Source organism: Amycolatopsis dongchuanensis (genome assembly GCF_039542405.1).
Classification (GTDB): Bacteria; Actinomycetota; Actinomycetes; order Mycobacteriales; family Pseudonocardiaceae; genus Amycolatopsis_E; species Amycolatopsis_E sacchari.
This window is the reverse complement of sequence record NZ_BAABIB010000070.1, coordinates 1-53,833: the sequence shown is the minus strand read 5'-3', so window position 1 is coordinate 53,833 and position 53,833 is coordinate 1. Positions and strand designations below refer to the sequence as shown.

General features: G+C 71.5%; 59 protein-coding genes and 2 pseudogenes (1 of these 61 cut by a window edge). 35 read left to right on the top strand and 26 right to left on the bottom strand.

The features are described from left to right. From ABFX51_RS16075 to ABFX51_RS16055, 5 genes are all read left to right on the top strand, one after another. Window positions 1-135 carry the end of an ATP-binding cassette domain-containing protein gene (locus ABFX51_RS16075; RefSeq protein ID WP_091507961.1) on the top strand. Its footprint begins 669 nt before the window's first position, so only the last 135 of its 804 coding nucleotides appear in the window; the start codon falls outside the window, past its left edge; its stop codon occupies window positions 133-135. After that, entirely contained in the window at window positions 132-965 is an 834-nt protein-coding gene (locus ABFX51_RS16070; RefSeq protein ID WP_177228720.1) for a PfkB family carbohydrate kinase, read from the top strand. The genes ABFX51_RS16075 and ABFX51_RS16070 overlap by 4 nt, the downstream gene beginning before the upstream one ends. Then, a complete protein-coding gene (locus ABFX51_RS16065) occupies window positions 962-1,597 on the top strand; it encodes a nucleoside/nucleotide kinase family protein (protein ID WP_091507958.1) in 636 nt (211 codons plus the stop codon). The genes ABFX51_RS16070 and ABFX51_RS16065 overlap by 4 nt, the downstream gene beginning before the upstream one ends. Next, window positions 1,594-2,343 (top strand): SDR family oxidoreductase, encoded by a 750-nt coding sequence (locus ABFX51_RS16060; protein WP_091507956.1) that lies wholly within the window; start codon window positions 1,594-1,596, stop codon window positions 2,341-2,343. The genes ABFX51_RS16065 and ABFX51_RS16060 overlap by 4 nt, the downstream gene beginning before the upstream one ends. 117 nt (window positions 2,344-2,460) lie before the next feature. Beyond that, window positions 2,461-2,874 carry a VOC family protein gene (locus tag ABFX51_RS16055; RefSeq protein WP_091507954.1) on the top strand — a complete coding sequence of 138 codons (414 nt, stop codon included), beginning with the start codon at window positions 2,461-2,463 and terminating at the stop codon, window positions 2,872-2,874. Here the strand turns inward: ABFX51_RS16055 and ABFX51_RS16050 are convergent. Beyond that, window positions 2,871-3,800 (bottom strand): LysR family transcriptional regulator, encoded by a 930-nt coding sequence (locus tag ABFX51_RS16050; protein WP_091507951.1) that lies wholly within the window; start codon window positions 3,798-3,800, stop codon window positions 2,871-2,873. The genes ABFX51_RS16055 and ABFX51_RS16050 overlap by 4 nt on opposite strands. 97 nt (window positions 3,801-3,897) lie before the next feature. Here ABFX51_RS16050 and ABFX51_RS16045 point away from each other — a divergent pair, with 97 nt between their 5' ends. Beyond that, on the top strand, window positions 3,898-5,160 hold the full coding sequence (locus tag ABFX51_RS16045; protein WP_218153473.1) for an MFS transporter: 1,263 nt from the start codon (window positions 3,898-3,900) through the stop codon (window positions 5,158-5,160). On the opposite strand, the gene ABFX51_RS16040 is transcribed toward ABFX51_RS16045, so the two are convergent. The 4 genes from ABFX51_RS16040 to ABFX51_RS16025 form a co-directional block, all read right to left on the bottom strand. Further along, complete coding sequence (locus ABFX51_RS16040; protein WP_091507946.1) at window positions 5,082-5,774, bottom strand: DedA family protein; 693 nt, start codon at window positions 5,772-5,774, stop codon at window positions 5,082-5,084. The two genes, ABFX51_RS16045 and ABFX51_RS16040, sit on opposite strands and share 79 nt — an antisense overlap. Window positions 5,775-5,889: 115 nt before the next feature. Beyond that, complete coding sequence (locus tag ABFX51_RS16035; protein ID WP_091507943.1) at window positions 5,890-6,714, bottom strand: YceI family protein; 825 nt, start codon at window positions 6,712-6,714, stop codon at window positions 5,890-5,892. Beyond that, a complete protein-coding gene (locus ABFX51_RS16030; protein WP_091507941.1) occupies window positions 6,711-9,323 on the bottom strand; it encodes an MFS transporter in 2,613 nt (870 codons plus the stop codon). Before ABFX51_RS16030 ends, ABFX51_RS16035 begins: the two co-directional genes overlap by 4 nt. After that, the gene (locus ABFX51_RS16025; protein WP_091507939.1) at window positions 9,320-9,844 is read right to left on the bottom strand and encodes a MarR family winged helix-turn-helix transcriptional regulator; all 525 of its coding nucleotides are present in this window, start codon (window positions 9,842-9,844) and stop codon (window positions 9,320-9,322) included. Before ABFX51_RS16025 ends, ABFX51_RS16030 begins: the two co-directional genes overlap by 4 nt. Window positions 9,845-10,066: 222 nt before the next feature. Between ABFX51_RS16025 and ABFX51_RS16020 the strand changes: the two genes are divergently transcribed. Then, the gene (locus ABFX51_RS16020) at window positions 10,067-10,492 is read left to right on the top strand and encodes a PPOX class F420-dependent oxidoreductase (RefSeq protein ID WP_346054128.1); all 426 of its coding nucleotides are present in this window, start codon (window positions 10,067-10,069) and stop codon (window positions 10,490-10,492) included. A 52-nt stretch (window positions 10,493-10,544) separates the two neighbouring features. Continuing rightward, window positions 10,545-11,936, top strand: coding sequence for an FAD-binding oxidoreductase (locus tag ABFX51_RS16015; protein WP_177228719.1), 1,392 nt, complete (start codon window positions 10,545-10,547; stop codon window positions 11,934-11,936). Between the two features lie 238 nt (window positions 11,937-12,174). Here the strand turns inward: ABFX51_RS16015 and ABFX51_RS16010 are convergent, their stop codons facing one another. The 6 genes from ABFX51_RS16010 to ABFX51_RS15985 are packed head-to-tail and all read right to left on the bottom strand — an operon-like array spanning window position 12,175 to window position 16,483. Further along, the gene (locus ABFX51_RS16010) at window positions 12,175-12,888 is read right to left on the bottom strand and encodes a DedA family protein (RefSeq protein WP_091507931.1); all 714 of its coding nucleotides are present in this window, start codon (window positions 12,886-12,888) and stop codon (window positions 12,175-12,177) included. A gap of 42 nt (window positions 12,889-12,930) precedes the next feature. Further along, on the bottom strand, window positions 12,931-13,227 hold the full coding sequence (locus ABFX51_RS16005; protein ID WP_091507930.1) for a hypothetical protein: 297 nt from the start codon (window positions 13,225-13,227) through the stop codon (window positions 12,931-12,933). 5 nt (window positions 13,228-13,232) lie between these two features. Continuing rightward, window positions 13,233-14,267, bottom strand: coding sequence for an FAD-dependent monooxygenase (locus ABFX51_RS16000; RefSeq protein ID WP_245783078.1), 1,035 nt, complete (start codon window positions 14,265-14,267; stop codon window positions 13,233-13,235). Further along, a complete protein-coding gene (locus ABFX51_RS15995; protein ID WP_091507927.1) occupies window positions 14,260-14,700 on the bottom strand; it encodes a GbsR/MarR family transcriptional regulator in 441 nt (146 codons plus the stop codon). The genes ABFX51_RS16000 and ABFX51_RS15995 overlap by 8 nt, the downstream gene beginning before the upstream one ends. A 32-nt stretch (window positions 14,701-14,732) precedes the next feature. Then, window positions 14,733-15,857 carry an N-acetylglucosamine-6-phosphate deacetylase gene (gene nagA / locus ABFX51_RS15990; RefSeq protein WP_091508393.1) on the bottom strand — a complete coding sequence of 375 codons (1,125 nt, stop codon included), beginning with the start codon at window positions 15,855-15,857 and terminating at the stop codon, window positions 14,733-14,735. A gap of 53 nt (window positions 15,858-15,910) precedes the next feature. Then, window positions 15,911-16,483: a SigE family RNA polymerase sigma factor gene (locus ABFX51_RS15985; protein ID WP_091508391.1), complete on the bottom strand. Its 573-nt coding sequence runs from the start codon at window positions 16,481-16,483 to the stop codon at window positions 15,911-15,913. Window positions 16,484-16,619: 136 nt separating this feature from the next. Here ABFX51_RS15985 and ABFX51_RS15980 point away from each other — a divergent pair, with 136 nt between their 5' ends. Further along, window positions 16,620-16,895: a YciI family protein gene (locus tag ABFX51_RS15980; protein WP_091507924.1), complete on the top strand. Its 276-nt coding sequence runs from the start codon at window positions 16,620-16,622 to the stop codon at window positions 16,893-16,895. A gap of 4 nt (window positions 16,896-16,899) precedes the next feature. On the opposite strand, the gene ABFX51_RS15975 is transcribed toward ABFX51_RS15980, so the two are convergent. Together ABFX51_RS15975 and ABFX51_RS15970 are read right to left on the bottom strand one after the other, a co-directional pair. After that, window positions 16,900-17,778: an SDR family oxidoreductase gene (locus tag ABFX51_RS15975; protein ID WP_091508390.1), complete on the bottom strand. Its 879-nt coding sequence runs from the start codon at window positions 17,776-17,778 to the stop codon at window positions 16,900-16,902. Between the two features lie 51 nt (window positions 17,779-17,829). Further along, a complete protein-coding gene (locus tag ABFX51_RS15970; RefSeq protein WP_091507921.1) occupies window positions 17,830-18,759 on the bottom strand; it encodes an aldo/keto reductase in 930 nt (309 codons plus the stop codon). A gap of 53 nt (window positions 18,760-18,812) precedes the next feature. On the opposite strand from ABFX51_RS15970, the gene ABFX51_RS15965 reads away from it, so the two are divergent. Together ABFX51_RS15965 and fbaA are read left to right on the top strand one after the other, a co-directional pair. Then, on the top strand, window positions 18,813-19,640 hold the full coding sequence (locus tag ABFX51_RS15965) for an LLM class F420-dependent oxidoreductase (protein WP_091507919.1): 828 nt from the start codon (window positions 18,813-18,815) through the stop codon (window positions 19,638-19,640). A gap of 64 nt (window positions 19,641-19,704) precedes the next feature. Beyond that, entirely contained in the window at window positions 19,705-20,733 is a 1,029-nt protein-coding gene (gene fbaA, locus ABFX51_RS15960; RefSeq protein ID WP_091507916.1) for a class II fructose-bisphosphate aldolase, read from the top strand. Here the strand turns inward: fbaA and ABFX51_RS15955 are convergent. Beyond that, the gene (locus ABFX51_RS15955) at window positions 20,708-21,814 is read right to left on the bottom strand and encodes a hypothetical protein (protein ID WP_346054127.1); all 1,107 of its coding nucleotides are present in this window, start codon (window positions 21,812-21,814) and stop codon (window positions 20,708-20,710) included. The two genes, fbaA and ABFX51_RS15955, sit on opposite strands and share 26 nt — an antisense overlap. 223 nt (window positions 21,815-22,037) lie before the next feature. Between ABFX51_RS15955 and ABFX51_RS15950 the strand changes: the two genes are divergently transcribed. After that, window positions 22,038-22,451: a DUF3151 domain-containing protein gene (locus ABFX51_RS15950; protein ID WP_091507912.1), complete on the top strand. Its 414-nt coding sequence runs from the start codon at window positions 22,038-22,040 to the stop codon at window positions 22,449-22,451. A gap of 16 nt (window positions 22,452-22,467) precedes the next feature. On the opposite strand, the gene ABFX51_RS15945 is transcribed toward ABFX51_RS15950, so the two are convergent. Next, window positions 22,468-23,691: a lipase family protein gene (locus ABFX51_RS15945; RefSeq protein ID WP_091507911.1), complete on the bottom strand. Its 1,224-nt coding sequence runs from the start codon at window positions 23,689-23,691 to the stop codon at window positions 22,468-22,470. 67 nt (window positions 23,692-23,758) lie between these two features. Here ABFX51_RS15945 and ABFX51_RS15940 point away from each other — a divergent pair, with 67 nt between their 5' ends. Continuing rightward, on the top strand, window positions 23,759-24,409 hold the full coding sequence (locus tag ABFX51_RS15940; RefSeq protein WP_091507908.1) for a TetR/AcrR family transcriptional regulator: 651 nt from the start codon (window positions 23,759-23,761) through the stop codon (window positions 24,407-24,409). A 7-nt stretch (window positions 24,410-24,416) separates the two neighbouring features. Here ABFX51_RS15940 and ABFX51_RS15935 read toward each other — a convergent pair whose 3' ends face one another. Continuing rightward, a complete protein-coding gene (locus ABFX51_RS15935) occupies window positions 24,417-25,733 on the bottom strand; it encodes a M1 family metallopeptidase (protein ID WP_177228718.1) in 1,317 nt (438 codons plus the stop codon). A gap of 120 nt (window positions 25,734-25,853) precedes the next feature. On the opposite strand from ABFX51_RS15935, the gene ABFX51_RS15930 reads away from it, so the two are divergent. Then, the gene (locus ABFX51_RS15930) at window positions 25,854-27,707 is read left to right on the top strand and encodes an FAD/NAD(P)-binding protein (RefSeq protein WP_346054126.1); all 1,854 of its coding nucleotides are present in this window, start codon (window positions 25,854-25,856) and stop codon (window positions 27,705-27,707) included. Here the strand turns inward: ABFX51_RS15930 and ABFX51_RS15925 are convergent. Then, window positions 27,682-28,308, bottom strand: a complete 627-nt coding sequence (locus ABFX51_RS15925) for an HNH endonuclease family protein (protein ID WP_346054125.1) — start codon at window positions 28,306-28,308, stop codon at window positions 27,682-27,684. The genes ABFX51_RS15930 and ABFX51_RS15925 overlap by 26 nt on opposite strands. A gap of 69 nt (window positions 28,309-28,377) precedes the next feature. Then, window positions 28,378-29,058, bottom strand: a complete 681-nt coding sequence (locus ABFX51_RS15920) for a hypothetical protein (protein ID WP_346054124.1) — start codon at window positions 29,056-29,058, stop codon at window positions 28,378-28,380. Between the two features lie 44 nt (window positions 29,059-29,102). Here ABFX51_RS15920 and ABFX51_RS15915 point away from each other — a divergent pair, with 44 nt between their 5' ends. Beyond that, complete coding sequence (locus tag ABFX51_RS15915; protein WP_346054123.1) at window positions 29,103-30,389, top strand: adenylosuccinate synthase; 1,287 nt, start codon at window positions 29,103-29,105, stop codon at window positions 30,387-30,389. On the opposite strand, the gene ABFX51_RS15910 is transcribed toward ABFX51_RS15915, so the two are convergent. The 3 genes from ABFX51_RS15910 to ABFX51_RS15900 form a co-directional block, all read right to left on the bottom strand. Further along, window positions 30,382-30,876, bottom strand: a complete 495-nt coding sequence (locus tag ABFX51_RS15910; protein ID WP_091507895.1) for an OsmC family protein — start codon at window positions 30,874-30,876, stop codon at window positions 30,382-30,384. The genes ABFX51_RS15915 and ABFX51_RS15910 overlap by 8 nt on opposite strands. Before the next feature lie 102 nt (window positions 30,877-30,978). Beyond that, window positions 30,979-32,631 carry a Na+/H+ antiporter gene (locus tag ABFX51_RS15905; protein WP_346054122.1) on the bottom strand — a complete coding sequence of 551 codons (1,653 nt, stop codon included), beginning with the start codon at window positions 32,629-32,631 and terminating at the stop codon, window positions 30,979-30,981. A 64-nt stretch (window positions 32,632-32,695) separates the two neighbouring features. Then, window positions 32,696-34,216, bottom strand: a complete 1,521-nt coding sequence (locus ABFX51_RS15900) for a DHA2 family efflux MFS transporter permease subunit (RefSeq protein ID WP_091507891.1) — start codon at window positions 34,214-34,216, stop codon at window positions 32,696-32,698. Window positions 34,217-34,521: 305 nt separating this feature from the next. Here ABFX51_RS15900 and ABFX51_RS15895 point away from each other — a divergent pair, with 305 nt between their 5' ends. Next, complete coding sequence (locus tag ABFX51_RS15895) at window positions 34,522-34,668, top strand: hypothetical protein (RefSeq protein ID WP_346054121.1); 147 nt, start codon at window positions 34,522-34,524, stop codon at window positions 34,666-34,668. Between the two features lie 239 nt (window positions 34,669-34,907). Beyond that, window positions 34,908-35,162: a helix-turn-helix domain-containing protein gene (locus tag ABFX51_RS15890; protein ID WP_346054120.1), complete on the top strand. Its 255-nt coding sequence runs from the start codon at window positions 34,908-34,910 to the stop codon at window positions 35,160-35,162. Between the two features lie 23 nt (window positions 35,163-35,185). Here ABFX51_RS15890 and ABFX51_RS15885 read toward each other — a convergent pair whose 3' ends face one another. Then, window positions 35,186-36,280, bottom strand: coding sequence for a glycerophosphodiester phosphodiesterase (locus ABFX51_RS15885; protein WP_428832475.1), 1,095 nt, complete (start codon window positions 36,278-36,280; stop codon window positions 35,186-35,188). A 112-nt stretch (window positions 36,281-36,392) separates the two neighbouring features. Here ABFX51_RS15885 and purD point away from each other — a divergent pair, with 112 nt between their 5' ends. The 8 genes and pseudogenes from purD to ABFX51_RS15845 form a co-directional block, all read left to right on the top strand. Next, a complete protein-coding gene (gene purD, locus ABFX51_RS15880) occupies window positions 36,393-37,652 on the top strand; it encodes a phosphoribosylamine--glycine ligase (protein WP_346054118.1) in 1,260 nt (419 codons plus the stop codon). 83 nt (window positions 37,653-37,735) lie between these two features. Next, a complete protein-coding gene (locus tag ABFX51_RS15875; RefSeq protein WP_091507884.1) occupies window positions 37,736-38,119 on the top strand; it encodes a PE domain-containing protein in 384 nt (127 codons plus the stop codon). A 4-nt stretch (window positions 38,120-38,123) separates the two neighbouring features. Next, a complete protein-coding gene (locus tag ABFX51_RS15870; protein ID WP_245783076.1) occupies window positions 38,124-38,675 on the top strand; it encodes a DUF3558 domain-containing protein in 552 nt (183 codons plus the stop codon). Continuing rightward, window positions 38,672-40,288: a hypothetical protein gene (locus ABFX51_RS15865; protein WP_346054117.1), complete on the top strand. Its 1,617-nt coding sequence runs from the start codon at window positions 38,672-38,674 to the stop codon at window positions 40,286-40,288. The genes ABFX51_RS15870 and ABFX51_RS15865 overlap by 4 nt, the downstream gene beginning before the upstream one ends. Beyond that, entirely contained in the window at window positions 40,285-41,055 is a 771-nt protein-coding gene (locus tag ABFX51_RS15860) for an ESX secretion-associated protein EspG (protein ID WP_091507876.1), read from the top strand. Before ABFX51_RS15865 ends, ABFX51_RS15860 begins: the two co-directional genes overlap by 4 nt. 85 nt (window positions 41,056-41,140) lie before the next feature. After that, the gene (locus ABFX51_RS15855; protein ID WP_091507874.1) at window positions 41,141-41,482 is read left to right on the top strand and encodes a hypothetical protein; all 342 of its coding nucleotides are present in this window, start codon (window positions 41,141-41,143) and stop codon (window positions 41,480-41,482) included. Continuing rightward, window positions 41,482-41,757, top strand: a pseudogene (locus ABFX51_RS15850) (WXG100 family type VII secretion target); the annotation flags it as partial. The gene ABFX51_RS15855 and the pseudogene ABFX51_RS15850, both read left to right, overlap by 1 nt. 1,641 nt (window positions 41,758-43,398) lie before the next feature. After that, window positions 43,399-43,614, top strand: a pseudogene (locus ABFX51_RS15845) (transglycosylase SLT domain-containing protein); the annotation flags it as partial. On the opposite strand, the gene ABFX51_RS15840 reads toward ABFX51_RS15845, so the two are convergent. Next, entirely contained in the window at window positions 43,611-44,030 is a 420-nt protein-coding gene (locus tag ABFX51_RS15840; protein WP_346054116.1) for a hypothetical protein, read from the bottom strand. The pseudogene ABFX51_RS15845 and the gene ABFX51_RS15840 sit on opposite strands and share 4 nt — an antisense overlap. 121 nt (window positions 44,031-44,151) lie before the next feature. Here ABFX51_RS15840 and ABFX51_RS15835 point away from each other — a divergent pair, with 121 nt between their 5' ends. Together ABFX51_RS15835 and ABFX51_RS15830 are read left to right on the top strand one after the other, a co-directional pair. After that, entirely contained in the window at window positions 44,152-45,342 is a 1,191-nt protein-coding gene (locus ABFX51_RS15835; protein ID WP_091507869.1) for a pyridoxal phosphate-dependent aminotransferase, read from the top strand. Between the two features lie 91 nt (window positions 45,343-45,433). After that, window positions 45,434-45,616, top strand: a complete 183-nt coding sequence (locus tag ABFX51_RS15830) for a hypothetical protein (protein WP_091507867.1) — start codon at window positions 45,434-45,436, stop codon at window positions 45,614-45,616. Here ABFX51_RS15830 and ABFX51_RS15825 read toward each other — a convergent pair. Together ABFX51_RS15825 and ABFX51_RS15820 are read right to left on the bottom strand one after the other, a co-directional pair. After that, entirely contained in the window at window positions 45,582-46,178 is a 597-nt protein-coding gene (locus ABFX51_RS15825; protein ID WP_091507865.1) for an HAD family hydrolase, read from the bottom strand. The two genes, ABFX51_RS15830 and ABFX51_RS15825, sit on opposite strands and share 35 nt — an antisense overlap. Continuing rightward, window positions 46,175-47,131 carry a threonine aldolase family protein gene (locus tag ABFX51_RS15820; RefSeq protein ID WP_245783091.1) on the bottom strand — a complete coding sequence of 319 codons (957 nt, stop codon included), beginning with the start codon at window positions 47,129-47,131 and terminating at the stop codon, window positions 46,175-46,177. The genes ABFX51_RS15825 and ABFX51_RS15820 overlap by 4 nt, the downstream gene beginning before the upstream one ends. Window positions 47,132-47,307: 176 nt before the next feature. Between ABFX51_RS15820 and ABFX51_RS15815 the strand changes: the two genes are divergently transcribed. From ABFX51_RS15815 to ABFX51_RS15785, 7 genes are all read left to right on the top strand, one after another. After that, window positions 47,308-47,817 (top strand): SigE family RNA polymerase sigma factor, encoded by a 510-nt coding sequence (locus tag ABFX51_RS15815; RefSeq protein ID WP_091507861.1) that lies wholly within the window; start codon window positions 47,308-47,310, stop codon window positions 47,815-47,817. Next, complete coding sequence (locus tag ABFX51_RS15810; RefSeq protein ID WP_091507859.1) at window positions 47,810-48,475, top strand: hypothetical protein; 666 nt, start codon at window positions 47,810-47,812, stop codon at window positions 48,473-48,475. Before ABFX51_RS15815 ends, ABFX51_RS15810 begins: the two co-directional genes overlap by 8 nt. Before the next feature lie 53 nt (window positions 48,476-48,528). Next, complete coding sequence (locus ABFX51_RS15805) at window positions 48,529-49,104, top strand: TetR/AcrR family transcriptional regulator (RefSeq protein ID WP_091507857.1); 576 nt, start codon at window positions 48,529-48,531, stop codon at window positions 49,102-49,104. A gap of 56 nt (window positions 49,105-49,160) precedes the next feature. Then, entirely contained in the window at window positions 49,161-49,694 is a 534-nt protein-coding gene (locus tag ABFX51_RS15800; RefSeq protein WP_091507855.1) for an RNA polymerase sigma factor, read from the top strand. Further along, a complete protein-coding gene (locus tag ABFX51_RS15795; protein WP_091507852.1) occupies window positions 49,691-50,377 on the top strand; it encodes a hypothetical protein in 687 nt (228 codons plus the stop codon). The genes ABFX51_RS15800 and ABFX51_RS15795 overlap by 4 nt, the downstream gene beginning before the upstream one ends. Before the next feature lie 17 nt (window positions 50,378-50,394). After that, entirely contained in the window at window positions 50,395-51,825 is a 1,431-nt protein-coding gene (gene purB / locus ABFX51_RS15790; protein ID WP_091507851.1) for an adenylosuccinate lyase, read from the top strand. 67 nt (window positions 51,826-51,892) lie between these two features. Then, on the top strand, window positions 51,893-52,639 hold the full coding sequence (locus ABFX51_RS15785; protein ID WP_091507848.1) for a DUF2334 domain-containing protein: 747 nt from the start codon (window positions 51,893-51,895) through the stop codon (window positions 52,637-52,639). On the opposite strand, the gene ABFX51_RS15780 is transcribed toward ABFX51_RS15785, so the two are convergent. Then, entirely contained in the window at window positions 52,561-53,196 is a 636-nt protein-coding gene (locus ABFX51_RS15780) for an MBL fold metallo-hydrolase (protein ID WP_091507847.1), read from the bottom strand. The genes ABFX51_RS15785 and ABFX51_RS15780 overlap by 79 nt on opposite strands. Window positions 53,197-53,305: 109 nt before the next feature. Between ABFX51_RS15780 and ABFX51_RS15775 the strand changes: the two genes are divergently transcribed. Then, window positions 53,306-53,770, top strand: a complete 465-nt coding sequence (locus ABFX51_RS15775) for a hypothetical protein (RefSeq protein WP_177228717.1) — start codon at window positions 53,306-53,308, stop codon at window positions 53,768-53,770. Window positions 53,771-53,833: the final 63 nt, after the last annotated feature.

The window sequence follows — 53,833 nt, the reverse complement described above, 5'->3', positions numbered from 1 at the left end:
GGGCGGCGGGTCGCGGTGGTGTCGCCGAAGACGACGTCGATGAACCAGGTCGTCGGGCTGATCACCGGCGCGCTGGAGGTCGACGAGAACGGCGAGGTGGTCGAGTCGGCGGTGTCGCGGGGGCTGTCGGCATGACGGTGCTGCTCGCCGGGTTGTGCACGATCGACGTCGTGCAGCGGGTGGCCGAGCTGCCCGCACCCGGCGAGAAGGTCCAGTCGCTGTCGGTGGCCGTCGCGGCGGGCGGCCCGGCGACGAACGCGGCGGTGACGGTCGCGGCGCTGGGCGGGAAGGCCACGCTGCTGACCGTGCTCGGCTCGCACCCGCTCGCCGGTCTCGCCCGCGCGGACCTCGCCGCGTGCGGGGTCGAGGTCGTCGACGTGGCCCCGGATTTCGCCGAGCCGCCCGCGTTGAGCGCCGTCGCCGTCCGGGATCGCGACGGCGAGCGTACGGTCGTTTCACGCAACGCGGCTCACAGTCCTGCCGTGACAGGCGAGCCGTGGGTGGTCGAGGAGGTCAGCGCGGTGCTCGTCGACGGGCACCACCCGGCGCTGGCGCTGCGCACCGCACGGTGGGCGCGGGCACGCGGGATTCCCGTGGTGCTCGACGCCGGCAGCTGGAAACCGGTGCTCGACGACCTGCTGCCGCTGGTCGACATCGCGGCGTGCTCGGCGCACTTCCGCGCCCCCGCGCCGGACCTGCTCGAACGCGGGGTGCACACGGTGATCACCACGGCGGGGCCGGAGCCGGTGCGCTGGCGGACGGCGACGGGTGCGGGCGAGGTGCCGGTGCCCGCGGTCGATGCCCGGGACACGCTCGGTGCAGGCGACGTCTGGCACGGGGCACTCGCTTACGGTGTCGGGAGGTTCGAACTGCCGGAGCTGATCCGGTACGCCAACGAGGTCGCGGCCGAACGGGTGCGGCACGTCGGCCCGCGGGCGTGGGTGGGAAGGATGGGAAAGCGATGACGTCGTTCGAAGAGCTGCTGGAGCGGGCCGAGGCGCTGGTGGCGCGCGGCGGGCGGACGGTGCTGGGCATCGTCGGGGCGCCGGCTTCGGGCAAGACCACGCTCGCGTGGGGGCTGGCGAACGCCCTCGGCAACCGGGCGACCGTGGTCGGGATGGACGGGTTCCACCTGGCGCAGGCCGAACTGCACCGACTGGGCCGCACGGACCGCAAGGGCGCGCCCGACACGTTCGACGCGCACGGCTACGTCAACCTGCTGTCGCGGATCAAGGCGGGCACCGAGCTGGTGTACGCGCCCGAATTCCGGCGGGAGATCGAGGAGCCGATCGCCGGTGCGGTGCCGGTGGCGCCGGAGGTGCGGCTCGTCATCACCGAGGGCAACTACCTGCTGCTGGACGAGGAGCCGTGGAGCGGGGTGCGCCCGCTGCTCGACGAGGCGTGGTTCCTGGCGCCCGACGAGCACGACCGCATCGAGCGCCTGGTGACGCGGCACCGGCGGTACGGCCGTTCGCTGGTGGAGGCCCGCAAGCGCGCGCTGGGCAGCGACCAGCGCAACGCGGACCTGATCGCGCCGAGCGCGCAGCGGGCGGACCTCGTGCTGGAGAACATGCCGCTGGTCAACTTCGCCATATGACGCTCCTGGTCACCGGCGCGAGCCGGGGCGTCGGGGCGGCGTTGGCGGTGCTGGCGGTGCTGGCGGCCGAACGCGGGCACGACGTGGTGCTGAACTACGCCTCCGACGGGCAGGCCGCGGAAGAGGTGGCTGCCGCGGTGCGCACCCACGGGCGGCAGGCGTTGACGGTGCGTGCCGACGTGGCCTCCGCGGAGGACGTGGCGGAGCTGTTCGACGCGGCGGCGGAGCTGGGCCCCCTGACCGGCGTGGTCAACAACGCGGCTGTCACGGGGAACACGCCGGGACGGCTGGACGAACAGAGTCCCGAGGTCGTGCGCCGCGTGCTGGACGTGAACGTGGCGGGCGTGATCTTCAGCTGCCAGGAGGCCGTGCGGCGGATGTCCACGCGGTACGGCGGTTCCGGTGGCGTGATCGTGAACGTGTCCTCCACGGCTGCTCGCACGGGTTCGCCGGGCGAGTGGACGCACTACGCCGCCAGCAAAGCCGCCGTCGAGACGCTCACCGTGGGCCTGGCGAACGAGGTGGCGCGCGAGGGCATCCGCGTCAACGCGGTCGCTCCGGGGCTGGTGGACACCGGCCTGCACGCGGCGGCCGGCCTACCGGACCGGATCACGCGCCTCGCGCCGACGATCCCGCTCGGCCGGGCGGGGCAGCCCGGGGAGATCGCGGAAGCCGTGCTGTGGCTGCTGTCCCCGGCGGCCTCGTACGTCACGGGGGCGGTGCTGACGGTGGGCGGCGGACGCTGAAGTTGTCCACAAGATGTGAGTAATTCGCGGAGTTGTCCACAGATCCGCGAGAAAGCGTTTACAGCTCGGCGTCCTCGGTAGCCTTGCCCGTGGGGAAGAGAAAGGACGGCTGCCGATATGTCCACGCTGACCGGCGTGCACCACCTGGCACTCACGGTGACGGACGTGGATCGCAGTGTCCCGTGGTACGAGCGGGTGCTGGATCTGAAGGAGGTGGCCCGCCGCGAGGACGCCGAAACCGGCATCAGGAAGGTCGTGCTGCGCGGTGGCCCCGGTGAGTTCTCCGTGGTGCTGGTGCAGCACCCCGACACCGAACGCGGTGACTTCGACGAGCGGCGCACGGGCCTGGACCACGTGGCCTTCACCGTGGACTCCTACGGGGAGCTGAAGGAGTGGGAAAGCCGGCTGGCGGAGTACGGCGTGACGTACACCCCGGCGAAGGCGTCGCGCACGCTGCCCGGGTCCGCGGTCGTCGTGTTCCGCGATCCGGACGGCATCCAGCTGGAGGTCTGGGCGGATCCCGAGTCCTAGCGGCCACGCCAGGACGGCCGCCAGGCCGGTGCGGGAACCGTTGCCAGGCCGCGGAAGTGGTCGATGATCGCGCGTAGCCCGGGGTGCGGATCGGCCCTGCGGCACAGGAGCGAGAGCGGGTACGCGATCGTCGGCCGCTCGACCGGGATGCGGCGCAGGCCGTAGGTCGCAGGCCAGACGAGGCGGTCGCGCGCGCCGACGAGGGTGGCCACCTCCGGGGAATCGGCGAGGGTTTCGAGCAGCACTTCGACGCCGAAGTTCGGACCGGTGCCGTCGATGGGGAGGTCGAGGTCGGCGGCCAGTTCCTCGTAGAACTCCGCCCACTCGCTGCGCGGCGCGATGCCCGGCACCCAGATCCGGTGCCCGCGCAGCTGCGCCGGGGTGAGGGTGCGCGCGGAGGCGAGCGGGTGCGCCGGGCCGACGAGCAGCTCCAGCGGGAAGTCCAGCACGTGCACCATCCGCACGTCGCGGGGCAGCGTGGCCGGATCGGTGACGCTGCGGAACGAGGCGTCGATGTCGCCTGCCCGCACGGCGGCGACCGCCACGTGCGGGTCGTCGGCCCGCAGGGTGACGACGTCGAGTTCGGTTTCGGGATGTGCCCGCCAGTAGTCGTGGAGGATGACGGCCTGCGCGCTGCGGAAGCCGAGCACGTCGATCCGCAGCGCCCGCGACTCCCGTCTGACCGCGGCGATGCCACGCTCCACGCCCGCGACGACGGTCCGCGCGTGGGGGAGGAACGCCTGGCCGTCGAAGGTCAGCTCGACACCCCGCGCGGTGCGGGTGAACAGGCGGACCGCCAGCTCCCGTTCCAGGGCCGCGATGCGCTTCGAGACCGCCTGCTGCGTCACGCCCAGCTCGTCGGCCGCGTGCTGCAGCTGCCCCAGCTCGGCCGCCCTGACGAACGACCGCAGCGCCTCGGTGTCCACGCCGCGAGCTTAGAAGCCCCAACTGGAGGTTGTGGCTCGCCGGTGGGCCGGTTGTTTGATCCAGGTTCCTGCTCACTGCTGGACTGTGCACGTGAAACTGGGGACCGGCTTCGGCCTGCTGTGGTCGGCCTACGCCGTGAGCACCTACGGCACCTGGATCGCCTTCGGCGCGTTCCCGCTCCTCGCGGTCCGCGTCCTGGACGCGCCCGCGTTCGCCGTCTCGCTCCTGGAAGCCGCGGGGCTCGCCGTCGCGGCGCTCGCCGCGGTCCCGCTCGGGCCGTGGGTGGAGCACCGCGCCAAACGCCCCGTGATGATCACGATGGACCTGCTCCGTTTCCTCGCGATGGCGAGCGTGCCGCTCGCGTACCTGCTGGGCCTGCTGTCCTACGGCCAGTTGCTGCTCGTCTCGGTCGTCACGGGGACCGCGAACATCGCCTTCACCGCGGCGTCCGGCGCGTACCTCAAGCACCTCGTCCACCGCGATCACCTGCTCGTCGCGAACGCCCGGTTCGAGGGCACGAGCTGGGTGGCGACCGCGGCGGGACCGCCGCTGGGCGGCGCGCTGGTCGGGCTGTTCGGCCCGGTCGTCACTGTCGCCGCGGACGCGGTGAGCTACCTGCTGTCCGCGCTCGGCATCCTCCGCATCCGCGCCGGCGACGTCGCGGCACCCAGGGCACGGGACGGCAGGCTGCGCGCGGCGGAACTCCTGGACGGCTGGCGGTTCATCCTCCGCGACGCCGTGCTGCGGCGCCTGTTCTTCAACTCCGTGGCCGTCGGCGGGTTGATCATGGCGACCCTCCCGCTGCTGGCCGTCCTGCTGCTGGGCGAGTACCACTTCCCGGCCTGGCAGTACGGGCTCGCCTTCGGGCTGCCCGCCGTCGGCGGGTTCGCGGGCGCCCGCCTGTCATCCCGCCTTGTGACCCGCTACGGCAGGCACCGGGTCATGGTCGTCTCGGGGTGGCTGCGCTCGCTCTCCCCGCTTGGGCTCGCCTTCACGCGGCCGGGCCTCGCAGGCCTGCTCACGGTCATCGCCGTCGAAGGGCTGCTGATCACGTGCATGGGGGTGTTCAACCCCCTCTACGCCACGGAACGCCTCCAGCGCACGCCCGCGGAACGCGCCGCACGGGTGCTCACCGCGTGGAGTGTCAGCGGCAAACTCGCCCAGGCGGCGCTCATGGTCGTCTGGGGCGTCCTCGCGACGCTCACCAGCGCGCTCGCGGCGATCGCCGTCTCCGGCGTCCTGCTGCTCGCCACACCGCTCCTGCTGCCCAGGCGCGAGCCTCAGGCGGCTTCGCGGAGTTCGGAACCGGGTTCGCCGCGGCCGGGGTCGTCGACGGGGCGGCGCATCTCCTGGCGGTAGCGGATCACGCCGAACGCCGTGCCGCCGACGAAGAACGCCACCGAAAGCCACACGACGACCGTCTTGACCCACGGCAGCGCGTCGAGCAGGCCGGCGCCGTAGTAGCCCAGCAACACCAGCGTCGGCACCCACAGCAGGCCGCCGAGCGTCGTCGCGGCCATGAACCGGCGGGGATCCATCCTGGCGGCACCCGCGATGAGCGGCGCCAGCGTGCGCACCCACGGGATCCAGCGGGCGGCGACGATCGCGAAGAAGCCCTTGCGGTCCAGGAAGGCACGCGCCCGTTCCAGGTTGCCGCGGTTGAGCACGCGCCCCCCGCGCCGGGCGATGAACCGGGTGCCGGTGTGCCTGCCGATGTAGTAGCCGACCTGGTTGCCCACCACCGCGACGACCAGTGCCGCGAGGGACAGCAGCCAGGCGTTGGCGTCGGCGCCGTGGGAGGCCAGCACGACACCCGCCGCGAACAGCAGCGAGTCGCCCGGGAGGAACAGGCCGATGATCAGCGCGCATTCGACGAACACGAAACTGAGCACGATCACCCACACCAGCACCGGGCCGGCGGTGTCCAGCCAGCTCACACCCAAGCCTTCGGAGGCGGCGTAGACGGAACTCACCCGGCGAAGCCTACGTGGCGAACGCAAGCGGCAGTCAGCCGAAGGGTGGAATTGCGGTATCCGTTATCAAAGACGAGGCGCCCCGGACGGCTCGTCCGGGGCGCCCCACCAGGTACTACATCTGCGGCAGCGACTCGCCCTGCACCGCTTCGACGTCGATTTCGACCTTCACCGTGGTGCCGATCGCGGCCACCCCGGCGCGGACCATCGCGTTGTAGTTGATCGCGAAGTCGTTCCGGTGCAGCTGGGTCTCGGCGTGGAACGCGGCGCGGACGCCGCCCCACGGGTCCGGGCCCCAGCCGCCGTACGTCAGGTCCAGCTCGACCTCGCGGCGCTGGCCGTGCAGCGTCAGGTACCCGGCCAGCTTCCAGCTGTCCGTGCCCCGCTGCCGCAGGCCGGTGCTCTCGAACGCGATCGTCGGGTACGACTCGACGTCCAGGAAGTCCGGCGACCGCAGGTGGTCGTCCCGCATTTTGATGCCGCTGTCCAGGCTCGCCGCCTTGATCTCGGCGTGCACCGAGGACTGCTCGACCGGCCTGCTCACCACGATCCGGCCGCTGACCTCGGAGAAGCGCGCCCGGATGCTCGCGATGCCCAGGTGCCGGGCCGTGGCGACGACGGTGGAGTGCACCGGGTCGATCGTCCACGGGCCCGCCGGGGGCAGCTCGACCGAACCGGCCATCGGCGCCAGGGGGATCTCCCCGAGCGAGCCGGTGCCGTCCGAGCCGATCTGCGCCGTGCGCGCCACCGGGTTGTACCCCGCGGCGGTGAGCACCGCGGTGTACAGGCCCGGCGGGAGCGGCGGGGTGTCCACCACTCCCTTCGCGTCGGACTCGGCCCTCGCGACCTGCTGGCCGGTCATGTCGGTGACGGTCAGCACCGCACCCGACACGGCCCACCCCTCGGCCGTCTGGATCTGCGCGTGCAATCCGCTACTCATGCCTGCTCGCCGCCGAACTCGTCGATCACCTGCTCGTACCCGAGGCGCACGTCGTGCGTGGCCTCGCCGCCCAGCAGGTTCACCTGGCTGGTCGCCGGGGGGTACCCGCTCGCGACCACGGTGTAATCACCCTCCGGGAGGTCGCTCACCACGTAGCGGCCCTCCGAGTCGGTGCGGGCGACCGCCGCGACGTTGCCCTCCGCGTCCAGCACGGTGATGCGGGCGTCGGGGACGACGCGGTCGCCGTCCGTGCGGGCGGTACCGGCGAGCACGACCGCCGAGGCCAGCTCGACGTCCTGCCGCAGCACGCCGCTTTCGGGCACGGTCAGCATCAACGCGACCGGGCGCATCCGCTCGGCGCTCGCGACCAGCGTGTACGTCCCGGCACCGACGCCGTGGAAGGTGTACGCACCCTCCGCGGTGGTGATGGAGGCACCGGTGACCTCACCCCGCGAGTCGGTCAGCGTGACCGTCACACCGGCGAGCGGGGTCTCCCGCCCGGCGACCCGGACGATGCCGCTCACCTCACCCGAGCCGATCAGCGTCAGGTCCAGCCGCGCCGGGCCCTGGCCGACGACGACGCTGGAGGCCTGCGGCTGGTGCCCGCCCGCCGACACGATCAGCACGTACGTGCCCGCGCCGGGCGCGTTGATCGTGTAGCCGCCGTCGGCACCCGCCGTGGCCCGCGCGACCTGGCGGCCGCGCTGGTCGATCAGCGTGAGCGCCGCACCGAGCACGGACGAACCGTCCTGGCGGCGGATGTGCCCGCTGATGGGCTGGCCGTCGGTGTCGACGGGGCTGCTCATCCCGGTCGTCGCCGTGGCGAACGGCGCCGTCTGGGCCGCCAGCTCGTAGTTGCCGTGCCCGTTGGTCTCGCTCGGGGCGGCGTGCCTGCCGCCGACGAGCGCCGGTTCACGGTCCTCCGCCTCGAGCGCCGCGTCGGCGTCGGCCCAGGTCGCGTTGTCGGCCTCGGCCGCGGCCTGCGCCGCCTCCGGCGGCACCGCGCCACCCTCGGCCGGCGCCGCGGCCGGGCTCGGGCCGCCGCTCAGCGGGATCTCCCGCATGAACAGCAGCACGAGGCACGCCAGCAGCGCGAACCCGGCGGCCACGTAGAACACGCCGTGCATCGAGTTGGTGAACCCGGTCAGGATCGGGTTCTTGATGGCCTCGGGCAGGTTCGCCAGCGCGCTCGTGTTCGACTGCAGCGCGTTGAGCTGGTTCCCGTTGAACTGCGGCGGCAGGGTGCCGCCGAAGGCGTCCGCGATCCGGCCCGGCAGCAGGTTGAACAGGATCGTCAGGAACACCGCGACACCCAGGGTGCCGCCCATCTGGCGGAAGAACGTCGCCGACGCGGTGGACACACCCATGTCGCTGCGCGGGCCGGCGTTCTGCGCCGCGATGACCAGCGTCTGCATGCAGCCACCGAGGCCGAGCCCGATGATCAGCGCGTACACCAGCGGCTGCCAGAGCGCGCTGTCGAAGTGGACCTGCGCGTAGAGCACCGCGCCGATCGCGATGATCAGCGTGCCGACGACCGGCAGGAACTTGTACCGCCCCGTCTTCGCGGTGATCCGGCCCGACAGCTGCGAGCCGATCATGATGCCGAGCACGAGCGGCAGCATCAGCAGACCCGCCTCGGTGGGCGAGTAACCACGCACCACCTGGAAGTACTGCGGGACCATGGTGATGCCACCGAACATCGCGACACCGACGATCGTGCCGCCCGCGATGACCACGCTGAACGTCGAGTTCCGGAACAGGCGCAGCGGGATGAGCGCCGCGTCCTTCATGACGTACTCGACGAAGATGAACAGCACCACGCCGAACGCCGCCACCGCGTAGCAGATGACCGCGCGGGTGGAGCCCCAGCCCCACGTGCGGCCCTGTTCGGCGACCAGCAGCAGCGGCACCACGGCGACCGCGAGCGCGATCGCGCCGAACCAGTCGATCCGCTGCGGCTGCTTCTGGTGCGGGATGTTGAGCACCCGCGCGACCACGAACAGCGCGAGGACGCCGATCGGCACGTTGATCAGGAAGACCCAGCGCCAGCCGTGCAGCCCGCCGAGCGTCTCGAAGCCGGAGAAGAACCCGCCGAGCACCGGGCCGAGCACGGTGGCCGAGCCGAAGACCATCATGAAGTAGCCCTGGTAGCGCACGCGTTCACGCGGCGGCACGATGTCGCCGATGATCGTGAACGCCAGCGACATCAGGCCACCGGCACCGAGACCCTGGAACGCGCGGAAGGCGGCCAGCTCGTACATCGAGGTGGCGAACGTGCAGGCCGCCGAACCGACCACGAACAACGCGATCGCGGTGAGGTAGAACGGCTTGCGGCCGTAGATGTCGGACAGCTTGCCGTACAGCGGCGTCGCGATGGTCGCGGTGATCAGGTACGCCGTGGTCGCCCACGCCTGCTCGCTGAACCCGTTGAGGTCATTGGCGATCTTCACGATCGCCACGCTCACGATGTTCTGGTCGAGCGCGGCCAGGAACATGCCCAGCAGCAGACCGCTCAGCACGGTCATGATCTGCCGGTGGCTCAGCCTCGCCTCGCCGGCGGGCACCGCACCCCCCGTGGGTGCCGCCGGTTGTCGGGTGGAACTCGTCATGCGTCAGCCCCCTTGCTCTGAGCCGACCCCTGGTCGGCCACCTGCGGAATGCTTGTCTCGATACCGGAGTTGAGCCGGTCCAGCAGCCGGTTGAGCGTCTGCCGGTCCTCCTCCGGCCAGTCGGCCAGCACGTCGGCCAGCCACCGGTTGCGCTGCCTGCGGTTCTCCTCGAAGACCCGCAGCCCCTCTGCCGTCGGTGCCAGCAGGCACGCGCGGCCGTCCTCCGGGTCGGACTGGCGCTCGACCAGTCCGTGCTGGACCAGCGAGCTGCTCTGCCTGCTGATCGTGGAGATCTCGGCGTGCAGCGCCTCGGCCAGCTTGCTGGTGCGCTGCGGACCGTCGTGGATGAGGTGGAACAGGATGGCGTACGCCGCCCGCTCGATCCCGTCGGGCCCCTGCTTGGCCACCTGGGACTTGGCCTTGTTGATCAGCCGCACGAAGCGGACGAGCTGCACCCCGAGTTCGTCGGCGACGTCGAGCTCGGCCGCGGTGCGGGCCGCTTCCGTCGTGGCAGGTGCCATGTCATCACTCTCTTCGCACGCTTAATTGGCCGCTGCAACTAGTTGCCCTAAGCAAGGATGCACCTGAAGTGGTTGGTTGCGCCACTCAAATAACTGTCCTGTGTCGTAGAACACTTTAGTTGCCTTAGGCAAGTGAATTACTCTGGGGTGATCTGTCCGTTTCGCACCGTTCACCCCTCGCGCCTGGTGCCGACGGTAGACCGGGGGTACGACAATCTCGGTATGACGCCTGATCCCGCCCTGCTCGACCTGCTCGCGAACCGCCCGTTCGGGGTACTCGCCACCATCCGCCGCGACGGCCGGCCCCAGCTGTCCAATGTGACCCATTTCTTCGACGCCGAAACGCGGCGGATCCTGGTGTCGATCACCGACGGCCGCGCCAAGACGAAGAACCTGCGCCGGGACCCGCGCGCCACCTACCACGTCAGCAGCACCGACGGCTGGTCGTACGCGGTGGTCGAAGGCGCCGCCGAACTGACCCCGGTCGCCGCCGACCCGCACGACGCGACCGTCGAGGAGCTGGTCGAGCTGTACCGGAGGGTGGCGGGCGAGCACCCCGACTGGACGGAGTACCGCGAGGCGATGGTCGCCGACCGGCGGCTCGTGCTGCGCATCCCCGTCGAGCGGGTCATCGGCTTCGTCCGCTGAAGTTCGGAAATTTTCTTCCGCACTGCGGACTCCGTCGTCCTACGATGAGTCCATGGGCAACGACGCACTGCTGACGGAACTCCGTGAAGCGCTCGGGAAGGACGCCGTCCTCACCGACACCGACGTGGTCGACAGTTACTCGCGCGACATGATGCCGCTGGCACCGTCCGGGCGGCCGCTGGCGGTGGTGTTGCCCTCCGACGTCGAAGGGGTGCAGGCGACGGTGCGCGCCTGCGCGGAGGCGGGGGTGCCGATCGTGCCCCGCGGCGCCGGCAGCGGGCTGTCCGGCGCCGCGAACGCCATCGACGGCTGCGTCGTGCTGGTGATGACCAAGTTCGACAAGATCCTCGAGGTCGACCCCGGCAACCGGCTCGCCGTCGTCCAGCCTGGGGTCGTCAACCTCGACTTCCGCAACGCCGTGGAGAAGCACGGGCTGTTCTACCCGCCCGACCCGTCGAGCTACGACTGGTGCACGATCGGCGGCAACCTCTCCACCAACGCCGGCGGGCTGTGCTGCGTGAAGTACGGCGTGACCACCGATTCGGTGCTGGGGCTGGAGGTCGTGCTGGCCGACGGCTCGCTGCTGAAGACCGGGCGCCGGACGGTCAAGGGGGTCGCGGGCTACGACCTGACGAAGCTGTTCATCGGCAGCGAAGGCACGCTCGGCGTGATCACGCAGGCCACCGTCGCGCTGCGCCCGCTGCCCCAGGCGCCGGGCACGCTCGTCGCCGGTTTCGACCACACCGACAAGGCGGGCGAAGCGGTCGCGCGGGTGGTGCGCGAGGGGCTCGTGCCGTCGCTGATGGAGATCATGGACGCCAGCTCCATCAAGGCCGCCGAGCACTACCTCAACACCGATCTCGGCGCCGGTTCCGACTGCCAGGCGCTGCTGCTGTGCCAGTCCGACTCGGGTGGCGAGGTGGCGCAGCGGGAGCTGAGCGCGATCGAGCAGATCTGCAACGACTGCGGCGCCACGATGGCGTACGCGACCGACGACCTGGCCGAGGGCCGCATGCTGATGCAGGCCCGGCGCGTCGTGCTCACCGCGCTGGAGGAGTACGGGGTGTGGCTCACCGACGACGTGTCCGTGCCGCGGACGCGGATCGCCGAGCTGATCCAGGGGTGCGAGCGGATCAGCCGGGAGGTCGGGCTGCGCATCGCCGTCGTCGGCCACGCGGGCGACGGCAACATGCACCCGACGATCGTCTACGCGCCCGATTCGGAGGACGAGTTCGCGCGGGCCCGCAAGGCGTTCGACGACATCCTCGAGGTGGGGCTGTCGCTGGGCGGCACGGTCACCGGGGAGCACGGCGTCGGCAAGATCAAGCGCGAGTGGCTGGAACGCGAGATCGGCCCGGTGGGAATCCGCGTGCACCGGCAGATCAAGCGGGCGCTGGACCCGGACAACCTGTTCAACCCGGGCTCGATGTTCTCGATGGAGTAGGGGCGGGGCTCCGTGGTCGCCCGCAGCGTAGAGCCGGTTCCCCGTCCCAAGGGCCCGCTCAGGACGGACCAGGAAGCGGAGAACTGCTCCGGCGGATGCGGGACGACGAACGGTACTGATGGTGTGCCTCGGCTTGGCGGCGTTGGTGGCCCTCGGGTTGCCAACCCGCAGCCCGGGCGCCTGACGCGAAAAGGCCGCCGCACCGAGCTGGTGCGGCGGCCTTCGCGTGCGTGGTCGGTCAGCGCTCGACGCGCGGGATCCGCTGCGTGACCTCGGCGTCCGACTCCGCCGGCGCCTTCGCGGCCGCGTGCTTGCGCTCGCGGCGGTTGCGGGCGTACTCGACGACCAGCGGCACCACCGACACGAGCACGATCAGGATGAAGATCGCCTCGATGTTGTTCTTGATGAACGAGATGTTGCCCAGCACGTGCCCCAGCGCGGTGATCCCGCCCGCCCACAGGATGCCGCCGATGATCGTGTAGGTGAAGTACTTCTTCGCGTCCATCCGGCCGACGCCCGCGATCCACGTGATGAACGTGCGCACGAACGGCACGAACCGCGCCAGCACGACCGCCTTCGGGCCGTGCTTCTCCAGGAACGCGTGCGTCTTGTCGACGTACTCCTGTTTGAAGAAGCGGGAGTCGGGCCGCTTGAACAACGCGGGCCCCGCCTTGTAGCCGATGAAGTACCCGACCACGTTCCCCAGCAGCGCGGCGACGCTCACCAGCAGGCACACCAGCCACAGCGGCGCGTGGATCGAGCCCTGCGCGACGAACAGGCCGGCGGTGAACAGCAGCGAGTCACCCGGCAGCACCGGGAAGATGCTGCTCTCGATGAAGATGACCAGGCACAGCCCGACGATCACGTACGCGCCGAACTGGGTCAGCAGGTACTCCGGGTTGAACCACTTCGGCATCAGGGCGAGCGTGGTCGTGGTCTCGGCGAGGATCACACCAAAACGGTACAGGGTGACCCTGTGTTGCCTGTGTGGGCTTCAGAGCAGCGTGATGAGGCCGATCACCGCGCCGGTCGCCAGCCCCAGCAGCACCGACAGCAACAGGATCCAGTGCGTCGGCAACGACCCCGGCTGCGGCTTGGGCCGGACGGCGGGGTGCCGCACCGTGGGCGGCTCCAGCGCGGCCTGTTCACGCGCCAGCGCGCCGTCGCCGGTGCCGGACAGCAGGCCGTACTGCGGCGGCAGCTCGGGGGCGCGCGCGGCGGGTGGCGCGCTCCTCGCCTGCGCACGCAACGCCTCGGCCAGCAGGCGCTCCGGATCGGGACGGTCGCTCACCCCCTTCAGCTTAGTCGGGGTGGCCACCAGTCCCAGACCCCTGCGGTGCTTCGGCGCACCGCCGCGTCCGGGACCCACCGGGTGCCGGCGACGACGAGGCGGTGCACGAGCGGGCTCGGCGAGACCGACACGCGCCCCTTGCGGCGGGCCGTGCGGGCGATCTTCCTGGTGCGCGGCAGGCGTTCCCGGTCGTAGCGGGCGAGCGCGTCCGGCACCGGCGCGCTCCGCAGGGCCGCCGCGAGGGTGACCGCGTCCTCGATCGCCTGGCACGCGCCCTGCCCGAGGTCGGGGGTGACGGCGTGGGCGGCGTCGCCGAGCAGGACGACGTTGCCGTGCGTGTAGGCCGGCAGCGGGCCGAGGTCGAGGATGTCGTTGCGCAGGACCGCGTCCGTCGCGGCGAGCAGTTCGGGGATCGGCGAATGCCACCCCCGCACCGTTTCCGGACCGCCCGAGCTCGACCCGAGCGCCCAGCACGCCCGGCCGCCGGGCAACGGGTGGATCATGAAGTACCGGCCGCGGCCGAAGGTGAAGCTGCCTTCGACGTCGATCCCCGCCACGACACCTCGCCAGGCGGTGTACCGCTTGCGCGGCCGCGGCGCGTCCGGCCACAGCAGGTCACGGAAGGTGCTGTGCACCCCGTCCGCCGCCACGACGAGATCCGCCTCCGGCACCGCCGTCACCCGCCGGCCCGTCCGGATGCGGTCCGCGGGCAGTTCGTCGAGCAGGACCCGGTGCAGCTCGGCGCGGTGGAAGGCGGCGAGCGGGACGTCACGCCCCTCGCGGAACCGCCGCAGGTACCGGCCCGACGGCAGCCGCTGGTTGCCGGTGACCTGCGAGGACGCCGCGTGGCGGCGGACCCGGTCCCCGATGCCGAGCACGTCGAGCGCGCGCATCGCGTTCTCCGCGAGCGACAGCCCCGCCCCGACCTCCCGCAGCTCGGCCGCCTGCTCCAGCACGGTCACCGACCAGCCGATCCGCCGCAGCGCGATGGCCGCCGTGAGGCCGCCGATCCCGCCGCCGACCACCACCGCGTCAGGCATCGCCGGGCCCCTTCGCCTGCTCGAAGACCTCGGCCATCCAGGCGAACGCCCGGTCCGCGTCCCGCAGGCGCGCCGGGTCAGCGCGCCCGGCGAGGTCCAGCCCCGCCTTCGTGAGCTGCCGGAACGACGCCAGCGAGGCGATCCGCGCCCGGATCACGCGCTCCCACGCGTCGTCCTCCATCCGGAAGTACGTGGTCCGCTCGCCCCGGCGGGTGCGCTTGCTGACCAGGCCGGCGCCCACCAGCAGGCGCATGTTGCTGGTGAGCGAGGCGCGGCTGGCGGCGATCGCCCCGGCGATCTGCGCCGCGGACTGCTCGGGCGGGTCGCAGATCATGAGCCAGCCCAGTATCCGGCCCGCGATCGGCGGCTGGCCGTACTGCTCGGTGAGGAACGCGGAGACCCGCTCGACCCAGTCGAGCAGTTGCTCATCCATACCAGCAGATGCTAGTCACAACTAGCATCTGGTCAAGACAGCCATTCCCCTTGCCGGAGGACACGGCTCAGCCGCAGGTCGTCGTCGAGGATGACGAGGTCGGCGGCCAGCCCGGCTTCCAGCGAGCCCGTGCGGTCGTCGATGCCGAGCAGTTCGGCCGGGCGGCCGGAGGTGGCGCGCACGGCGTCGGGGATGCTCAGGCCCGCGCCGCGCACCAGGTTGCGGAAGGCGACGTCCATGGTCAGCGTGCTGCCGGCCAGCGAGCCGGTGTCGGCGAGCGTGGCGACGCCGTCGCGCACGTCCACCTCCAGCCGCCCGAGGTGGTAGCGGCCGTCGGCGGCGTCGGTGGCGGACATGGCGTCGGTGATCAGCACCGTCCGGCCGCGGCCCGCGTGCTTCGCGGCCAGCCGCAGCACCGTCGGGTGGACGTGCACGAGGTCGCAGATCAGCTCGACCGTGATGCGCTCGTCGTCCAGCAGCGCGCCGATCGGGCCGGGTTCGCGGTGGTGCAGCGGGCGCATCCCGTTGAACAGGTGCGTGCCGACCGTCGCACCCGCGTCGATCGCCGGGCGGATCTGCTCCTCCGTGCCGTCGGTGTGCCCGATCGCCGCGATGACCCCGGCCTCCGTCAGCTGCCGGACCGCGCGGACCCCGCCCGCCAGCTCGGGCGCGATCGTCACCATCCGGACGTGCCCGTGCCCCGCCCGCAGCAAGGCGTCGACCGACGCCGTGTCCGGCTCCAGCAGCACGCCGGGGTCGTGGGCCCCGCACCGGGCCTCGGCGATGAACGGGCCTTCGAGGTGGACCCCGGCCAGCTCACCGTCCTCGACCAGCTCACGCAGCGCGGACAGCTGGTCCACCAGCGTGCGGATCGGCTCGGACACCAGGCTGGCCAGCATCGTCGTGGTGCCGTGACGGCGGTGCGCGGCGATCGCGCGCGCGATCTCCTTGGGGTCCCCGCTGGAGAAGGAGCCGCCGCCACCGCCGTGGCAGTGCGTGTCGACGAACCCGGGCACGACCAGCGCCCCGCCCAGCTCCACGTGCTCACCCGGCGGCGGGGTGCCGGTGCCGATGCCGGAGATCCGCCCGTCGGCCACGGCCAGCCAGCCGTCGTCCACGAGCCCTTCGGGTAGCGCCAGTCTGCCGCCGGTCAGCACGAAGTCCGTCACGCGCTCCAGCATATATTGGTCTAAACCATATCTCGCAACGCTCAGCCGCTCATCGCCTTCTGAAGCGATTCAAGCGCCCTGCTCGCGGTCGATTTCACCGTGCCCTTCGAGATCCCGGCGGCCTCGGAGATCTCCGCCTCCGACAACCCGCCGTAGTACCGCAACACCAGCACCTCGCGCTGCCGCGGCGGCAGCTTCGACAACGCGCTCACCACCGCCTGGTGCTCACTGGACAGCATGGCGAGGCTCTCCGCCGAGCGCGCGTTGACCGCGTGCGGCGGTACGTACTCGCGGGCGGTCTTGCGCCGCCGCAACACGCTGCGCGAGCCGTTCACGACGGCCGTGCGCAGGTAGCCCACGGCGGCCGCGGCGTCCCGCAGCTTCCCCCAGTTCCGGTACAGCCCGGTGAACGCCTCCTGCACGACGTCCTCGGCCGTCGCGGGCTCGTCGACCAGCAGGATCGCGAGCCGGACCAGCCGCATGCGGTGCGTGCGGTAGAGGTCCTCGAGCGTCAGTGGTGCAGAGGGCTGTGCGGGGACCTGCTCGAACCCGTCGATCGTGCGCAAGTGCCCGAGCGTGCGCTCGACGCTGCGCTCCGCGCTGCCTTCCGGCATGTAGTCCTGCCCGTCCTCGGCCTTGGTCAACACAACTGCTTCCACGCGCGCACAGGGTATCCGGTTGCACCGGGGCGGCCATAGCTTGCGAACGGGTACCTTGCGGGCAGTAAACGGAGTACGGGGAGGTAACGCAGTGGCCTGGTTCCTGGTCGAGACGCGGTACGTGCAGGAGAAGTTCCGCGACGTGCGCCCGCGGCACCGCGAGTACCTGGGGCAACTGGCCGATCAGGGCGTGGTGGCGGTGGCCGGCCCGTTCGCCGACGAGTCCGGCGGCGTGTTCCTGGTGCGGGCCGACGACGAGGAGGCGGTGACGAAACTCCTCGACGCCGACCCGTACTCGCTGGAGGGCGCGCTGGAGGAGCGCAGGGTGCGCGAGTTCAAGCCCGTGCTGGGCGCCTGGGTGCCCTGACCGGTCAGCGGATGGCCGCGCGGCCGCCGTGGCCGGTGACCGCGGCCGCCTTCGACCCGCGTGCCGCGATGTCCTCGATCGCGGCCCGGTCCGCGGCGGGGATGCGCGTGCGAGAGCCCAGCTCGATGATCGGCGGCAGGAACGCGCGCAGCAGCTTCATCGCCAGCACCCACTTGGGCACGTGGATGGTCCTGGCCCGCTTGAGCACGCCGGCCTCCAGGTGGTCCAGCGCGACGTCGAGCGGGTAGGTCTTGCCGAGGAAGCCCGGCATCCCGCCCCGCAGCTTGCCGAACACCGGGTGCGCGTCGGCGCTTTCCACCAGGTCCGTGCGGATCCAGGTGGGGTGCGCGACGCCGACCTTCACGCCGAGGTGCGCGACCTCGGCGCGCAGGCTGTTGCAGAACGCCTCGACCCCGGCCTTGGCGGCGGCGTAGTTGGCCATGCCGGGCGCGTGGGTGATCGCCGCGAGCGACGAGATCGCCAGCAGGTAGCCCTTGCGCTCGATGACGTGCGGCAGCGTCACGCGGAACGTGCGCCACACGCCGAGCAGGTCGACTTCGAGGACCTTCTCGAACGCCTCGCGGTCGATGGAGCGGACGAAGCCGGTGGTGGCGATGCCCGCGTTGGCGATGACGATGTCGATGCCGCCGAAGTGCTCGACCACCCCGGCGGTCGCCTTCTCGAGCGCGTCCCAGTCCGTGACGTCGGCTTCCCAGGAGCGGGCCGCGTCACCGATGCGCTCGGCGACCTTGCGCTGTTCCTCGGCTTCGAGCCCGACGAGTGCGACCTTGGCGCCACGGGCGGCGAGCCGTTCGGCCAGCCCGGCCCCGATGCCGCGCGCAGCTCCGGTGATGAGCACGACCTTGCCTGTTACGTTGGCCATGACCAGCACCGTACCGCACCCTACCGCGAGTAAGCTACTCCTGAGTAAGGATCAGGAGGATGCCTCGTCCAGCGCGGCGATGTCGGCCTCGGTGAGCCGCAGCTCGACCGATGCCAGCAGGTCGGCCAGCTGCTCGACGTTCCGGGCGCTCGCGATCGGGGCGGCGACCGTCGGCCGGGAGGCCAGCCACGCGAGCGCGACCGCGGCGGGCGTCGTGCCGTACGCGGCGGAGATGTCGTCGAGCGCCTCCAGCACCCGCTCGCCCCGGTGGTCGAGGTAGGCGACGGCGGCTTCGGTGCGCGGGCTGCCCGTGTCGGTCTCCCGCGAGCGGTACTTGCCCGTCAGGAACCCCCTCGCCAGGCCGAAGTACGGCATCGTGGACAGCCCCTGCTCGCGCACCAGCGGCAGCAGGTCCTGCTCGAAGCCCCGCTCCACCAGGTTGTAGTGCGGTTGCACCGCCACGTACCTGGCGAAGCCCTCGCGGTCCGAAATGGACAGTGCCTCGGCGAGCCGCTCGGCGCTGTAGTTCGACGCCCCGAGGTAGCGGACCTTGCCCGCGCGCACGAGCTCGTCGAACGCGCCCAGCGTCTCCTCCAGCGGCACGTCCGCGACGTCCCGGTGCGCGTAGTAGAGGTCGATGTGGTCGGTGCGCAGGCGCCGCAGCGAGTCCTCGGCCGCCTCGCGGATGTTCTTCGCGGAGACGCCGGGGCGCTTCGGCCAGCTGCCCACCTTCGTGGCGATCACCACGTCGTCGCGGCGGCCGCGTTTCGCGAGCCAGTTCCCGATGATGGTTTCGGATTCCCCGCCCGAATTGCCGGGAGCGCGGTGGAAGTACGAGTCCGCGGTGTCGATGAAGTTGCCGCCCGCCGCCACGTAGGCGTCGAGGACCTCGAAGGACCGCTGCTCGTCCGCCGTCCAGCCGAACACGTTCCCGCCGAGGTTGAGCCCGTACACGTCCAGGTCGCTGTTCCCGATTTTCATGAATTCCACGCTAACCCGGAATGCCCCCGCGGGTCGGCGGGGTTGTGCGGGGCATGGTGAACGCACTCGGCAAACTCGGCATCTGGGCACATCCCTCACTGGTGAGCGACGAGCTCGCCCAGGAGGTGGAGAAACTCGGCTACGGCGCGATCTGGCTCGGGGGCTCGCCGGACGCCGACCTCTCCGACGTCGACCGGCTCCTGGGGGTCACCGACCGCGTCGTCGTCGCGACCGGCATCGTCAACATGTGGAAGGACGACGCGGCGCCGGTCGCCGAGTCCTACCACCGGATCGTGGGCAGGCACCCCGGCCGGTTCCTGCTGGGGGTCGGCATCGGCCACCCCGAAGCGACGAAGGTCTACCAGAAGCCCTACGACAAGATCGTCGAGTACCTCGACCAGCTCGACGAGGCCGGCGTGCCGGTCGAGGACAGGGCGCTCGCCGCGCTCGGCCCGAAGGTGCTGAAGCTGTCCGCCGAGCGCTCCGCCGGCGCGCACCCGTACCTGACCACGCCCGAGCACACCCGGCAGGCGCGCGAGATCCTCGGTGAGGGCAAGCTGCTCGTCCCCGAGCACAAGGTCGTCCTCGACACCGACCCCGAGCGCGCCCGCTCGATCGGGCGGCCCCGGGTGGAGAACCCGTACCTGCACCTGACCAACTACGTCAGCAACCTCAAGCGCCTCGGCTGGACCGACGAGGACCTCGCCAACGGCGGCAGCGACCGCCTCGTCGACGCGCTGGTCCTGCACGGGACGGCCGAGCAGATCGCCGACGGCGTGCGCGCGCACTGGGACGCGGGTGCCGACCAGGTCTGCATCCAGGTCCTCAACGAGGACCCGCTGCCCGTGTACCGCGCTGTGGCGGAGGCCCTGCTGTCGTAGCTGGGACTCGGCGGACCTCGTACGATTCGGGCAAGAAGGCGACCACCCGCTAGGAGGACCAACGATGCCCATCGCCACCCCCGAGGTCTATGCCGAGATGCTCGACCGGGCCAAGGGAGGCGAGTTCGCTTACCCGGCCATCAACGTGACCTCGTCGGAGACCCTCAACGCGGCGCTGAAGGGGTTCGCCGACGCGGAGAGCGACGGCATCATCCAGGTGTCCACCGGCGGCGCGGAGTTCGCGTCCGGTCTCCACGTCAAGGACATGGTGACCGGCGCGACCGCGCTGGCCGAGTACGCACACGTGGTCGCGAAGAAGTACCCGGTGAACGTGGCGCTGCACACCGACCACTGCCCGAAGGACAAGCTCGACTCCTACGTCAACCCGCTGATCGCGATCTCGCAGGAGCGGGTGGACCGGGGCGAGAACCCGCTGTTCCAGTCGCACATGTGGGACGGCTCGGCGATCGACCTCGACGAGAACCTCAAGATCGCGGCCGAGCTGCTCGAGCGCGCGGCCGCGGCGAAGATCATCCTCGAGGTCGAGATCGGCGTCGTCGGCGGTGAGGAGGACGGCGTCTCGAACGAGATCAACGAGAAGCTGTACACCGCCGAGGGCGACTTCCTGAAGACGGTGGACGCGCTCGGCTCGGGCGACAAGGGCCGCTACCTGCTCGCCGCCACCTTCGGCAACGTGCACGGCGCGTACAAGCCGGGTGCCGTCAAGCTGCGCCCGGACGTGCTCAAGCGCGGCCAGGCCGCCGCGGCGGAGAAGCTGGGCCTGCCCGAGGGCTCGAAGCCGTTCGAGCTGGTGTTCCACGGCGGGTCCGGCTCGCTGCTGGAGGAGATCCACGAGGCGGTGTCGTACGGCGTGGTGAAGATGAACGTCGACACCGACACGCAGTACGCGTTCTCCCGCCCGGTCGCGGACCACTTCTTCAAGAACTACGACGGGGTGCTCAAGATCGACGGCGAGGTCGGCAACAAGAAGACCTACGACCCGCGCAGCTACCTCAAGAAGGCCGAGACCGGGATGGCCGCGCGCGTCGTCGAGGCCGCCGAGCACCTCAAGTCGGCTGGGAAGAAGCTCTGATCCGGCTCCTCGTCGCCGTCACCCACCACGCGGCGGTGACGGCGACGAGGACCACCGGCAGCGTCCACCAGGCGAACGGCGGGGCGATGCCGAGGAGGCTCTGCACCTCCAGCACGCCGTAGCCGAGCAGGGCCACGAGCACGCCCGTGAGCACCCCGCGCCGGGCGGCGAGGTCCACCGCGAGGCCGACGAACAGCAGGTAGAACGGGATCGTCGAGGCGGGGAACGTGCCCGCGACCAGTAGCGGCCAGATCAGCATCCGGTAGGCCACGTAGGCGCCCGCCACCGCGGTGGCGGCCCACGCGTGGCCGATCGTGCGGCGCGCCAGCAGCAGCACCACCGCTGACATCCCGATGCCCCACAGGGGGTACACCCAGTCCGCGATGGGCATCGTGAAGTGCAGGACGGCCGCGCGGTCGACCGGGTGCCCGATCTGCTGCGCCGCGAAGTTCAGCAGCGAGGGCTCCGCCTCGGGCTCGCCGCGCTCCCAGGCCCGCAGGCCGACGATGCCGTACTCCTGTTGCCCGTTCGGGAAGAAAGCGTTTTCCAGGAAGAACGCCCACAGCCCGGTCAGCACGAGCGTGCGCACCCGGCCCGGCTCGGCGAACTTCAGCCACCCGTCGATCACCCCGGCGAGCATCACCCCGGTGCCGATGTAGAGCAGCAGGTGCGTGGGGCTCCACGCGGTCAGGTCGAGCCCGTTGACGCGGTGGTTGATCACGTCGAGCGGCGCCGCGATCAGGAACAGGCCCAGCCCCCACTGCATGAGCCGCAGCGAGCGGCGGTCGCAGCCGAGGCCGGTGTAGGTGTGGATCGCGACGAGCGCGATCACGATCCCGGTGCCCACGGTGTTGATCAGGTGCGGCGGCGCGAAGTCGTCGCGGATGAACTTGAAGTGCCACGACACGTCCCACGACGAGCCGAGCAGCTTGAACGCGAACGCCACCAGCCACGTCGTGTACGCGAAGCGCAGGACCCACGCCGGGGTCGGCTGCCCCGGTGCGCCCCGCTCCCAGTGGGTGCGGAAGAACAGCCTGGTCTTCGCCACCGGGCCGCGGGGGACGGTGATCGCGTTCGTCATGGGCACATCATGACTTGTCGTTTCGGCGACATGGACGGGTATGTCCGGAAATCAGGGTTCACCCTGAGGCGGCACCGGGCTTGCCCCGGGCGGCCCGGACCGGGCAGGGTGTCGGCCCGTGATGCCGAAACGCTTGGTCGCCGCGGTCCTCGTCGCCTGCCTCGTGCTGCTGGGCAGCGGGGTGCTGGCGAGCCTGATCTTCTAGCCGGGGCAGGATGGGAGCATGACGCACGCGAACCTGCTGGGCCCCGAACCGACGCGGCTGCCCGACCGCCCCGACGCACAGGCCGCGCTCGACGCCGGGACCGACCCCGCCGACGTGGCCGCGGAGCACCCGGACTTCAGCGAGGCGTGGGCGGCGCTGGCCGAGCGCGCGCTGGAGGCCGGCGAGATCGTCGCCGCCTACGCCTACGCGCGCACCGGCTACCACCGCGGCCTGGATCAGCTGCGCCGCTCCGGCTGGAAGGGCTTCGGCCCGGTGCCCTGGAGCCACCGCCCCAACCAGGGCTTCCTGCGGGCGCTGGCCGCGCTCGGCCGCGCCGCCCAGCGCATCGGCGAGACCGAGGAGTACGAGCGCTGCCGCACCTTCCTCGCCGACTCGGACCCCGAGGCGGCGGAGGCCACCGGGCTGAAGTGAAAAGTCAGTCGGACCATCAGAAGTCTCCACAGTTGGTGGTGGCCGGGGCGCCGTGCAGGCGCCCGTCCAGCCAGGCGTAGGCGAGGGGGTAGGCGGCCACGGCGCCTCCCACGTGCGTCGGTGCGGCGAGCGTTTCGAACCGCACCGCCGCGCCCTCCGCGCACCAGTCGCGAGCCATTTCGCGGCCCTGCGCGTAGGGCACGATGTCGTCGAGCCCGGAGTGCAGCACCAGCACCGGCGCCTTCGGCGGGATCGTGCCGATCCGCTGCTCCGCCACCGCCGACGCGTAGGGCTCCTCGCCGAGGTAGGCCGTGATCGGCCGCCCGTCGGCGGTGAGGTCCGCGGTGCGCGTGAAGGCGTGCTTGAGGATCGCGTCCCCGGTGCACTCTGATTCGACCTGTTCCTCCAGTGCCCGGCCCTTGTCGTTGAGCACGGCCGGGATGTCCAGTTCGGGGTAGGCGTAGTTGATGGCCGCCACCGCGAACATCAGGAAGCCCACCGCGTAGTGCCCGTCGAGGTTCTCGGCGACGGCGGCGAGATCGGCGGGCGGCGCGCCGGCGTAGGCGGCCTTGAGGTCCAGTTCCGGGGCGTAGCTGCCCTGCAGTTCGGCCGCGGCCGCGGAGGCCCCACCGCCCTGCGAGTACCCGGCGAGCGCCACCGGACCGCCGGCGGGCAGGCCCGCCTCGGGCAGCCGCTGCGCGGCGCGGATCGCGTCGAGCACGGCGTACGCCTCCGCCTTGCGGTTGACGTAGGTGTGCACGCCGGGTGTGCCGAGGCCCTCGTAGTCGGTGATCGCGATGCCGTAACCGCGGGAGAGCAGGCCGGCGAGGAACGGGCCCTCGTACTCCTGCCCCATCGCGAGCGCCTTCGACGGGGCGCACTGGTCACCGAGGCCCTGGGTCCCGGCCGCGTAGCCGATGATCGGGCGGACCCCCGGCCCGGTCCACGGCACGGTCGGTGTGAGCACCGTGCCGCTGACCGCGACCGGGTTCCCGTGGGTGTCGGTGCTGCGGTACAGGATCCGCTGCACCCGCGCCGGGGCGGGCACGAGCTTCGCCGGGTCGAGGAAGAACCGCGCCTCCTGGTGACGGATGATGTCGCCGGGTGAGCCCGCCGGCAGGGGCGACGGCGGGTCGTAGAAATCCGCGGCACCGGCCGGTGCCGCGCCGACAGTCAGCGAGACCAGGCCGATGACCGGGACCAGGAGTGCCGCGACCGCGCGGCGGAGGGTCAGACGCATGCTCGCTCCCCAGTGAGCTATTTTCCGACATCACTGTCGGAAAAAGGATCGAGGTGAGGGCACCGCGATGGCAATCCCCCGGAAGCGTGGTCCGGGCAGGCCGCGGAAGCTGCCCGTGGAGGACCAGCGCGCGCTGGTGCTGGCCGCCGCCCGGCAGGTGTTCGCGACCGCCGGGGTGCAGGGCGCGACGATCGAGCAGATCGCGCGCCAGGCCGGGCTGAGCAGGCAGGCGGTCTACGAGCTGTTCGGCGACAAGACCCACCTGTTCGAGCAGGCGGTCGCCGACCTCGAAGAGCAGGCGTACCGCACGATCGCCGAGCGCGGTTCCGGTGATGCCGACCTCGACCTGAAGTCGTGGGCGCGCAAGAACTACGCGAACCTGTTCGCCTTCGTCGCCGAGCACCCCGAGGCGATGCCCCTGCTGCAGGAGGCCGAGCGCGCGGGCAACCCGGCGTTGACGCGGCTGCGCGCCCGGCTCGCCGAGGTCTACCAGGAGGCCAGCGCCCGGCGCTGGGCCGCGTACGGCGTCGAGCCGGGCCGCGCGGACGTCGCGCTGGTGGCCATGTACTTCGCGATGACGGAGACGCTGGTCAACCTGTCCTGGCCGGGCGAACCGCCCGACCGCGAGGCGCTCATCGACCTGCTCACCGAGTTCACGATCGGCGGGGTCCTGCGGCTGCACGGCCAGACCCCGGAGGTCATCGACCGGGTGCGGTGACGCCGGGTCAGAGGTATCCGTCCGCGGGGACCGTGGCGCCGCGGAACCAGGCCTGGAAGAAGCCGGTGAGGTCCTGCCCGGAGATCCTCCCGGCGAAGGCTTCGAACTCCGGCCAGCCGACGTACTCACCTCGGTGCGCCTGCGCCCATCCCTTGAGCAGCCGGCCGAACGCCTCGTCGCCGATCTGCCGGCGCAGTGCGTGCAGGGCGAGCGGGCCCTTGCTGTACATGTTCAGCCCCGGCAGCTGCCCCGGGCGGTAGAGCGGCTGCCAGAAAGCGCTGTCCCCCTTGGCGGCCTCGACCTGCTCGCGGTACCGGGCGTCCAGGTCGGCGCCGCCTTCGGCCTCGTCCCACAGCCACGTCGCGTAGCTCGCGAAGCACTCGGCCAGGCAACCGTCCTCCGCCTGGCCGGGCGCGACCGACACCCCGTACCACTGGTGGGCCTGCTCGTGGACGACCTGCTGGATGTTCATGTACTGGCTGTTGCCCGCGCCGAGGTACACCGGCCGGGTCTGCGGCGAGGTCCCGGGCCCGTCGTCGTTGACGTCCACGAACACGTTGCCCGCCGCGTCGAACGGGTACGGGCCGAACCTCCCGGACAGGAAGCCGAGGATCTCGGGCAGGCGGTCGGCCAGTGGTCTGGTCGCCGCCTCCAGGCCGGGGGCGTACGCGTTGACCACCGGGGTCCCGTCGGCCAGCGCCGAGCGGTCGATGGTGAAGCGGTCGACGGACACGGCGATGAAGTCGGGGTCGGCAGCCGGCTCCGTCCAGTCGTACGTCGTGGCGCCCGGTTCGTGCCGCACCGCGCCCTCCCGCCCGATCGACACGACGCCCCAGCCGTCCGGCACGGTCGCCACCAGGTGGAACCGGGCCTTGTCGTGGCCGTCCTCGTGCGCGGGGAACCAAGCGCTGGAGCCGCCTTCGAACGCCGTCGCCCCGCCTGACGTGGTGGGGAGCCACGCGGCGCCGGGCGTGCCGTCGTAGGAGATCCGGACGGTGAACCGGGCGCCGCGGCCGATGGGCGTCGCAGGCTCGACGACCAGGTCCTCCCCGCTCTGCGTGTACCGCGCCGCTTGCGAGTCGATCTCGACCGAACGGACGCGTGGGCCGTCGAGGGCGAGCGTGAGGCTGCGCAACGATTCGGCGGACACCGCGCTGACCACCGTGACACCCTGCAGGTTCCGGCTGTCCGGCCGGTAGTCCATCGTGATGTCGTAGCCGGTGACGTCGAAGTCACCGCTCGGACCCGCTGTGGCGGACGCACTGCCGGTCCCGGCCAGTGAGCCCGCCAGCACGGTGGCGACCACCAGTGTTTTCGTCTTCATGGACCACACTGTCGGCAGGCGCCGTCCGACCGGCGTCCAGGTCGTGTCGCGGTTTCGTCGCAACGTCCACATCGCGGAACCCCGTCCCCCGGCGCGGGAGATCCCCGTAACTTCGGAAGCATGGCGCCGTGTCACCTCGCGATCGTGGGGGCGGGGCCGCGTGGGGTCGGTGTCCTGGAACGGATCTCGGCGAACGCGGCCGAGCTGCTCGGCACCACCCGCCTGGTGGTGCACCTGATCGACCCGTTCCCGCCGGGGCCGGGCCGGATCTGGCGGTACGAGCAGTCGCCGCTGCTGCGGATGAACTCGATGACCGAGGACGTCACGATGTTCACCGACGAGACCGTGCGGATGGACGGCCCGGTCCGGCCGGGGCCTTCGCTGGCCGAGTGGGCGGACCAGCTGCGGCGCGGCGAGCTGCGGCACGAGATCGCCGCCGACCTGCACGACGAGCTAGCCGCCCTGCTCACCACGTCGTTCCCGACCCGGCGGCTGCAGAGCACCTACCTGGCGTGGGTGTACCGGCGCGTGCTGGACGAGCTGCCCGAAGGCATCGAGGTCGTGGAGCACCGCGCGCGGGCGGTGCGCGTCGAGGACGACCACGTGCGGCTGGCCGACGGCACCTCCGTCCCCGCGGACCTGCTGTTGCTGACCGTGGGTCACCTCGACGCCGAGCCGGACGCCGCGTCGGCCGGGCTGGTCGAGTACGCGCGCGAGCACGGCCTTTCCTACTACCCCGCGGGGTACACCGCCGACATCGACTACTCGGCGATCCCGGCGGGCGAGCACGTGCTGGTGCGTGGGTTCGGGCTGGCGTTCGTCGACCTCATGCTGCTGCTCACCGAGGGCCGCGGCGGCCGGTTCGACGAACGGGACGACGGGTCGCTGGTCTACACGCCGAGCGGCGCGGAACCCGTGCTGCACGTGGGTTCCCGGCGCGGCGTGCCGTACCACTCGAAGCCCGGGTACCGGCTGCAGGGCGAACCGTTGCAGCTGCCCAAGTTCTTCGACGCGGCCGTGATCGAGGCGCTGCCGGAGGGGCCGCTCGACTTCTTCGCCGACGTGTGGCCCTTGGTGGCCAAGGAAATCGCGTGGGGTTACTACAGCGAGCTGTGGACGGGGCATCCCGACCGCGTGCGGCTCGGCTTTCCCGAGTTCGCCGAGCGCTTCGCCGAACACCGTTGGGACAGCGAGGAAATGCGCGCCCTGATCGAGGGTGCGGTGCCCGCCGAGGAGGACCGGCTCGACCTGAACCGGCTCGACCGGCCGTTGGCGGGCGAGCGGTTCGAGGACGCGGAGAGCTTCGGCAAGCACCTGCGCGAGTACGTCGAGGCGGACCTCGCGCGGCGCGCGGATCCGGCCTATAGCGCGGATCTCGGCGGGTTCATGGCCCTGCTGTCGGTCTACCACCACCTGCCGGGGCTCGCCGACTCCGGGCGGCTCGACCCGATCTCCCAGGTGTCCGATGTGGACGGCTGGTTCCACGGGTTCTTCAGCTTCTACGCCAGCGGCCCGCCGCCACGGCGGTTGCGGGAGCTGCTGGCGCTCGAGCAGGCGGGCGTGGTGTCGTTCGCGGGCGCGGAACTGCGCGTGACCTCCGAACGCGGCCGGTTCGTCGCGACCACCAGCAGCTTCCCCGGCGAACTCGAGGCGCGGACGCTCGTCGAGGCGCGGCTGCCGAACGCGAGCGTCGGCCTCGCGTCGGACGAGCTCATCCGCACACTGCGCGATTCCGGGGAGCTGACCGAGGAACTGGTCCTCGGTCAGCCCTCCGGGCGCATACACACGCGGTTGTCCGACGGCAGGCTGCTCAAGCCGGACGGCACACCGCACGAGCGGTGGTTCTCCCTCGGCCCGCACACCAGCGCCCGCTCCGCCGCCGCGTTCACGCGACCGCGGATCAACGCCTTGCCACTGCGGCAGAACGACGTCGTGGCACGGGAGATACTCAGCAGTGCCCGAGCATGTCGGTGAGCGCCGCCTTCTCGGCGGAGTTCACCGTCAGCTTCCACTTGTACTTCACCGCGATCCACATCTCGGCGTAGGTGCACCAGTAGCTCGTGAGCGGCGGCTTCCACTCGTCCGGCGACGCGTCGCCCTTCTCCTGGTTGACGTTGTCGGTGACGGCGATCAGCTGCGGGTCGGACAGGTCGTTCGCGTACGCCTGCCGCTGCGCCGTGGTCCACGACGACGCGCCGGTGCGCCACGCGTCGGCGAGCGGGACCACGTGGTCGATGTCGACGTCCGACGCGGCGGTCCACGTCGCGCCGTCGTAGGGGCTGTACCAGCGGCCCGACGTGGGCGCGCAGTCCGAGCCGGTGACGACGTTCGTGCCGTCGCGCTTCAGCACGACCTCACGGGTGTTGCAGCTGCCGCCCTGGTCGATCCAGTGCGGGAACTTGTCGCGCGAGTAGCCGGTGAGCGAACCGTCGGCCTTGACGGTCAGCGCGGCGAGCTCCGAGCGGGCGGTGGTCTCCGAGGGGATGCCGGGCGGGGTGGCGAGCGCGGTGCCGGTGAGCCCGGCGGTGACGACGGCGGCGGCGAGCAGGACGGTGAACGTACGGGAACCAGCCATGCGGCGAGCGTGACTGGACCAGGTGACGAAGCCGCCACCCGAAGGTGTCGGCAGGTTTACGATCCGTAGTCAGCCGAGACCGCGGACCAGCCGCAGGTCCTCGGTGTGCCGGTACCAGGTCCAGCGCGTGATCGCGCGCGGGAAGGGCACGCCGTCGCTCGTCGGGCGCGTCGGCACGCAGCCGAGCTGGAACGCGCGGCCGGCCAGCGTCATCGGGCGCTTGAACACCAGGCCCTTCACCACCCGCACGACCAGGCCCGCACCGCCCTCGGTGTCCGGCGTTACCTCGATCGAGCGCGCCGTCCCACGCAGAGCTACACCGTCGTCACAGTAAGCAACGCCGCGGATGGCGCCGAATGTGCCTCTCCCCACTAAAACGCCCCCGTTGTCGTCGCGGATCAGCGGCACGGGGTCCGCGTCACCGTGCAACGCGACCTTCAGCGCGCGGGCCGGATCGGTCGGCAGCCCCCACAGCGCGGCGACCTCCGACGCCGGGTCCGCCGGCACGAAACCGACGCGCGTCGTGGCGAGCTTTTCCTTGCGCAGCAAGCGAAGCGCGACCGCGGCGAGGTCGGCGTCCGTGCCGACGACGATGAGCTGCCCGTCCTCCAGCAGCGGGTCGACGACGTCCTTGCCCGGCCGCTCCCCGACCCGGTGCACGGTCAGCCCGTCGACCTCCGGCAGCTCCGGCGCCGACGCACCGCAAACCAGTACCTGTCCCCGCACGTCGCGGCCCTCCGTTACGCTCATGCATCGGCAATTGCCAAATCTTCGCCGAATACCTGGAGTGTCACATGCCGGCCATCGTGCTGATCGGTGCCCAATGGGGCGACGAGGGCAAGGGCAAGGCCACCGACCTGCTCGGCGACCGCGTCCAGTGGGTCGTCCGCTACCAGGGCGGGAACAACGCCGGGCACACGGTCGTGCTGCCCAGCGGTGAGAACTTCGCCCTGCACCTGATCCCTTCCGGCATCCTGACCCCCGGGGTGACCAACGTGATCGGCAACGGCGTGGTCGTCGACCCGGGGGTGCTCCTGGAGGAGCTGGACGGGCTGGAGAAGCGCGACGTCGACACCAGCCGCCTGCTCATCTCGGCCGACGCCCATCTGATCATGCCGTACCACGTGGCCATCGATAAGGTCACCGAGCGGTACCTGGGCAGCCGCAAGATCGGCACCACCGGCCGCGGCATCGGGCCGTGCTACCAGGACAAGGTCGCGCGCGTCGGCGTGCGCGTGCAGGACCTGCTGGACGAGAAGATCTTCCGCCAGAAGGTCGAGGCCGCGCTGGAGTTCAAGAACCAGGTGCTGGTCAAGGTCTACAACCGCAAGGCGCTCGACGCCGACCAGGTGGCCGACGAGGTGCTGGCCGCGGGCGAGAAGTTCGCGCACCGCATCGCCGACACCCGGCTGCAGCTGAACAAGGCGCTGGAGCGCGGCGAGACCGTGCTGCTGGAGGGTTCGCAGGGCACGCTGCTCGACGTGGACCACGGGACTTACCCGTTCGTGACCTCGTCGAACCCGACGTCCGGTGGCGCGAGCGCCGGGTCCGGCATCGGGCCGGGGCGGATCACGACCGTGCTGGGCATCCTCAAGGCGTACACGACGCGTGTCGGCTCGGGCCCGTTCCCGAGCGAGCTGCACGACGAGATGGGCGAGCACCTGCGCAAGGCCGGTGGCGAGTTCGGCGTCACCACCGGCCGGTCACGGCGCACGGGCTGGTTCGACGCGGTGATCGCGCGGTACGCGGCCAGGGTCAACGGCATCACCGACTACTTCCTCACCAAGCTCGACGTGCTGTCGGGGCTGGAGAAGGTGCCGGTGTGCGTCGGGTACGAGGTGGACGGCTTCCGCACCGAGGACATGCCGATGACCCAGACCGACGTCCACCACGCCGTGCCGGTCTACGAGGAGCTGCCCGGCTGGTGGGAGGACCTGTCGGAGTGCCGCACGTTCGAGGAGCTCCCGGCGAACGCCCGCGCGTACGTCGAGCGCCTGGAGGAGCTGTCGGGCGCCCGCATCTCCGCCATCGGCGTCGGCCCCGGCCGCGATCAGACCATCGTCCGGCACGAGTTCATTTGAGCGTCGTCGTCACCGGCGTCGGGTTGCGGAAGAGGTCGAGCACCGGGCAGTGCTCGTCGACCTGGCGCTTGAGGTCCTCGTAGCGTTCGCGGTCCGCCGGGCCGGTCAGCTCGACGGAGACGCGGACGTCGGTGAAGCCCGGGCGCGTGCCGTTGAAGCCGAAGAACCCGTGCAGGTCGAGGTCGCCGTCCACGGTCACCTTGACGCCCTCCAGCGGGACACCGAGCTTCGCCGCCCAGAACTGGTACGTGATCACCTGGCAGGAGCCGAGCGCGGCGAGCGCGTACTCGACCGGGTTGGCCGCCACGTCGGTGCCGCCGAGGGGCTGGGGTTCGTCGACGGTGAAGCCGTGGTCGCGCACCCGCACCTCGACCTGGGTGGCCGTGCCGGGCACGAGCGCGTTCGCCACGCTGAACGAGACGGCGGCGTTGGCGGGGTCGGCTTCCGTCGCCTGGCGGGTGCCTTCGATGACGTCGGTCAGGGACATGGTCGCTCCAGTTCTTCGGCCGTTCACGGAAATCCCACGATGGCGCCTGTCCTCGGCGGGAAGCCAGCGCTCTCAGGTGGTGGGACGCCGTGCTCGTCGGCCTCAGCTGAGGCGCGGGTTCAGCGTCGCCGACAGCGAGAGCTCCTCCAGATCGAGTTCACGCAGCACCTTGCGGAGCACGTCGTCGTCCAGGTCGCCGGCCTCCCGGCACGCGAGGACCGCTTCCCGTTGTGCCAGCAGGAGTTCCCGTCTCGCGCGGACGAACGCGGCGTGCGGGCTGGCTTCGCGTTCCTCGCTGTTGAGCGAGATCCCGGCGATCGCCGCCTGGTAGCGGGATTCGACGAGCCCGCGGAGCCTCGCGACGAGCCGGTCCGCCCGCTCCTCCGGGATGTCCACTTTGGACAGCACCTCGGGCATCAGGTCGTCGAGGCGCCGCATCGCCGCGTGCATCGCCTGTTCCCTCGCGTACTTCTCCTGCTCGTCGTCGTGTTCCGCCTCCAGTTCCGGGTCGATGCCGATCCGGCGGATCAACACGGGCAGCGTCAGCCCCTGGATCAGCAACGTGCCGACGGCGACGACGAACGCGAACAGCTGGATCTCCTCGCGGCCGGGGAACGGGGCGCCGGTGCTCGTCACGAGCGGCACACCGGTGGCGGCGGCGAGGGTCACCACGCCGCGCATCCCCGTCCACGACAGGATCGTGAAGTACCGCAGCGGTGGTCTGGTGCGCTCGCCGCCGAACAGGCGCAGCGCGTGCGGCAGGACACCGGTCAGGAACACGTACGGGATGCGGATCCCGATCGTCACCACGAGCACGACGACCGCCGCGAGCACGAGCGCGCCGTTGCTGGGCGCGGCGCTGTCCATGTTCTCCAGCACGAACGGCAGTTGCAGGCCCATCAACGCGAACACGAGCGTTTCGAGCAGCACGTCGAGCGACGCCCACACCGACGAGTCCTGCACGCGCGTCGCGGAACCGGACCGCAGGGACTGGTTGCCGAGGTACAGCCCGGCCGCGACGACGGCGAGCACGCCCGAACCGCTGAAGTCGGCGGAGAACGGGTGGATGTGCTCGGCGATGACGTACACGGCGAACGGCACGATGATCCCGAACACCGACTCCATCAGCGGGTCGTCGAGCTTGCGGCGGATGAAGCCGACGAGCAGCCCGGCCACCAGCCCGACGGCGATCCCGAGCACCGCAGCGACCAGGAAGATCAGGAACCCGTGGCCGATCGAGCCCGCGGCGCCCAGCACGGCGGCCAGCGTGATCTTGTACAGGGTCAGCGCGGCGGCGTCGTTGACGAGGCTTTCGCCGGTGAGCACGGTCATCAGCCGGCGTGGCAACCCGAGCCGCCGCCCGATCGCGACCGCGGTGACGGCGTCGGGCGGGGCGACCACGGCACCCAGCACGAGCGCGGAGGCCAGCGGCAGCTCCGGCAGCACCAGGTGCACCACGAACCCCACGACGAACGCCGTGACGACGACCAGGACGACCCCGAGCGCGATGATGGGCCGGGAGGCGGCGCGGAACTGCGCGAAGGAACTGTCCAGCGCCGTCGAGTACAGCAGCGGCGGCAGGACCAGCGTGAGGATCAGCTCCGGTTCGAGCTCGATCCGGGGTACCCCGGGGAGGTACGACACCGCCAGCGCCACCACGACGATCAGCAGCGGGGCCGAGAGGTTGTACCGCCGTGCGACGGCCGTCAGCCCGAGGGCCCCGGCGAGCACCGCCATCAGGGTCACGAGTTCCATGCACTGACCCATACCCAGGGAAACGCGTTCGCACCCCGCGGAAACCCGCGGGGTGCGAACGGAGTCAGTGCAGCACGGGGGCGACGACCTGCTCGTCGTCCTCCTTGCGCACCGGCGGGCGCTTCGGCAGGAACAACGCCGGGACGAGGCACACCGCGACCAGCACCAGCGACCACAGGAACGTGGAGGCGAACGCGTCGGCCGAGGCGCCGGCCGCCGTGTCGTGCGTCTGCGGGTTCATCAGCAGCGCCGTGGCGGCCAGCTGGCCCTGGCTCGTCGGGACTCCGAACTTGCCCGCGAGCAGGCTCGCCAGCACCACCGACATCACGGCCGAACCGATACCGCCCGCCGCCTGCTGGACGATGTTCATCGTCGTCGACGCCTTGGCCACCGTGCGCTGGGTGAGCGTCTGCAGCGCCGCCGCGCTGATCGGCATCATCGTGAAGCCCATGCCCAGGCCCACCACGAACAGCCCGGCCATCAGCAGCGGGTACGGCGTGTCGGCGCCGACCTGGGTGAACAACGCGAGCCCCACGAGGATCACCACGATGCCGGGCACCACGATCTTGCCCGCGCCGATCTTGTCGGCCAGCCGGCCGCCGATGGGCATCGTCAGCATCGCGCCGAGCCCCTGCGGCGCCATCAGCAGCCCCGCCTGCAGCGCGGACTCCCCGCGCACGAGCACGAAGTACGTGGGCAGCAGCAGCATCGCGCCGAGGAAGGCGGCCATGAAGAACGTCATCGTGATCATCGCGGTCGAGAACGTCCTGTCCCTGAACAGCTTCAGGTCCACGAGCGGGTTCGCGATCCGGGTGGCCCGCAGCACGAACACCGCGATCAGCACGATCCCCAGCAGCCCGGGCAGCCACACGCTCGTCGACGAGATGCCGCCCTCCGCCGGGAGCTTCGACACGCCGAAGATCAGCAGCGCGAGACCGGGCGAGAGCATCAGCATGCCGGGGAAGTCGAACTTCTCCGCGGGACGCGACTCGTCCTTGGGCAGCAGCCGCAGGGCCAGCAGGAACGCGATCGCGCCGATCGGCACGTTGATGTAGAAGATCCAGCGCCAGCTCACGGCGTCGACGAGCCAGCCACCGAGGATCGGGCCGCCGATCGGGCCCAGCAGCATCGGCACGCCGAGCACGGCCATCACCCGGCCGACCCGGTGCGGGCCCGCGGCCTTGGTCATGATCGTCATGCCCGCGGGCATCAGCATGCCGCCGCCGAGCCCCTGCAGCACGCGGAAGGCGATGAGCGACTCGATGTTCCACGCCATGCCGGCGAGCATCGAGCCGAGCAGGAACAGCCCGATCGACAGCAGGTACAGCCGCTTGGTGCCGAACCGGTCACACGCCCAGCCGGTGACCGGGATGACGGTCGCCAGCGCGAGCATGTAGCCGGTGACGACCCACTGGATGGTGTCGAACGACGTCTTGAACTCGAGCGTCAGCGCCTGGATCGCGACGTTGACGACCGTGGTGTCGAGAATCGCCATGACGGCGCCGAGGACCACGACCCCGGCGATCTTGAGCACCCCGGAGTCGAGCTTGTCCGAGTCCGCGGGTCTTGGCTCAGCAGTAGTCATCAGATCCCGTTCCGAGTCAGGAAAAAAGGGCAGGGCGGCAGGCCATGAGAAGCACCGCCGCCCTGCGAACCCCCTCAACTGTCGTTGAGGGTATCGAAACGGAAAAAGCAGACGCTACAGAATTTCGCGAGCAGCTGATTCCGCGACGAATCCATCACTGAGCGCAACAGCCCTGGTGCGCGGCTTTTCCGGCCCGGCTCGCTACTGTTGCGCCAGCCACCGAGCTTCCCCGCGCGGCCGCCGGGGAAGTGCCCCGGCGGTCGGGGGCCCGAGTGCCCGCCGACCGGAGGGAAAGGTGGTGGCCCATGAGCCACAAGCGCCAGCGGCGCCGGCGAGGGCCGAGGGCGACGCTCCGGCTCGCCGTCACACTCCGGATGGAGGTGACGGCGAGCGGCGTCGCGGTGATCACAGCACTGGTGCTTTACGGATTGACAGCCCTGCACCGGTTCTGACAGCTCACCTGCCTGGGACCGCTCCTTGCGAGCGGTTCCAGGCACCTTCGCCACCGTCTGCGACGAGGCGCGGTAGGACGCGCCTTGGTGCGCACTGTAGCGCGTACGGGTTCAATCTTCCGAGCAAGGCGGCTCCGACCTGCGGACAACCTTGACCATACAACTCTGGTCCAGGCTCTTCAGCCGAGGCCGTATGATCAACTCTGGTCAGATCAAGGTTGTCCAACCAAAGTTGCCGCGTGCCGACGCCGAACCGCACCGCCCGAGCGGCGATCCCCGAACTGGGCAGGCGCGTCCGGGCCCGGCGGAAAGCGCTCGACCTCACTCAACAGGATCTCGCCTACTCCGCCGGAATGGCGATCAGCTGGTTGTCCAGCCTGGAACGCGGCAAACCGAAACGTCTCGAACTGCCCGGCATCCTCGCCATCGCCGAGGCGCTCGAAATGGATCCAGCCGACCTGATCCGCGGGCTGAGGGCAGACCCGCTGCCCTGAAGCCCGCAGCGCCGGACCGAGCGCTACGCACCGCTCACCGCCAGCAACGCCGTGTCCGGCTGGTCCGCGAAGAAACCGTCGATTCCCGTTGCCAGGAAAGCGGATTCCTCGGCGAAGATGTCGCCCCATTCCGCCGGGTCCGCGGACGAACGCAGGTTCGCGGGCAGGAAGCTGTTTTCGTTGCGGAAGGTGTAGGGCGCCACTTTCAGGCCCGCGTGATGAGCGTCACGGACCAGCGTCGTGGGTGCGGCGAGGTTTCCGGCCGCGTCGCGCGGGATGATCTGGTTCTTGTCCGGGCCGAGGTAGTCCGCGTACGTGGAGATCTCCTTGAGACCGGCGGGGGTGACGAGGTCCGCGTACGTGCGCTTGTCGCCCTTCGCGACGAAGTCCGCCGGGGCGCCCGTCGCGGACGTCAGCTGCAGCAGCGGCACCCGCACCTGCTTGCTCAACGCCTTGAGGTTGCCCACCTCGAACGACTGGATCACCACCGGCGCGTTCGGGCGGTTGAGGCCGTTGCGGTTGAGCAGCGCCACCAGCTTCGGCTCGGTCGGGTTGCCGATGGAGCTGAAGTACGTGGAGTGCTTGACCTCGGGGTAGGTGCCGAGCGTGCGGTGCAGTTCGCGGCCCAGTCGCCGCGTCAGGTCGAGGACCTCCTGGTACGTGGCGATCTGCCACCGTCCGTTGTAGATCGTGTTGTGCGGGCGCACGTCCGGGATGCGTTCGGTGGCCCGCAGGGTTTTCAGCTCGGCGAGCGTGAAGTCCTCCGTGAACCAGCCGGTGAGACTGACCCCGTCGATGACCTTCGTGGTCTTCCGCGACGCGAACTCCGGGTGCCGCGCGACGTCCGTGGTGCCGCCGATCTCGTTCTCGTGCCGCGCGACGAGCTGGCCGTCCTTCGTCGGCACGAGGTCGACGTCCACCCAGTTCACCCCCTGCCGGAACGCGAGCTCGTAGGACGCGAGCGTGTGCTCGGGGCGGTAACCGGGGGCGCCGCGGTGACCCACGACGACCGGGCCCGAATCCCCGCTGCGGGTGACCTCCACGGCGCCGCTCGACGGACTGGCCACGCCCACCAGCGCGAGCCCGGACAACAGCGCCACCACCATTCGTTTCCGCATCTTCATCGCGCCACTCTGGCGGGGGATGGCGTCGGGCACGGCACAACGGGCCGACGTCGTGTTGTCGGGCGGGTGAACGGAACGTACGGAAAGCGCCCGTTACTCTCTGGGCGTGCGTGTCCTAGTCATCGGGTCCGGTGCCCGCGAACATGCCCTTGTCCTCGCCGCGTCCCACGACCCGGCGGTGACCGCGCTCGCGTGCGCCCCCGGCAACGCGGGTACGGCGGCGGTGGCCGAGCAGCTCGGCGTGGACGTGGCCGACCCGGACGCCGTCGCCGCGCTCGCCCAGAGCTGGCGTGCCGACCTCGTCGTGATCGGCCCCGAGGTGCCGCTCGTCGCCGGTGCCGCCGACGCCGTGCGCAAGGCCGGCATCGCGTGCTTCGGCCCGTCCGCGGCCGCCGCCCGCATCGAGGGCTCGAAGTCCTTCGCCAAGGACGTGATGGCCGCCGCCGGGGTCGCCACCGCGCACAGCGAGACCGTGGACAACCCCGCCCGCCTCGACGACGCGCTCGGCCGCTTCGGCCCGGTCTGGGTGGTCAAGGACGACGGGCTCGCCGCCGGCAAGGGCGTGGTCGTCACGAGCGACTACGACGCCGCCCGCGCACACGCCATGACCCTGCTCGACGGCGGCCACCCCGTCCTGCTGGAGTCCTACCTGGACGGTCCGGAGGTGTCGCTGTTCTGCCTCGTCGACGGCCGCACCGTGGTGCCGCTGCTGCCCGCGCAGGACTTCAAGCGCGTCGGCGACGGCGACACCGGCCCCAACACCGGCGGGATGGGCGCCTACGCGCCGCTGCCGTGGGCGCCCGAAGGCCTCGCCGAGCGGATCGTCGCCGACATCGTGCAGCCCGTCGTCGACGAGCTCGCCGCACGGGACACCCCGTTCTCCGGCCTGCTCTACGCCGGGCTGGTGCTCACCGCCGACGGCCCGCAGGTCATCGAGTTCAACTGCCGCTTCGGCGACCCCGAGACCCAGGTGGTGCTGGCGCTGCTGGCCACGCCGCTCGCCGGGCTGCTGCACGCCACCGCCACCGGCACGCTCGCCGAGCACCCGCCGCTGGAGTGGCACCCCGGCGCCGCGGTCACCGTCGTGGTCGCCGCCGACGGCTACCCCGGCGTGCCGCGCGCGGGTGACGTGATCACCGGCGCGGAGGCCGAGGGCGTGCTGCACGCGGGCACCCGCCGTCGCGACGACGGAGCGGTGGTCGCCCACGGTGGCCGCGTGCTGTCGGTCGTCGGCACCGGGCCGGACCTCGCCGCGGCCCGGGCTCAGGCGTACGAGCGCGTCGCGAAGGTGCACCTCGCCGGTTCCCACCACCGCACGGACATCGCGTTGCGGGCGGCCGAGGGCGGCGTGACCGTCCCGGCCTGATCGCCGGAACCGGGCCCACGACCGGCGTGACGTTGGTAGCCTGCTGGAGACGGCTACCGTCCGTACCCGGGAGAGTGCGCACCATGGCAGACAGCACCGTGAGCGCGTTGAGCACGTCCGTGCCCGGAGTGCCCGGGGCGATGGACCTCACGATCGACCCGGACGACGTGCTCAAGGTCGCCAAGATCATCAACGACCAGGCCGACGCGCTCGCCGACCGCGTGAACCAGTCGCTGGGCGCGCTGACGCTCGAACCCCCGGCGCAGGACGTGGTCAGCGCCACCGCGGTCGACGCGTGGAACAGGCTGGTCGCTCACGGCGACGGTTCGTACGCCGCCAGGGTCCGGCACTACATCGAACAGCTGCGCAAGCTCGCCACGCAGCTGCGCAAGGCCGCCGAGACGTACCAGGCGGGCGAGGACGAGAAGGTCGCGGCGCTCGGGGACCGCCATGCCGCCGAGAGGTAGTGCGGTGTTCCTCGCGATGCTCACGCTGAGTGGTTGCACGTCGAGCATCGGCGGCGTCGCCGCGCCGGCGCCGTCCACGTCGCGCACCCCGGAGCTGCCTCCGCGCGCCAAGGACCTCTCCCTGCTGGGCAAAGATCCGTGTGCGCTGCTCACGCCGGCTCAGCTCGACCAGCTGGGCGAGAACGGCGCCCCGCGGCAGCTCGCCGAGGACGTGCAGCGGGACGGCCCGACGTGCGCCTTCGACGTCGACGCCCGTACCCCGACGTACACCTACTACCTCGAAACCATCCCCACCGCCGACATCCGGGACTGGCTCACCGGCGCGCACCACCGGTCCAGCCTGGTGCGGGAACCGGCCGACGTGCCGGGTTTCCCCGCCCTGCTGAACTACGCTCCCGGCGACGAGGGCTGCGAGACGCTCGTCGGCGTCGCCGACGGGCAGACGCTGCGGGCCCAGGTCGCGCCGGACGACGGGTCGTTCCCGCAGTGGCAGTTGTGCGACATGGCCACCACCGTGGCGAAGATGGCGGTCGAGACCTTGGAGACGGTGAAGTGAGCACCTTCGACAGCAGCCGCTACGACGTGCCGACGCTCGTGGAGAAACTCCGCGACCAGCGGTTCGACGGCTACGACGCGGCCTCGCTCGCGGCCGAGGTCGAGAAGTTCCGCGCCGGCGGCGGCACCGCGGCCATGGGTGACGCGGTGGACGCGCTCAAGCGGATCGCGGCCGCGCTCTCCGAAACCGACACGACGCTGCGCGAGCAGCTCGGCGCGCTCGGCGTTTCCTGGCAGAGCAAGGCGGGCGGGCAGGCCAGCACCGTCCTCGCCGGGCAGGCCGGGTTCTCCGCGGACGCCAACACCAAGGTCGCCGAGGCCGCCCAGCTGATCTTCGAGCAGGGCGAGGCGTTCAACCGCACCAAGAACAAGCTGCCCGACCCCGAGGCGCTGCGGCAGGGCGACGGCCACTTCACCATGGCGGACTCGTTCTTCAGCCTGTTCGGCTTCGAGACCGACCACGCGGCGAGCGTGCGGCAGGGCTTGGAGGCGAAGGCGCAGGCGATCGACGCGCTGAACGCCTACGCCCACGACAGCGGGAACTACCTGGCCGCGTCGCAGCCCGTCGAGGACCCGCAGTCGATGGACCTGCACACCTCGCTCGGCGGCGGCGTCGAGTCCGTCGCGGGCCCGAACCTCACGCAGGTGCCGCCGGTCTCGTCAGTGCCCGACGCCGATCCGACGATCGCGGCGGGCGCGAAGGACGCGCCGGTCCGCAACGCCCCCGCGCACCACGCCCCCGTCGCGGCGGCGGCCCCGCCGCCCGCCGCGACGTCCGCGCCGACCCCGCCGCTCGGCATCCCCGCCGCGCACCGCAGCGCGGCCGTGGTCACCCCGCCTTCGCAGGTGACCACCCCCAGCTCCACCTCCCCGGCCGCACGAGCGCCGATCACGGAGCCGCTGCCGAACGTCGTCGGGCACCAGCGCTCGGCGCAGCAGAGCCAACAGCAGCAGGAGTCCTTCGCCCGCCCGGGATCGGCCACCGCCCTGCCGCCCTCGGCCACCGGCGTGCCCGGATCGACCGCCGAGCAACCACAAACCCGCGCCGGGGACCGGACGGCGGGAGCGCCCGCGGGCGGGGACCGGACGGCCGGATCGCCGGGTCGTCCAGGCGCCGTCGAAGGCACGGCGCGAGGCCCGGCGGCGGGCGGGGAAGCCGTGCTGGGCAAGGGAAAGGTGTTCGGTTCCGTGCCGGGCGGCGCGAGCGGCGGCGTCAACGTCGGCCCCGGGCTCGCGAACGTGCGGGCCGCGGGCGGGGTGAGCGCGCTCGCCGAGGGTGCGCCCGCGATCGGCGCGGCGGGCGCGGCCGGTGCCACGAGCGGTGAGCGGGAACGGGACCGCCGCCCCGGCCGCAACCAGGCGGGGAAGCGCGTGCGGCAGCTGCCGGTGGGCGACCTGCCCGAGGAAGAGGAGGCGCTGCTCGCCCGCAAGGCCGCGCCGGAGCCGCCCAGCGCGGAGCACACCCGCTCGATCCTCGAACCCGCCGCCACGCAGGACGGCGACGAGGACGCACTGCACGTGCGGCGGTACGGCGTGGACGACCGCGACCTGTTCAGCGACCCGCGTGAGGTCTCCACGGACCTCATCGGCGGCAAGCCCCTGCCGGAAGAGTGAGCACGCGCGGCAGCCTGGTGCTGTCCACATTGGAGTTCGACGTGCTGTGGGAGGCCGAACGGCTGCCTCCACTGCACCCGGCGCTGCGCGTACCGAGCCCCGGCCGCACGCACACCGAACGCCGCGCGCTCGTCGAGCAGGCGTGGCGGTCGCTGGAGGCACGCGGGCTGGCCGCCGGCGGCCGCGCTTCGGCCGGGCTGGTCGACCAGCTGAACCTGCTGGCGCAGCCCAAGGTGTCCATCGACGTGTGGGTGTGGACCGACCGCGAGATCAAGGGGCTCGCGGTCAGCACGGGCAGGCAGGCGCTGCTGGGCGTCGTGGACCGCGACGAGGTGTGGCTGATCCCGGCGCGTGACACGTCGCTGCCGGAGTCCGCGGTGTCGGTCGCCGGGGAGCTGCCCGCCGGTGTCGGCCGGTCGGTGAGCGTGCCGCACCACGTCCTGCGTGCCGCCGACGCCGACGCGCAGGGCGACCCGAAAGCGCTGGTCACCGCACTGGAGGACCGGGGGGTGGAGCTGTGGCAGGCGCAGGAGCTGGCGGGGATGATGGTCGGCCTCGTCGCCCGCGGGCAGTTCGGGGTGGAGCGGCTCGGCCGCGACGGCGTCATGCACCGGGCCGGGCGCGTGATCGGCTTCTCCGACACGGACGCCGGGCGGTACCTGGTGCAGCTCGGCGGCGGCGGTGACGGCCAGGACTGGGTGACCGTCGCGCCGGCGGACAACCAGCTGCTCGCGGCGCGCATCTGGGAGTTGCTCGACGAGGTCTGAGCGGTGCTGGGAAGATCGGGGAACCGCTGGCCCCGGGCAGGCGTCCGAACAGGCGGAACGAGGCTTCGCGAAGGGGGATGACGAGGTGCCGCAGAACGATCCGGACTCGTTGGAGCACGTCGCGGGCAGGGTCGAGGCCCTGCACGACCACTTCAAGCAGTCGAAGGACAAGATGGTCGGCGTCGCCGGCCCGAACCCCTTCGGCGACATCCGGCACCCGGACGAGCGGCCCGGTGAGCCGCACCCGTCCGAGCACGCGGTCAACGCGCTGCACTCGTTCCGCGACCGCATGCACGGCCAGTTCGACGCGGCGGCCCACCTGATGAACTCGACCGGTGGCGCGTTGCGCGAGGCGGCGCGGGTGCTGCGGGAGACCGAGGCCGCCGCCGCGGACAGCATCACCGTCAAGGACGGAAGCCTCGACTGATGGCCAAGGCAGAGTTCCCCCCGAACTGGAACGACGTCGAGACGAAGACGCAGCAGGTCGAGAACGTGCGCCCGGCCGCGATCCAGGGGGTCGCGGACCAGTTCCGGCAGGCGTCGAAGGATTCGGCGGACCACAGCGCCGCCCTGCGCAACGCCACGGCGGTACTGGGCGGCGGCACGTGGACCGGCCCGCAGGCCGACGCGTTCTTCGACTACGTCAAGAAGATCGGTGACGCGGGCCAGAAGGTCAACGACCACCTCGACGAGGTCGCGAACGAGCTGGGCACGCTGCAGTCCTTCCTGGACCGCACGCAGAAGGAGGTCCAGCAGCTCCGCGACGACGCGCACGGCAAGATCGAGGGGATGAACCAGCAGGCGCAGTCGGCCGCCGACGCGGCGCAGGCGCAGCTGGACGCGGTGGCCGCGCACAAGGAGGGCGCCGCCCCGCCCGCCAAGACGCCGGACCAGATCATCGCCGAGAACACGCAGGCGACGAGCGCGGTCGCGAGCGAGGCGGCGAGCCAGATCAGCGACAAGCTCAACGCCGCCAACCAGGAGATCCAGCGCGTGATGGGCCTGGTGCAGAAGGACGTCGAGGGCGGGTACTCGTCCGTGCCGCCGCTGGGCACCACCCCGCAGGCGATGAAGAGCACGGGCGGCATCCACGGCGGTGGCGGTGGTTCGTCACACCACTCCGGCGGCGGTGGCGGAGGCGGCGGTGGGGGCGGTGGCGCCGGTGGCCTCGGCCCCAGCGGCGGCCCGCCCGTCGGTCAGCCGCCCGGCAACGTGCAGCAGTGGATCGAGGAGGCCATCAAGGAGCTGCAGGCCGCCGGGGTGAACGTCTCGGAAGCCGACATCAAGAACATCTGGGCCATCATCCAGCACGAGTCGGGCGGCAACCCGCACGCGATCAACCTGTGGGACTGCGTGCCGCTCGACACCGCGATCCTGACCCAGCGCGGCTGGCTCAAGCACGACGAGGTCGTGGTGGGTGACCGCACGATCGGCTTCAACCCCGCGACCGGCCGCAGCGAGTGGACCCCGATCACCCGCGTCGTCCACCACGCGGACGCGCCGCTCGTGCGGCTGCACAACTCGCGCTGGCACGCGACGACCACGCCGAACCACAAGTGGGTCAACCTGCCGCGCAGGCACGTGCTCGGCCCCGCCGGGCCCACCACGTGCCCGGAGCAGCGCAACGAGTATTCGACAGAACCGTCGTTCGTGCGGACGCAGGACGTCCGCAGCCGGGACCGGCTCGTGCTCGCCGCGCCTGCCGAGACACCCGCCGGGCTCGACATCTCGGTCCGCGAAGCCGCGATCCTGGGCTGGATCGCGGGTGACGGTCACGTGGAGCGCCGCAAGCACCGGCCGACGATGACGATCGCCCAGTCGAAGCCGCACCTCGCCGCGAAACTGCGCGAACTGCTCGACGGCGTTCCGCACGCGCTGTACGTCGACGACCGGGGCGGCTGCGGGCCGCGGCACCAGTTCCGGCTCGACCACGAGTACGCCCAGGACCTGCTCGCCCGCGCCGGCCACCCGAAGGCCGACGCGCTGTCCCAGGTCCTCGCGATGTCGACGGACCAGCGCGCGGCTTGGCTGGAGGCCGTGACCGACGCCGAAGGCACCCGCAGCGGGGGCTCACGCGTCGCGATCTACCAGGCACCCGGCTCGGTGCTCGAAGCGATCACCGTCGCCGTGTACCTGTCCGGCCGCCGCCCGCGAGTGCTGTACAGCCGCCGGTCGAACGCGCCCGAAAGCTGGCAGGCGGAAGCGTCGGTGCACGGCAACAACCCGGTCGTCACCGGTGCCTTCCTCGAACTGGCGCACGCCGGGCGGGCGGACGTCTGGTGCGTGACGACCGAGCTGGGCACGTGGACGGCGCGGGAGGACGACCACGTCTTCCTCACCGGGAACTCAAATGCCGCCGCCGGGCACCCGTCCAAGGGGCTCATGCAGTGCATCGACTCGACGTTCAACGCGCACAAGCTGCCGGGGCACGACGACATCTACAACCCGGTGGACAACATCATCGCGGGTGTCCGGTACACGATCAGCCGCTACGGCAGCATCGCCAACACGCCGGGCCTGCAGGCCATGGCCCACGGCGGCGGTTACGTGGGGTACTAGGCCGTGCGGTCCGGCGCCGGGCCGGGGGAAGGACGCAGTTCCGCGCGTCCCTCGGCACGGCGGTGGGCGTTGACCGCCTCCAGCCAGTCGCGCGTGTCGGCGATCAGCTCTTCGATGTGGTCGGCCACGGCGAAGGGATCCTCGTCGGGCGGCCATTCCCGGCGTGCGGCGTTCGACAGCGGCCCGAGGATGACGGCGACGATCTGCTCGAGCTGGGGCTCACCGAACGCGCCGAGCGGGATGTACCCGTACCGGCCCTCGACGAACGGCCGCAGCTCTGCCTTCAGCTCCTCGTCGGTGACACCCTCGTAGATCTGCTCGAGCACCCAGCTGCCGACCCCCGACGAGACGTTCCAGTACACCGTGTACCGCGATCCGTCCGGGTGGTCGGTTCCGATGACGAAGTCCCACGACACGGGGTGCCTCCTCCGCTCGCCCCAGGGAGTCCCCGGCACCGTAGCCCTCACACCGGGGCCGGGACCAGCGCTTTTCACCACATGCGTCGTGCGTCGTTCGCGTACGTCCTAATCTCAGGGTATGGCTCAGACCCCCACCTTCCCCGGTCCGTCGCGGCGTGCGGACGTCGCGCCTTTCCACGTCATGGAGGTGTTGTCCGCCGCGGAAGCCCGGCGGCGGACGCACGGGGACGTGATCTCGCTCGCCGCCGGGCAGCCCACCGCCGGGGCGCCCCGGCCGGTGCTGGAGGCAGCCGAGCGAGCCTTGCGCGAGCGGAACCTGGGCTACACCGTGCAGCTCGGCATCCCCGAACTGCGGGAGGCCATCGCCGGACACTACGACCGCCGCTACGGGCTGGACGTCAGCCCGGAGGACGTCATCGTCACGACCGGTTCCTCCGGCGGCTTCCAGCTGTCGTTCCTCGCCGCCTTCGACGCCGGGGACCGCGTCGCCATGGCGCGGCCCGGCTACCCGGCTTACCGGAACCTGTTGTCAGCGCTGGGATGTGAGGTCGTCGAGTTCCAGACCGACGAGAACACCCGCTTCCAGCCGACCGTCGAGCAGCTCGACGAGCTCGGTCCGATCGCGGGGCTCGTCGTCGCCAGCCCGACCAACCCGGCGGGCACGGTGCTGCCGCCCGGCGAGCTGGCCGCCATCGCGGGCTGGTGCTCCGCCCGCGGCGTGCAGCTGATCAGCGACGAGATCTACCACGGCATCTCCTACGAGGCCGAGCTCGGCTGCGCCTGGCAGAGCTCACCCGAGGCCATCGTCCTCGGCTCGTTCTCCAAGTACTTCGCGATGACCGGCTGGCGGCTGGGCTGGATGCTGGTGCCGCGGCGGCTGCACCGCGCCGTCGACGTGCTCACCGGCAACCTCAACATCTGCGCGCCCGCGCTCGCGCAGCACGCCGCCGTCGCCGCGTTCGAGCCCGAGTCCTACGCCGAGCTGGACGGGCACGTCGCCCACTACCGCGCCAACCGGGACCTGCTGCTCGACGGCCTGCGCGGCATCGGGCTGGACCGCGTCGCGCCCGTGGACGGCGCTTTCTACGCGTACGTGGACGTCTCGAAGCACACCACCGAAAGCCTCGGCTGGTGCCAGCGGCTGCTGGCCGACACCGGGCTCGCCATCACGCCGGGCATCGACTTCGACCCCGTGCACGGCGGCGAATACGTGCGGTTTTCCTTCGCGGGCGCGAGCGAGGACGTCTCCGAGGGCGTGCGGCGGCTCGGGGCCTGGCTCGAGTCAGGGGGAACCCCGGTCTTCCCCTGAACGTTCGCCAGACAGCGGGCTTCACGACCCAGAAGGTGGGAGTCTGGCTCGTAGCGGGCCGCACGGCTCGCGCGGTAACCGGAGGGATGCCATGTTCTGGAAGATCGTCGGGGCACTCATCGTCGCCTGGCTGGCGTTCATGGTGATCGGGTCGGTGGTCGGTTTCCTGGTCAAGGCCCTGGTCTGGGTCGCGATCATCGGTGGCGCGGTGTTCCTCGGCAGCGCCGCCTACGGGGCGATCAAGGGGCGGAAGGAACCGAAGCGCCTGCCCTGACCGCGGTTTCGGTGCCCTGCCACAGGTGCGCCCGCAACCCGACCGCCTTCGCGCCGTCCACATTGGACTGCCGGTCGTCGAAGAACACGCACTCGCCCGCCTGCGCGTCCAGGCGGGCGAGCAGCAGTTCGAAGATCTCCTCGTCCGGCTTGGCGACGCCGACGTCACCGGAGAACACGCGCACCCGGAAGTGCCGCGCCCAGTCCTGCCGTTCGGCGAACCGGGCGAACGACGACGGCGCGTTGGACAGCAAGGCCAGTGACGCACCGGATTCCGCCAGTGACGTGACGAGTTCCAGCGACGCGGGGTCGAGGCGGGACCAGCCCTCGATGTCGATGCGCGTCAGAGTGTCCGAAGTGGACTCGTCCACGGGCACGCCGAGCGCTTCGCCGACGGCGCCCCAGTATTCGAGGTCGCTCGCGCCGCGGTCGTAGGCGTCGCGGTGCGCCCAGTAGTGGGGCTCGAACTCGGCGAGGTCCGCGCCCAGCGTGGCGGCCAGCTCCGGCAGCGCGTCCGTCCGGCCGCAGATGACCTCGCCGTAGTCGAAGACGTACCAGGTCACGGATGTCCCCCAGCCTTGATCCGGCGCAACGCCTCCTCGACGTCCGCCATCGACAGGTCGCGGTGCGTCACGAACCGTACTTTCCCGCCGAGCGTCGACGCCAGGATGCCTTGTGCACCGAGGGACGCGAGGGTCACTTCGAGGTCCGCGACCCTCGCCAGCACGATGTTCGTCTCGGGGGTGTTGACCTCCCAGCCGAGGTCGGCCAGCCCGGCGGCGAGCTTGCGGGCCTTCTCGTGGTCCTCGGCCAGGTCACCGACGCGGTCGAGGGCCACCAGCGCGGCCGCGGCGAGCACCCCGCCCTGCCGCACGCCGCCGCCGAGCATCTGCCGCATCCGCTTGGCGCGCTCGACGAAGTTCGCACTGCCCGCCACGACCGAACCGACAGGCGCGCCGAGGCCCTTGCTGAAGCAGGCCGACACCGTGTCGACGCCGACCGTGAGCGCCGCGGGCGGCAACCCGAGCGCCGCGGCCGCGTGCCACAGGCGCGCGCCGTCGAGGTGGACGCGCAGGCCCGCCTGCCGCGCGGTGGACAGCAGCTGGGCGTGTTCGTGCGGGGGGATGACCGCGCCGCCCGAGGCGTTGTGGGTGTTTTCCAGGCACAACAGCGTGGTGCGCAGCGTGAAGTACGGGCCGCTGCGGGGGCCGATCGCGGCGGCGAGCGTTTCCGGGGTCGGCCTGCCGGGGCCCGCGTCGTGTTCCAGCGGGTCGGGCATGCCGCCGGCGAGCCACGCGGCCGAGCCGAGCTCGTTGACCAGCACGTGGGCGCCCTTCGGCGCGAGGAAGCGGTCACCACGCTGGAGGTGGACACTCAAGGCGATGAGGTTCGCCATCGTCCCGCTGGGCGTCCAGAGCGCGGCCGGCATGCCGAGCACGGCGGCCGCGCGCTCTTCCAGCGCCTTGATGGTCGGATCCCCGTCGAGGACGTTGTCCCCGACCTCAGCGGACGCCATCGCTCTCCGCATCGCCTCATCCGGCTGGGTGACGGTGTCCGAGCGGAAATCGAGCGAAGCGGTGTCGTGTGAGGTCACGGTTAGATCACATCACATGCCCCAGTTGATCTACAAGGCGCCGTGCAACCGTAAGGGGCAGTGCTTCCGTCCAACACAGTGAGACGTCCGGGAGGCCGGTGGACGAGCACGAGGAGCAGGAGTTCGCGGAGTACTTCGCCGCTCGGCGGGACTCCGTGCGCCGGACCGCGTACCTGCTGTGCGGGGACTGGCACCGCGCGGACGATCTCGCCCAGACGGCGTTCGTCGCGCTGCACCGCAGGTGGAGCCGCATCCGTGACCGCGGTGCGCTCGACGCCTACGTGCGCAGGACCCTGGTGCGGGCCTCGATCGACGAGTCCCGGCGGCCCTGGCGAAGGGAGCAGCAGGTCGACCGGCTGCCGGAGCCGGAGCCGGCGGCCGAGCGGCTCGACGAGCAGGTGGCGCTGCGGGCGGACCTGCTGGCCGCGCTGCGGCAGGTGCCACCGAAGCAGCGGGCGGTGCTGGTCCTGCGGTACTTCGAGGGGCTGGACGTCGCCGGGGTCGCGAAGGCGCTGGGCTGCAGCGAAGGGAACGTGAAGAGCCAGACGGCGCGGGGGCTGACACACCTGCGCGCGGCACTCGGCGAGGAGGTGGAGACGCGTGGATGAGAAGGAGCTGCGGGCCCTGTTCCGGGCCGCGCCGGGCGAGCCGCCGCCACCCGGCTTCACGCTCGGCGACGTGACCGCGGCCTCCGCCAGGGCGACCGCGCGGCGCCGGTCCGCGGTGCTGCTGACCGTCGCGTGCCTGGTCGTCGTGCTCGGCGCTGCCGGGATCGCCGGAGTGTCCTACTTTCGGTCTACGACTTCCGGACCGGCGCAACCGGTGGCGGCCCCGGAGCGTCCTCCACAGACCTTTCCCGTTCCCTCGTCCTTGCAGGGAAGTGGCGGGAACGGGAAGGACGGCCCTCGGGCCGAAGGCACCTCCGGGTGCGAAAAGGTCGACCGGGAGCTCGCCACTGCCCTCGCTGGCGAGCTCCCGGCGACCGGGGTGACCGGGCCTTCGCCTGGCCCCCTCTGTCCGACGGCCACCCGATCGGTGGGGTTCCACGTCACGGATGGTGATCGAAGCGGGTTCGTGTCGGTGACGCTGTCCCCCGCCGGGATGGCCATGCGGCTTCCCTCGCTCAGGGACGGCTCGATCCCGGTCGAGCAACGCACGGCGAGTGGCGGGACTCTGGTCGTGTTGAGCACGCCGGATCCGGGCAGTGCGCCGCCGCTGGAAACGCGGCTGCCGGGCATCGCGCTGGCGTTGTCAAGCAGTTTTTAGGTCCGACCGCCACCCCTCACGGAGACGCCGCGCGTCGCGGTTATCTTCTGGGGATGACCGCCGCCAGCACGCCGAAGGGCGAGCGCAGGCGGGCCGCTCTCGTGGTGGCCGCCGCCGAACTGCTCGCCGAGGGTGGCTTCGACGCGATCCGGCACCGCGCGGTCGCCGAGCGGGCGGGGCTGCCGCTGGCCTCGACGACGTACTACTTCGACTCGCTGGAAGACCTCATCACCGCGGCCGTCGAGCACCGCGGCCGGGCGGAGCTGGCGCGGGGCTGGGAGCAGCTCGCGCACCTCAGCGCCGAGCCGCGCAGCGTGGACGCGCTGGTCGAGCTCGTGCTGGACCAGCTGCTGGGTGAGGACAGGGCGTTCGAGGCGGTGCTGCTGCGGTACGAGGGGCTGATCACCACCGGCCGCCGCCCCTACCTCCGCCCACTGACGCGGGCGATGCAGGGTGAGCTGTACGAGCTGCTCACCGAGATCTTCGCGCGCTCCGGCATGCCGATCGACCTGCCGCGCCTCAAGCAGCTCGTCGCGCTGGTCGACGGAGCCGTGGTGAACGCCCTGATCGAGGCCGATCCGGATCCGCGAGCCGCGGCGGGCGCCATGCTGCGGGATGCCCTGAGCTGACGCGTGCAACCCCGGCACCCCCGGCGTCGTGAGTAATCGGGTGAAAGGGGGAGCCGATGGACGACTCGGCCGAAGCGGGCTTCCGGGACTTCGCCACGACCTCCGCCGCCGGCCTGCGGCGGTTCGCCTACCTGCTGTGCGGTGACTGGCACCTCGCCGAGGACCTCACGCAGACGACGCTGCTGAAGATCTACCGCTCCTGGCGGAAGCTGCGGCACGACGAGGCGATCGCCCACTACGTGCGCCGCACACTGCTGCGGACGTGGCTGGACGAGAAGCGCAAACCGTGGCGGCGCCGGGAATCCGGGCACGACGTGGTGCCCGAGGTGGCGGACGGGACCCTCGACCCGGCGGCGCGGGCGGAGCGGCTGTGGGCCAGGACGGTTGTGCAGCGCGGGCTGCTCGAGGTGCCGCCGAAACAACGCGCCGTGCTGGTGCTGCGGTACTTCGACGAGCTTTCGGTCGCCGAGACGGCCGCGGTCCTCGGCTGCTCCGAGGGGAATGTGAAGAGCCAGACGGCCCGTGGGCTGGCCGCGCTCGCGCGGATCGTCGACCGGCTGGAACCGGGGAAGGGGCTGAAGATCGCATGAACGAGCAGGAACTGGGCCACGCGCTGCGGGTCGCCGTGCGGGACGAGCCGCCGCTGGCGATCGACCCCGACCGGCTGATCGCCCACGCCAAGCGCACCGCGAAGCGGCGGCGGGCTACCTGGGCAACCGGCGCCGCGGTGGTGGCGGTCGCGACGACGGCGGTGATCGTCGCACCAGGCCACGACGAGGAGCCCGCGCTGCCGGTCGCCGACTCGCCGAAGGCCACCGTCACCGTCACGCAACCCGCACCCGCCTCGCGAGTGCCCAACCGCCGTGAGCAGGAGCTCGTGGACTACGAGCGGACGCACGCGCCGCAGGTGCTCACCGGTGTGCGGGTCGAGTCGGTGACGGGCATGGGTGGCGTCGAAGGGGATCCGGTGCTCGGCATCAGGGTCAAGGTCGAGGGGCACGAGAACCCGCTGGAGCTGGTCATCAGCGCGCCGACGCACAGCGAGGGCGTGGACAGCGCCTGCGCGCGGTGGCAGTGCTACAACCGCCAGACCCTGGCGGACGGCAGTGTCACCGTGTTCGCGAAGTGGGAGATGGGGCTGTCCGCGGCGCACTTCCGGACCGACGGCAGCCTCGTCGAGGTCAACCGCTGGAACGACGACGCCACGGAGTGGGCGGGGGTGCCCGAGTCGGCGTTCCTGCAGCTGGCCACCGATCCGAACCTCTCCTTTTAACCCATTAGGCTGGACGCGTGACGGACAAGCCCCGCATTCCCAACGTGCTCGCCTCCCGCTACGCCTCCGCCGAGCTGGTCGCCCTGTGGTCGCCGGAACGCAAGGTGGTGCTGGAGCGCGAGCTGTGGCTCGCGGTGCTGAAGGCGCAGCGGGAGCTGGGTGTCGAGGTGCCGGACGGCGTGGTCGAGGACTACGAACGGGTCCTCGGCCAGGTGGACCTCGCCTCGATCGCCGAGCGGGAGCGCGTCACGCGGCACGACGTGAAGGCCCGCATCGAGGAGTTCAACGCGCTCGCCGGGCACGAGCACGTGCACAAGGGCATGACGTCGCGCGACCTCACCGAGAACGTCGAGCAGCTGCAGGTCCGCCGGTCGCTGGAGCTGATCCGCGGCCGGGTCGCGGCGGTGCTGGCGCGGCTCGCCGCGCTGGCCGTCGAGCACTCCGACCTGGTGATGGCGGGCCGTTCGCACAACGTGGCCGCGCAGGCGACGACGCTGGGCAAGCGGTTCGCCACCGCCGCCGACGAGCTGCTCGTCGCGTTCGAGCGGCTCGACGACCTGATCGGCCGGTACCCGTTGCGGGGCATCAAGGGGCCGGTCGGCACGGCGCAGGACATGCTGGACCTGCTCGGCAGCCAGGCCACGCTGGACCTGCTGGAGCGGCGCATCGCCGAGCACCTCGGCTTCTCCCGCACGTTCACCAGCGTCGGCCAGGTGTACCCGCGGTCGCTGGACTTCGACGTGCTCTCCACGCTCGTGCAGCTGGCCGCCGCGCCGTCGAGCCTGGCGAAGACGATCCGCCTGATGGCGGGCCACGAGCTGGTGACCGAGGGCTTCAAGCCCGGCCAGGTCGGTTCGTCGGCGATGCCGCACAAGATGAACACGCGCTCGTGCGAGCGGGTCAACGGGCTGGCCGTGGTGCTGCGCGGCTACCTGTCGATGACCGGCGAGCTGGCGGGCGACCAGTGGAACGAGGGTGACGTCTCGGATTCGGTGGTGCGCCGGGTCGCGCTGCCGGACGCGTTCTTCGCGCTCGACGGCCTGCTGGAGACGTTCCTGACCGTGCTCACCGAGTTCGGCGCGTTCCCCGCCGTCGTCGCGCGGGAGCTCGACCGCTACCTGCCGTTCCTCGCCACCACCAAGGTGCTGATGGCGTCGGTGCGCGCCGGGGTGGGCCGGGAGACGGCACACGAGGCGATCAAGGAGAACGCGGTCGCGGTGGCGCTCGCGATGCGCGAGGAGGGGCTGACGCACAACGACCTCCTCGACCGGCTCGCCGCCGACGAGCGGTTGCCGCTGAGCCGCGAGGACCTGGACCGGCTGCTCGCGGACAAGCTGTCGTTCACCGGCGTGGCGGCCGAGCAGGTGGCGAGCGTGGCGAAGCAGGTGGAGAGCGTGCTGGCGCGGTTCCCCGAGGCCACGAACTACGTGCCGGCGCCCATCCTGTAGCGCGGTCGGTGGCGGACCGTCACCTCACGGTAAGCACACCGCCACCTCGATCTGTCCCAATGGGGACATGGACGCCCGTCTGCTGGTCTCGCTCTCCGGCATCGGCCCCCGGACACTGCACCGCTGCGCGGACCTCGCCGCCGAGCTCGACCGGCGGAAGGTCCCGCTGTCCCTGCTGTTCACCCCGCAGCTGGCCGGCACGGAGGCGGTGACGGAGTGGGTGCGCACCCGCGTCCGCACCGGCGACAGCCTGCTGCTGCACGGGTTCGACCACCGCGTGGCGCCCGCGCACCGCGCGCATTTCGGGCGCAAGGCCGAGTTCGCCGCGCTGCCCGCCCACGAGGCGAGGCTGCGGCTGATCGCGGCGCAGAGCGCGTTCGAGCGGGCCGGGCTCGTCGCCGACGGGTTCGCGCCGCCGCGGTGGCTCGCGTCCCGCGGCACGCTGGACGCCGTGCGGGCGCAGGGTTTCCGGCTCTGCGCCGACGCGAACGCGGTGCACGTCCTGGACGCCAGGAGGGTGCTGCGCGCCCGCGTGCACGATTTCGCGAACCAGCCGCACCGCACCGAGACACTGCGGTGCTTCGCGCTCGTGCTCGCGTCCGCCCGCGCGGCACGGCGTGGCGGCCTGGTCCGGCTGGGCGTGGACGCGGCCGACCTCACGCGGCCCGGCCTCCGGCAGGCACTGCTCGACGCGGTCGACGTGGCGCTGGAGAACCGGGCCTTCGGCAGCACCTATCAGAGCTTGACGGCCTCGCCGCGCGGCGCGACGCGCACCTCGGACCCCTCGGGCGCGAGGTTGGTGAACAAGCCGTAGTGCATGGCCGGGTTCGCGAGCACCGCCTCGTGGATCGGCACCGCCACGCGCGGGGAGACGGCGCGGAGGAAGTCGACCGCCTCACCCGCCTTGAGCCAGGGCGCGCCGGTGGGCAGGCCGAGCACGTCGACCTTCTGCTCGGGCACGTGGAACGAGTCGCCGGGGTGGTAGAAGGCGCCGTGGTCGAACAGGAAGCCGACGTTCGGGATGACCGGGATGTCCTGGTGGATCACGGCGTGCTGCCCGCCGACGGCGTTGACCGCGGTGCCCGCGATGTCGAAGGCGTCACCGGGGTTGGCGACGCGGAACTCCAGGCCCAGCTTCGTGACGGTGTCCGCGGTGCCGGGGTCGACGATCAGCTGCGCACCGGGGTTCGCTTCGAGCAGGCCGGGCAGCTTCTCCGAGTCGATGTGGTCGAAGTGCTGGTGCGTGATGAACACGGCGTCCAGCTCGCGCTCGTTCTCGAACCCCTGTGAGAACGAACCCGGGTCGAGCAGGATCCGCGCGCCGTCGGTCTCCAGCAGCACACAGGCGTGTCCATAGTGGACGATTCGCATGAATTCGCTCCTCTGCGTGAGTCGCGGTTCAGGGTAGGCCCGCCGGGAGGGCCGCGCCACGATCGGTTCGGCGGTATCGCACCGCGCGGGGTTTCGCGAGAGTCGTCGTATGACGCTTTCCCGTGCCTACTGGCGGTGGTCGGCGGGGATGCAGCTGGCCCGGCTGCCCTCGGCGATGGCGCCGCTGGCCTTCACCCTGCTCGCCACGGCGCTCACCGGCCGCCTGCTCGACCGCATCGGCCCGGCCCGCGGGCTCACCCTCCTGCTCGCGTCCGCGGGGGTCACGCTGACCGCGCTGGTGGTCGTGAGCCGCAGCGGGTCACCCGCCCTGCTCACGCTCGTGGTGCTGCCCGGCCTCGTCGCGGGCGGGCTGAGCGGCGGGTTCCGCACGCTGCTGGGCAGGGCAGGCGGTGCTGCTGCTCGGCGGATTCGTCGTCGGCGGCACGGTCGTCGTGCTGGACCTCGGCTGGGCCGGGTTGCTCGGCGGGGTCGCGGTGGTCGGCGCGTGCACCGGGCGCTCGGGGTGGTGAGTGCGGCCTCGGCTTGTGCCATGCTGGGGTTTACTCACCAGTAGGAGGGTGCTGCCTAATGTTTATGTCAAGCAGCGGTAGCCGTGGTGTGTCGGTAGTCGGCCTGG

Bases quoted from the DNA above. Each gene is read 5' to 3' on its own strand.
- ABFX51_RS15945 (WP_091507911.1), bottom strand. From the start codon at position 23,691: ATGCGTCTGACCCTCCGCCGCGCGGTCGCGGCACTCCTGGTCCCGGTC.
- ABFX51_RS15985 (WP_091508391.1), bottom strand. From the start codon at position 16,483: ATGCCGGAAGGCAGCGCGGAGCGCAGCGTCGAGCGCACGCTCGGGCAC.
- ABFX51_RS15785 (WP_091507848.1), top strand. From the start codon at position 51,893: ATGGACGCCCGTCTGCTGGTCTCGCTCTCCGGCATCGGCCCCCGGACA.
- ABFX51_RS15780 (WP_091507847.1), bottom strand. From the start codon at position 53,196: ATGCGAATCGTCCACTATGGACACGCCTGTGTGCTGCTGGAGACCGAC.
- ABFX51_RS15830 (WP_091507867.1), top strand. From the start codon at position 45,434: ATGTTCTGGAAGATCGTCGGGGCACTCATCGTCGCCTGGCTGGCGTTC.
- ABFX51_RS15940 (WP_091507908.1), top strand. From the start codon at position 23,759: ATGGCAATCCCCCGGAAGCGTGGTCCGGGCAGGCCGCGGAAGCTGCCC.
- ABFX51_RS15970 (WP_091507921.1), bottom strand. From the start codon at position 18,759: ATGAAAATCGGGAACAGCGACCTGGACGTGTACGGGCTCAACCTCGGC.
- ABFX51_RS15910 (WP_091507895.1), bottom strand. From the start codon at position 30,876: ATGTCCCTGACCGACGTCATCGAAGGCACCCGCCAGGCGACGGAAGCC.
- ABFX51_RS15965 (WP_091507919.1), top strand. From the start codon at position 18,813: ATGGTGAACGCACTCGGCAAACTCGGCATCTGGGCACATCCCTCACTG.
- ABFX51_RS15875 (WP_091507884.1), top strand. From the start codon at position 37,736: ATGGCAGACAGCACCGTGAGCGCGTTGAGCACGTCCGTGCCCGGAGTG.
- ABFX51_RS15800 (WP_091507855.1), top strand. From the start codon at position 49,161: ATGGACGACTCGGCCGAAGCGGGCTTCCGGGACTTCGCCACGACCTCC.
- ABFX51_RS16035 (WP_091507943.1), bottom strand. From the start codon at position 6,714: ATGAGTAGCGGATTGCACGCGCAGATCCAGACGGCCGAGGGGTGGGCC.
- ABFX51_RS16000 (WP_245783078.1), bottom strand. From the start codon at position 14,267: ATGCCTGACGCGGTGGTGGTCGGCGGCGGGATCGGCGGCCTCACGGCG.
- ABFX51_RS15835 (WP_091507869.1), top strand. From the start codon at position 44,152: ATGGCTCAGACCCCCACCTTCCCCGGTCCGTCGCGGCGTGCGGACGTC.
- ABFX51_RS15795 (WP_091507852.1), top strand. From the start codon at position 49,691: ATGAACGAGCAGGAACTGGGCCACGCGCTGCGGGTCGCCGTGCGGGAC.
- ABFX51_RS15885 (WP_428832475.1), bottom strand. From the start codon at position 36,280: ATGCGGAAACGAATGGTGGTGGCGCTGTTGTCCGGGCTCGCGCTGGTG.
- ABFX51_RS15895 (WP_346054121.1), top strand. From the start codon at position 34,522: ATGAGCCACAAGCGCCAGCGGCGCCGGCGAGGGCCGAGGGCGACGCTC.
- ABFX51_RS15955 (WP_346054127.1), bottom strand. From the start codon at position 21,814: ATGACGAACGCGATCACCGTCCCCCGCGGCCCGGTGGCGAAGACCAGG.
- ABFX51_RS15915 (WP_346054123.1), top strand. From the start codon at position 29,103: ATGCCGGCCATCGTGCTGATCGGTGCCCAATGGGGCGACGAGGGCAAG.
- ABFX51_RS16025 (WP_091507939.1), bottom strand. From the start codon at position 9,844: ATGGCACCTGCCACGACGGAAGCGGCCCGCACCGCGGCCGAGCTCGAC.
- ABFX51_RS16055 (WP_091507954.1), top strand. From the start codon at position 2,461: ATGTCCACGCTGACCGGCGTGCACCACCTGGCACTCACGGTGACGGAC.
- ABFX51_RS15995 (WP_091507927.1), bottom strand. From the start codon at position 14,700: ATGGATGAGCAACTGCTCGACTGGGTCGAGCGGGTCTCCGCGTTCCTC.
- ABFX51_RS15935 (WP_177228718.1), bottom strand. From the start codon at position 25,733: ATGAAGACGAAAACACTGGTGGTCGCCACCGTGCTGGCGGGCTCACTG.
- fbaA (WP_091507916.1), top strand. From the start codon at position 19,705: ATGCCCATCGCCACCCCCGAGGTCTATGCCGAGATGCTCGACCGGGCC.
- ABFX51_RS16065 (WP_091507958.1), top strand. From the start codon at position 962: ATGACGTCGTTCGAAGAGCTGCTGGAGCGGGCCGAGGCGCTGGTGGCG.
- ABFX51_RS15920 (WP_346054124.1), bottom strand. From the start codon at position 29,058: ATGAGCGTAACGGAGGGCCGCGACGTGCGGGGACAGGTACTGGTTTGC.
- ABFX51_RS15930 (WP_346054126.1), top strand. From the start codon at position 25,854: ATGGCGCCGTGTCACCTCGCGATCGTGGGGGCGGGGCCGCGTGGGGTC.
- ABFX51_RS16060 (WP_091507956.1), top strand. From the start codon at position 1,594: ATGACGCTCCTGGTCACCGGCGCGAGCCGGGGCGTCGGGGCGGCGTTG.
- ABFX51_RS16070 (WP_177228720.1), top strand. From the start codon at position 132: ATGACGGTGCTGCTCGCCGGGTTGTGCACGATCGACGTCGTGCAGCGG.
- ABFX51_RS15820 (WP_245783091.1), bottom strand. From the start codon at position 47,131: ATGGCGTCCGCTGAGGTCGGGGACAACGTCCTCGACGGGGATCCGACC.
- ABFX51_RS15975 (WP_091508390.1), bottom strand. From the start codon at position 17,778: ATGGCCAACGTAACAGGCAAGGTCGTGCTCATCACCGGAGCTGCGCGC.
- ABFX51_RS15775 (WP_177228717.1), top strand. From the start codon at position 53,306: ATGACGCTTTCCCGTGCCTACTGGCGGTGGTCGGCGGGGATGCAGCTG.
- ABFX51_RS15900 (WP_091507891.1), bottom strand. From the start codon at position 34,216: ATGACTACTGCTGAGCCAAGACCCGCGGACTCGGACAAGCTCGACTCC.
- ABFX51_RS16015 (WP_177228719.1), top strand. From the start codon at position 10,545: ATGGGCAACGACGCACTGCTGACGGAACTCCGTGAAGCGCTCGGGAAG.
- ABFX51_RS15925 (WP_346054125.1), bottom strand. From the start codon at position 28,308: ATGGCTGGTTCCCGTACGTTCACCGTCCTGCTCGCCGCCGCCGTCGTC.
- ABFX51_RS16030 (WP_091507941.1), bottom strand. From the start codon at position 9,323: ATGACGAGTTCCACCCGACAACCGGCGGCACCCACGGGGGGTGCGGTG.
- ABFX51_RS16020 (WP_346054128.1), top strand. From the start codon at position 10,067: ATGACGCCTGATCCCGCCCTGCTCGACCTGCTCGCGAACCGCCCGTTC.
- ABFX51_RS15950 (WP_091507912.1), top strand. From the start codon at position 22,038: ATGACGCACGCGAACCTGCTGGGCCCCGAACCGACGCGGCTGCCCGAC.
- ABFX51_RS15905 (WP_346054122.1), bottom strand. From the start codon at position 32,631: ATGGAACTCGTGACCCTGATGGCGGTGCTCGCCGGGGCCCTCGGGCTG.
- ABFX51_RS15805 (WP_091507857.1), top strand. From the start codon at position 48,529: ATGACCGCCGCCAGCACGCCGAAGGGCGAGCGCAGGCGGGCCGCTCTC.